General features: G+C 72.2%; 47 protein-coding genes, 1 tRNA gene and 2 pseudogenes (2 of these 50 running past the window's edge). 28 read left to right on the forward strand and 22 right to left on the reverse strand.

The genetic code is table 11. The features are described from left to right. The 3 genes in view from GJ743_RS09260 to GJ743_RS09270 are tightly spaced (each overlapping or abutting the next) and all read right to left on the reverse strand, a layout consistent with a single transcriptional unit that may run on beyond the window. Positions 1-339 carry the 5' end (the start) of an Mrp/NBP35 family ATP-binding protein gene (locus GJ743_RS09260; protein ID WP_155051620.1) on the reverse strand. The gene continues 837 nt to the left of window position 1, outside the view, so the window shows 339 of its 1,176 coding nt (coding positions 1-339); its start codon is at positions 337-339; its stop codon lies beyond the left edge, outside the window. Further along, entirely contained in the window at positions 326-853 is a 528-nt protein-coding gene (locus tag GJ743_RS09265; RefSeq protein WP_155051622.1) for a DUF1003 domain-containing protein, read from the reverse strand. The genes GJ743_RS09260 and GJ743_RS09265 overlap by 14 nt, the downstream gene beginning before the upstream one ends. Beyond that, entirely contained in the window at positions 840-2,174 is a 1,335-nt protein-coding gene (locus GJ743_RS09270; RefSeq protein ID WP_328288996.1) for a magnesium transporter MgtE N-terminal domain-containing protein, read from the reverse strand. The genes GJ743_RS09265 and GJ743_RS09270 overlap by 14 nt, the downstream gene beginning before the upstream one ends. 67 nt (positions 2,175-2,241) lie before the next feature. Between GJ743_RS09270 and GJ743_RS09275 the strand changes: the two genes are divergently transcribed. The 3 genes from GJ743_RS09275 to GJ743_RS09285 all read left to right on the forward strand — a co-directional run bounded on the left by GJ743_RS09275 (position 2,242) and on the right by GJ743_RS09285 (position 4,273). Next, positions 2,242-2,949 carry a general stress protein gene (locus tag GJ743_RS09275; protein ID WP_328288997.1) on the forward strand — a complete coding sequence of 236 codons (708 nt, stop codon included), beginning with the start codon at positions 2,242-2,244 and terminating at the stop codon, positions 2,947-2,949. 126 nt (positions 2,950-3,075) lie between these two features. Then, positions 3,076-3,456 (forward strand): TIGR02611 family protein, encoded by a 381-nt coding sequence (locus GJ743_RS09280; protein WP_155051623.1) that lies wholly within the window; start codon positions 3,076-3,078, stop codon positions 3,454-3,456. Positions 3,457-3,853: 397 nt separating this feature from the next. Continuing rightward, positions 3,854-4,273 carry a hypothetical protein gene (locus tag GJ743_RS09285; RefSeq protein ID WP_155051625.1) on the forward strand — a complete coding sequence of 140 codons (420 nt, stop codon included), beginning with the start codon at positions 3,854-3,856 and terminating at the stop codon, positions 4,271-4,273. 18 nt (positions 4,274-4,291) lie between these two features. On the opposite strand, the gene GJ743_RS09290 is transcribed toward GJ743_RS09285, so the two are convergent. Together GJ743_RS09290 and GJ743_RS09295 are read right to left on the reverse strand one after the other, a co-directional pair. After that, positions 4,292-5,869 (reverse strand): aminopeptidase P family protein, encoded by a 1,578-nt coding sequence (locus GJ743_RS09290; protein WP_230386667.1) that lies wholly within the window; start codon positions 5,867-5,869, stop codon positions 4,292-4,294. 47 nt (positions 5,870-5,916) lie between these two features. Beyond that, on the reverse strand, positions 5,917-6,939 hold the full coding sequence (locus GJ743_RS09295; protein WP_155051628.1) for an endonuclease/exonuclease/phosphatase family protein: 1,023 nt from the start codon (positions 6,937-6,939) through the stop codon (positions 5,917-5,919). Positions 6,940-7,044: 105 nt separating this feature from the next. On the opposite strand from GJ743_RS09295, the gene GJ743_RS09300 reads away from it, so the two are divergent. Further along, the gene (locus GJ743_RS09300) at positions 7,045-7,911 is read left to right on the forward strand and encodes a PHP domain-containing protein (RefSeq protein WP_155051630.1); all 867 of its coding nucleotides are present in this window, start codon (positions 7,045-7,047) and stop codon (positions 7,909-7,911) included. 108 nt (positions 7,912-8,019) lie between these two features. Here the strand turns inward: GJ743_RS09300 and GJ743_RS09305 are convergent, their stop codons facing one another. Then, on the reverse strand, positions 8,020-9,531 hold the full coding sequence (locus GJ743_RS09305) for a DEAD/DEAH box helicase (RefSeq protein ID WP_155051632.1): 1,512 nt from the start codon (positions 9,529-9,531) through the stop codon (positions 8,020-8,022). A gap of 148 nt (positions 9,532-9,679) precedes the next feature. On the opposite strand from GJ743_RS09305, the gene GJ743_RS09310 reads away from it, so the two are divergent. Then, positions 9,680-10,378 carry a ferritin-like fold-containing protein gene (locus tag GJ743_RS09310; protein ID WP_155051633.1) on the forward strand — a complete coding sequence of 233 codons (699 nt, stop codon included), beginning with the start codon at positions 9,680-9,682 and terminating at the stop codon, positions 10,376-10,378. Between the two features lie 75 nt (positions 10,379-10,453). Here GJ743_RS09310 and GJ743_RS09315 read toward each other — a convergent pair whose 3' ends face one another. Then, positions 10,454-10,759 carry a hypothetical protein gene (locus GJ743_RS09315; RefSeq protein ID WP_155051634.1) on the reverse strand — a complete coding sequence of 102 codons (306 nt, stop codon included), beginning with the start codon at positions 10,757-10,759 and terminating at the stop codon, positions 10,454-10,456. Further along, positions 10,759-10,983, reverse strand: a complete 225-nt coding sequence (locus GJ743_RS09320; RefSeq protein WP_328288998.1) for a DUF3107 domain-containing protein — start codon at positions 10,981-10,983, stop codon at positions 10,759-10,761. Before GJ743_RS09320 ends, GJ743_RS09315 begins: the two co-directional genes overlap by 1 nt. 93 nt (positions 10,984-11,076) lie before the next feature. Between GJ743_RS09320 and GJ743_RS09325 the strand changes: the two genes are divergently transcribed. Together GJ743_RS09325 and GJ743_RS09330 are read left to right on the forward strand one after the other, a co-directional pair. Continuing rightward, positions 11,077-14,187, forward strand: a complete 3,111-nt coding sequence (locus tag GJ743_RS09325; RefSeq protein ID WP_155051636.1) for an ATP-dependent helicase — start codon at positions 11,077-11,079, stop codon at positions 14,185-14,187. Then, positions 14,184-17,555, forward strand: a complete 3,372-nt coding sequence (locus tag GJ743_RS09330) for an ATP-dependent DNA helicase (protein ID WP_328288999.1) — start codon at positions 14,184-14,186, stop codon at positions 17,553-17,555. The genes GJ743_RS09325 and GJ743_RS09330 overlap by 4 nt, the downstream gene beginning before the upstream one ends. Before the next feature lie 120 nt (positions 17,556-17,675). On the opposite strand, the gene GJ743_RS09335 is transcribed toward GJ743_RS09330, so the two are convergent. After that, positions 17,676-18,920 carry a phosphotransferase gene (locus GJ743_RS09335; protein ID WP_155051638.1) on the reverse strand — a complete coding sequence of 415 codons (1,245 nt, stop codon included), beginning with the start codon at positions 18,918-18,920 and terminating at the stop codon, positions 17,676-17,678. A gap of 84 nt (positions 18,921-19,004) precedes the next feature. On the opposite strand from GJ743_RS09335, the gene nudC reads away from it, so the two are divergent. After that, a complete protein-coding gene (nudC, locus tag GJ743_RS09340; protein ID WP_328289000.1) occupies positions 19,005-20,015 on the forward strand; it encodes an NAD(+) diphosphatase in 1,011 nt (336 codons plus the stop codon). Next, entirely contained in the window at positions 20,012-21,901 is a 1,890-nt protein-coding gene (locus tag GJ743_RS09345; protein WP_376862019.1) for an ATP-dependent helicase, read from the forward strand. The genes nudC and GJ743_RS09345 overlap by 4 nt, the downstream gene beginning before the upstream one ends. 834 nt (positions 21,902-22,735) lie before the next feature. Here the strand turns inward: GJ743_RS09345 and GJ743_RS09350 are convergent. Further along, entirely contained in the window at positions 22,736-24,109 is a 1,374-nt protein-coding gene (locus tag GJ743_RS09350; protein WP_155051706.1) for a zinc-dependent metalloprotease, read from the reverse strand. A 200-nt stretch (positions 24,110-24,309) separates the two neighbouring features. On the opposite strand from GJ743_RS09350, the gene GJ743_RS09355 reads away from it, so the two are divergent. The 5 genes from GJ743_RS09355 to GJ743_RS19530 all read left to right on the forward strand — a co-directional run bounded on the left by GJ743_RS09355 (position 24,310) and on the right by GJ743_RS19530 (position 30,873). Continuing rightward, the gene (locus GJ743_RS09355; RefSeq protein ID WP_155051642.1) at positions 24,310-25,449 is read left to right on the forward strand and encodes a YlbL family protein; all 1,140 of its coding nucleotides are present in this window, start codon (positions 24,310-24,312) and stop codon (positions 25,447-25,449) included. 145 nt (positions 25,450-25,594) lie between these two features. Beyond that, positions 25,595-28,558, forward strand: a complete 2,964-nt coding sequence (locus GJ743_RS09360) for a UPF0182 family membrane protein (RefSeq protein WP_155051644.1) — start codon at positions 25,595-25,597, stop codon at positions 28,556-28,558. Continuing rightward, positions 28,558-29,427, forward strand: a complete 870-nt coding sequence (locus tag GJ743_RS09365; RefSeq protein ID WP_155051646.1) for a class I SAM-dependent methyltransferase — start codon at positions 28,558-28,560, stop codon at positions 29,425-29,427. Before GJ743_RS09360 ends, GJ743_RS09365 begins: the two co-directional genes overlap by 1 nt. A 135-nt stretch (positions 29,428-29,562) precedes the next feature. Further along, positions 29,563-29,639: transfer RNA gene (locus tag GJ743_RS09370), tRNA-Met, on the forward strand. 130 nt (positions 29,640-29,769) lie between these two features. Further along, positions 29,770-30,873: a PD-(D/E)XK nuclease family protein gene (locus GJ743_RS19530; protein WP_230386668.1), complete on the forward strand. Its 1,104-nt coding sequence runs from the start codon at positions 29,770-29,772 to the stop codon at positions 30,871-30,873. Positions 30,874-30,946: 73 nt separating this feature from the next. On the opposite strand, the pseudogene GJ743_RS19535 reads toward GJ743_RS19530, so the two are convergent. Together GJ743_RS19535 and GJ743_RS20355 are read right to left on the reverse strand one after the other, a co-directional pair. Next, a pseudogene (locus GJ743_RS19535) lies at positions 30,947-31,324 on the reverse strand (type I restriction enzyme endonuclease domain-containing protein); the annotation flags it as partial. Between the two features lie 72 nt (positions 31,325-31,396). Further along, positions 31,397-31,654 (reverse strand): annotated as a pseudogene (locus GJ743_RS20355) (hypothetical protein); the annotation flags it as partial. Positions 31,655-31,989: 335 nt separating this feature from the next. Here GJ743_RS20355 and GJ743_RS20165 point away from each other — a divergent pair. Continuing rightward, positions 31,990-33,333 (forward strand): adenylate/guanylate cyclase domain-containing protein, encoded by a 1,344-nt coding sequence (locus GJ743_RS20165; protein WP_155051651.1) that lies wholly within the window; start codon positions 31,990-31,992, stop codon positions 33,331-33,333. 277 nt (positions 33,334-33,610) lie between these two features. Here GJ743_RS20165 and GJ743_RS09390 read toward each other — a convergent pair whose 3' ends face one another. Further along, positions 33,611-34,030, reverse strand: coding sequence for a winged helix-turn-helix transcriptional regulator (locus tag GJ743_RS09390; protein ID WP_155051653.1), 420 nt, complete (start codon positions 34,028-34,030; stop codon positions 33,611-33,613). Between the two features lie 103 nt (positions 34,031-34,133). On the opposite strand from GJ743_RS09390, the gene GJ743_RS09395 reads away from it, so the two are divergent. Next, positions 34,134-34,499, forward strand: coding sequence for a DoxX family protein (locus GJ743_RS09395; protein WP_155051654.1), 366 nt, complete (start codon positions 34,134-34,136; stop codon positions 34,497-34,499). 100 nt (positions 34,500-34,599) lie between these two features. On the opposite strand, the gene GJ743_RS09400 is transcribed toward GJ743_RS09395, so the two are convergent. Continuing rightward, positions 34,600-36,747: a M6 family metallopeptidase gene (locus GJ743_RS09400; protein WP_155051656.1), complete on the reverse strand. Its 2,148-nt coding sequence runs from the start codon at positions 36,745-36,747 to the stop codon at positions 34,600-34,602. Positions 36,748-36,952: 205 nt separating this feature from the next. Here GJ743_RS09400 and GJ743_RS09405 point away from each other — a divergent pair, with 205 nt between their 5' ends. Next, positions 36,953-37,780, forward strand: coding sequence for a carbon-nitrogen hydrolase family protein (locus GJ743_RS09405; RefSeq protein ID WP_155051657.1), 828 nt, complete (start codon positions 36,953-36,955; stop codon positions 37,778-37,780). A gap of 66 nt (positions 37,781-37,846) precedes the next feature. On the opposite strand, the gene GJ743_RS09410 is transcribed toward GJ743_RS09405, so the two are convergent. Beyond that, a complete protein-coding gene (locus GJ743_RS09410) occupies positions 37,847-39,046 on the reverse strand; it encodes an aminotransferase class I/II-fold pyridoxal phosphate-dependent enzyme (protein ID WP_155051659.1) in 1,200 nt (399 codons plus the stop codon). A gap of 153 nt (positions 39,047-39,199) precedes the next feature. Between GJ743_RS09410 and GJ743_RS09415 the strand changes: the two genes are divergently transcribed. The 6 genes from GJ743_RS09415 (at position 39,200) to GJ743_RS09440 (ending at position 45,804) form a co-directional block, all read left to right on the forward strand. Next, positions 39,200-40,906 carry a S1C family serine protease gene (locus GJ743_RS09415; RefSeq protein WP_155051662.1) on the forward strand — a complete coding sequence of 569 codons (1,707 nt, stop codon included), beginning with the start codon at positions 39,200-39,202 and terminating at the stop codon, positions 40,904-40,906. Between the two features lie 139 nt (positions 40,907-41,045). Next, entirely contained in the window at positions 41,046-42,101 is a 1,056-nt protein-coding gene (locus tag GJ743_RS09420; RefSeq protein ID WP_230386669.1) for a glycosyltransferase family 2 protein, read from the forward strand. 2 nt (positions 42,102-42,103) lie between these two features. Next, positions 42,104-42,916, forward strand: coding sequence for a CDP-alcohol phosphatidyltransferase family protein (locus GJ743_RS09425; RefSeq protein ID WP_230386670.1), 813 nt, complete (start codon positions 42,104-42,106; stop codon positions 42,914-42,916). Between the two features lie 49 nt (positions 42,917-42,965). Beyond that, complete coding sequence (locus GJ743_RS09430) at positions 42,966-43,811, forward strand: glycosyltransferase family 2 protein (RefSeq protein ID WP_155051709.1); 846 nt, start codon at positions 42,966-42,968, stop codon at positions 43,809-43,811. A 42-nt stretch (positions 43,812-43,853) separates the two neighbouring features. Next, entirely contained in the window at positions 43,854-45,158 is a 1,305-nt protein-coding gene (locus GJ743_RS09435; RefSeq protein WP_328289003.1) for a CDP-glycerol glycerophosphotransferase family protein, read from the forward strand. 52 nt (positions 45,159-45,210) lie between these two features. Then, complete coding sequence (locus tag GJ743_RS09440) at positions 45,211-45,804, forward strand: hypothetical protein (protein ID WP_155051663.1); 594 nt, start codon at positions 45,211-45,213, stop codon at positions 45,802-45,804. 8 nt (positions 45,805-45,812) lie between these two features. Here GJ743_RS09440 and GJ743_RS09445 read toward each other — a convergent pair whose 3' ends face one another. The 5 genes from GJ743_RS09445 to GJ743_RS19545 form a co-directional block, all read right to left on the reverse strand. Beyond that, the gene (locus tag GJ743_RS09445) at positions 45,813-46,850 is read right to left on the reverse strand and encodes a hypothetical protein (protein WP_196216967.1); all 1,038 of its coding nucleotides are present in this window, start codon (positions 46,848-46,850) and stop codon (positions 45,813-45,815) included. 74 nt (positions 46,851-46,924) lie between these two features. After that, a complete protein-coding gene (locus tag GJ743_RS09450) occupies positions 46,925-47,665 on the reverse strand; it encodes an ABC transporter ATP-binding protein (protein ID WP_155051664.1) in 741 nt (246 codons plus the stop codon). Further along, a complete protein-coding gene (locus GJ743_RS09455; RefSeq protein WP_155051711.1) occupies positions 47,665-48,477 on the reverse strand; it encodes an ABC transporter permease in 813 nt (270 codons plus the stop codon). Before GJ743_RS09455 ends, GJ743_RS09450 begins: the two co-directional genes overlap by 1 nt. A gap of 135 nt (positions 48,478-48,612) precedes the next feature. Then, on the reverse strand, positions 48,613-49,305 hold the full coding sequence (locus GJ743_RS09460; protein ID WP_328289004.1) for a phosphocholine cytidylyltransferase family protein: 693 nt from the start codon (positions 49,303-49,305) through the stop codon (positions 48,613-48,615). 90 nt (positions 49,306-49,395) lie between these two features. Further along, positions 49,396-50,478 (reverse strand): hypothetical protein, encoded by a 1,083-nt coding sequence (locus GJ743_RS19545; protein WP_230386671.1) that lies wholly within the window; start codon positions 50,476-50,478, stop codon positions 49,396-49,398. On the opposite strand from GJ743_RS19545, the gene GJ743_RS19550 reads away from it, so the two are divergent. From GJ743_RS19550 to GJ743_RS09475, 3 genes are read left to right on the forward strand one after another with little or no spacing between them, the layout of a single operon-like run. Next, complete coding sequence (locus GJ743_RS19550) at positions 50,468-51,784, forward strand: ABC transporter ATP-binding protein (protein WP_328289005.1); 1,317 nt, start codon at positions 50,468-50,470, stop codon at positions 51,782-51,784. The two genes, GJ743_RS19545 and GJ743_RS19550, sit on opposite strands and share 11 nt — an antisense overlap. After that, the gene (locus GJ743_RS09470; RefSeq protein ID WP_155051666.1) at positions 51,760-53,334 is read left to right on the forward strand and encodes a hypothetical protein; all 1,575 of its coding nucleotides are present in this window, start codon (positions 51,760-51,762) and stop codon (positions 53,332-53,334) included. Before GJ743_RS19550 ends, GJ743_RS09470 begins: the two co-directional genes overlap by 25 nt. Before the next feature lie 21 nt (positions 53,335-53,355). Further along, complete coding sequence (locus GJ743_RS09475; RefSeq protein WP_155051667.1) at positions 53,356-53,643, forward strand: DUF3039 domain-containing protein; 288 nt, start codon at positions 53,356-53,358, stop codon at positions 53,641-53,643. 22 nt (positions 53,644-53,665) lie between these two features. On the opposite strand, the gene GJ743_RS09480 is transcribed toward GJ743_RS09475, so the two are convergent. Together GJ743_RS09480 and GJ743_RS09485 are read right to left on the reverse strand one after the other, a co-directional pair. Continuing rightward, positions 53,666-54,985 carry a nicotinate phosphoribosyltransferase gene (locus tag GJ743_RS09480; protein WP_328289006.1) on the reverse strand — a complete coding sequence of 440 codons (1,320 nt, stop codon included), beginning with the start codon at positions 54,983-54,985 and terminating at the stop codon, positions 53,666-53,668. A gap of 23 nt (positions 54,986-55,008) precedes the next feature. Beyond that, positions 55,009-55,935, reverse strand: a complete 927-nt coding sequence (locus tag GJ743_RS09485) for an EamA family transporter (protein ID WP_155051668.1) — start codon at positions 55,933-55,935, stop codon at positions 55,009-55,011. Positions 55,936-56,003: 68 nt separating this feature from the next. Between GJ743_RS09485 and GJ743_RS09490 the strand changes: the two genes are divergently transcribed. Both GJ743_RS09490 and murI read left to right on the forward strand, forming a co-directional pair. Next, the gene (locus tag GJ743_RS09490; protein ID WP_155051669.1) at positions 56,004-56,900 is read left to right on the forward strand and encodes a LysR family transcriptional regulator; all 897 of its coding nucleotides are present in this window, start codon (positions 56,004-56,006) and stop codon (positions 56,898-56,900) included. 16 nt (positions 56,901-56,916) lie between these two features. Then, positions 56,917-57,191: the 5' portion of a glutamate racemase gene (gene murI, locus GJ743_RS09495; RefSeq protein WP_328289007.1), read on the forward strand. Its footprint extends 580 nt past the window's final position; 275 of the gene's 855 nt are visible here — the first part of the coding sequence; the start codon lies at positions 56,917-56,919; its stop codon lies off the right edge, out of view.

A 57,191-nucleotide genomic window follows, 5' to 3' on the forward strand; every position in this document is an offset into this window, starting at 1 on the left:
CGTGCCCGGGCCGAAGGGGTTGCCGCGCGCGGCCCGGCCGCCGCGGAGGCGCTCGGTGAGGGCTGCACGTTGCTCGGGCGTCATGACGCCGAGCTCGACGACGGCGTTGCCCTCGCCGACGACCTGCTCGGCCGCGGCGCGCACGTCGCGTTCGATGCGGTCGGACGCCGGGCAGCCGACGATCGTGAGGCGCACGCCGACCTCGACGCCCGCGTCGGTCGCGGTCACGCGATCGACCATGTCGAGCTCGGTGATCGGTCGACGGATCTCGGGATCGATGACGCCCTCGAGCGCGGTTCGGACGGCCCGCTCGACGTCGCCCGCGTCAGGACGGGGCATTCGCGGCGTCCTCCTCGTCGCGGCGGTCGAGCTCCTCCAGCACCTGCCGGAGCTCCTGGCGGATGAACTCCTTCGAGGCGAGGTCGCGCACCGCGAGCCGGAGCGCGACGACCTCGCGCGCGAGGTATTCGGTGTCGGCGAGGTTGCGCTCGGCACGCTGGCGGTCCTGCTCGATCTGCACGCGGTCGCGGTCGTCCTGGCGGTTCTGCGCGAGCAGGATCAGCGGGGCGGCGTAGGAGGCCTGCAGCGAGAGCACGAGGGTCAGCGCGATGAAGCCGAGCTCGACCGAGTCGAACCGCCAGGCCGGTGGCGCGAGCGTGTTCCAGAGGATCCAGAACGTCACGAAGAGCGTGAGGCCGAGCAGGAACCACGGGGTGCCCATGTTGCGCGCGACCCACTCGGTGAAACGACCGAAGCGGTCCCGGTCGCCGGAACGGCGCAGGGGCGGCGCCGATCGGCGTGCACCCTTCGGGGTGTCGAACCGACGGTCGTCGGCGGCGTCAGCGCGTGCCATCTCCTGCCCTCCTTCCGGGTGCGATCGGGATGCTGCCGGTGGCCAGCTGTGCGCGAGCCGTCGCGCGTCTGCTCACCTCCGATTCGTCCTCGGGATGACTCCTCCAGTCGTCGGGGAGCAGGTAGTCGAGCACGTCGTCGATCGTGACCACGCCGACGAGGCGGTGCTTCTCGTCGACGACCGGAACGGACACGAGGTCGTAGCTCGCGAGGATGCGGCTGACCTCGGCGGCGGAGGTCTCGGCGGTCACCGGCTCCAGCCCCTGGTCGATGAGCGAGCCGAGCCGCTCGTGCGGCGGGTAGCGGAGCATCCGCTGGAAGTGCACGATGCCGAGGAAACGGCCCGTCGGCGGCTCGTACGGCGGAAGTGTGACGCACACCGCCGCCCCGAGCGCGGGCGGCAGGTCGTGGCGGCGGATGAGGGCGAGGCCCTCGGCCACCGTGGCATCCGCCGACACGATGATCGGCTCGGTCGTCATGAGGCCGCCCGCCGTGTCGGGCCCGTAGGAGAGCAGGAACCGGACGTCCTCCGCCTCCTCGGGCTCCATGAGCTCGAGGAGGTGCTCGCCGCGCTCCTCGGGAAGCTGCGCGATGAGGTCGGCGGCGTCGTCGGGCGACATGTGGTCGAGCACGTCGGCCGCGCGGTCGTCGCCGAGCTTCGCGAGGATCTCGACCTGGTCGATCTCGGGCATCTCCTCCAGCACGTCGGCGAGCCGGTCGTCGGGGAGTTCGGCGGCGACCTCCTGCCGACGCTGCGGCGGCAGGTCGAGCAGGGTGTTCGCGAGGTCGGCGGGCTTCAGCTCGGAGTAGGTCGCGATGAGCTGCTCGGCCGACTGCGCCTCGCCGGCCTCCGTCGTCTCGCGCACCTCGCGCCAGGTCACGTACGCCGACGGGCCCTTCGCGAACGGCGACGCGCTCGTCTTCGGGCGCCGCACGAAGAGCTGGTCGACCTCCCACTCGCCGGGATCGCGCTCCTCGATCGCGACGTCCTCGATGCTCGCGGTGCCGGATCCGTCGTTGAAGCTCACCTTTCGGCCGAGCATCTCGGCGATGACGCGGACCTCGCCGCCGCGCTGTTCGAAGCGGCGCATGTTGATGAGCCCGGTCGTGATGATCTGGCCGCCGCCGATCGAGGTGACGCGGCCGATCGAGACGAACACGCGGCGTTTGCCGGGGATCTCGACGATGAGGCCGACGACCCGCGGCGGGTCGTCCTTTCGGTACACGACGAGCACGTCGCGCACCTTCCCGACGCGGTCGCCCGCGGGGTCGAACACGGCGCACCCGGCGAGTCGGGCGACGAAGACTCTCGTGGCGCTCACGCCTCCCAACTTACCCCGCGGGCCCGGCATCGGGCCGGGCGGCGGAGCCGCGTGGAAGAATGGCGGGGTGAGCACCCAGTCGCCGTTCGGCGGTCGCATCGGCCGCGCCTTCCCGACCCTGCCGAAGGGCGAGACGGTCGCGAGCTACGAGACCTACCAGGAGGCGCAGGCCGCGGTCGACCAGCTCGCGAAGGCCGAGTTCCCGGTCAAGGAGCTCTCGATCGTCGGCCACGACCTGACGAGCGTCGAGCGCATCACGGGCACCCTGAGCTGGGGTCGCACGGCGGCCGCGGGCGCGCTGTCGGGGGCGTGGTTCGGCACGTTCCTCGGCCTGTTGTTCTTCATCTTCTCGCCGTCGGGCACCTCGCTCGGCATCCTCGGCGCCGCGGTCCTCATCGGCGCCGGCTTCGGCATGATCTTCAGCCTCGTGTCGTACTCGATCAACCGCCGCCGTCGCGACTTCACGTCGGTCATGCAGGTGCTCGCCACTCGCTACGCGATCATCGCCGAGCCCGCGCACGTCGTACGGGCCCGCCAGGTGCTCGGCGTGACGGATGCCGCGGCGCCGCCCGCGCCGGTCGCGACGACGGTCGCCCGCCCGCCGGCCGCCCCGGCGCCGGAGGCGGGGGCGGATGCCCCGGCCGAGCCGCCCGCCTCGGACGGCGAGGCGCCGACTGAGCCCGAGGCGCGCGAGATCGACCCCTCGCGTCCGCTGACCTACGGCGAGGCGCAGGATGCCCGCCGCCGCGCGGCGCGCGAGCGCGGCGAGGAATAGCCCGCACCGCGGCGTGCGCACTGCGGCGTCCGCACCGCGCCGTCCGCACCGCGGCGTGCGCACCGGCGCCCGCTCCGGGAACGGACGCACCGGCGACTCCCAGCGTCGGCACCTAGCGTGACGACCATGCCCGGAACGACCCGTCCTGACCCCGACCGCACCCCGCTCGAGCGGACGGTGCGCGCCGAGATCGCCGCGGCCGAGCGGCCCGACCGGCCCGTGCGGCGGTGGCTCCGCGGCATCCGTCGCCGGATCGACCGCCATCCCCGCCTGCGGTTCGCTTACCGGACCGGCGTCGGCATCCTCGGCGGCGTGATCGCCGTCGCCGGCCTGGCGCTCGTACCGCTGCCGGGCCCGGGATGGCTCGTCGTCTTCCTCGGCCTCGCGATCCTCGGCACCGAGTTCGCCTGGGCGCGCCGCCTGGCGGCCTGGGTCAAGCGCATGCTCGACCGGTTCTGGGCCTGGTGGAAGGCGCGCCGCGCGGAGCGCGAGGCCCGCACGACCTGAACCGGCCGCATCGCTTCGCGGGATCAATGCATCTCGGGATCAGTGCATCGACCGCCCGGGGTCGGCAAGCTCGTGCGAAGGAACTGCTGCGCGAGGTGCTCGCACCCGTCGCGCCGCGACCGACCCGATCGACCGTCGGGCGGAGGGTGCGGTCGCTGAGACTCCTGAATCCAAGGACGAAGGCCAGGGCGTTCGAACGCCCTTGGATTCAGGAGTCGCGCGGAGGGGATCGCATCCACGGCAGGCGCCGGGTTCCGGATCACCCGACACGCTCGACGGTGAATGCGCCGGAACGTGATGAGTCTCGCGATTGCGACGCGCCTCGCGATGGCGACGCGCCTCGCGATGGCGACGCCTCGCGATTGCGATGCGCCTCGCTGGGCGGGATGATGCGGACGTGTCCCTACGCCGCATCTCCGTCGTCGTCCCCGTCGGGCTCGCGATCGCCCTCGGCCTCGCCGCCTGTGCGCCAACCGGGCCGGGGACCGGCGGCGGCGACGGCTACGCCGGCTTCCCTCCGGGGCACCGCCCTGAGGCGTTCGACGAGTCTCCGCGCGCGACCCTCCTCGACGACGGCACCGTGCTCGCGATCACGACGTGGGGGAGCTCCAGTTGCCACCGCGAGGTCGACCAGGTCGAGTGGGACGGCACGCTCGCTCGCGTCCACGTGGACCGCGCCGGCGGATTCGCCTGCACCGCCGACATGGCCGCGTACACGACCGAACTCGACGTGCCCGAGGCATCCGCGGGCCGGATCACCGAGGTCGAGCTGACCTACGAGGACTGGGACGGCGTCGACCGGCTCACCGTCGAGTGAGCCGATCGACGGGCCGGCTCAGCGGCGGGCGCCGCGCACCCAGGCCTCGACCTCGTCGGCCGTGCGGGGGATGCCCGCCGAGAGGTTCTCGGCGCCGTCGGCGGTCACGAGGATGTCGTCCTCGATGCGCACGCCGATGCCGCGGAACTCCTCGGGCACCGAGAGGTCGTCGGCCTGGAAGTAGAGGCCCGGCTCGATCGTGAAGACCATGCCCGGCTCGAGCACGCCGTCCATGTACATCGAGCGGCGCGCCTGCGCGCAGTCGTGCACGTCGAGGCCGAGGTGGTGGCTCGTGCCGTGCACCATGTACCGGCGGTGGAACTGGTTCTCGGGCTGGAGCGATTCCTCGGCCGAGACCGGGAGGAAGCCCCACTCGGCGGTGCGCTTCGCGATGACCTCCATCGCGGCGGCGTGGATCTCCCGGAACACCGCGCCGGGGCGCACGATGCGGAACGCGGCATCCGCCGCCTCGAGCACGGCCTCGTACACCTGGCGCTGGACGGGCGAGAACGTGCCGTTCACCGGGAACGTGCGCGTGATGTCGGCCGTGTAGTAGCTGTCCATCTCGACGCCCGCGTCGAGCAGCACCAGGTCGCCGGGGACGACGGCGCCGTCGTTGCGGGTCCAGTGCAGGATCGTCGCGTGCGGGCCGGCCGCGGCGATCGACGCGTAGCCGACGTCGTTGCCGTCGAGGCGAGCGCGGGTCGCGAAGACGCCCTCGATGACGCGCTCGCCGCGCACCTCGCTCGTGATGCGCGGCAGCTCGCCGAGCACCTCGGCGAAGCCGCGCTCGGTCGCGTCGACCGCGGCGCGGAGCTCGGCGACCTCGAAGTCGTCCTTCACGAGGCGCAGCTCGGAGAGCACGCGCGCGAAGTCGGCGTCGGGCTCGTGCTCGGCGTTCACCTCGAGGCTGAACGGCGCGTCGGACGCGTTCGTCGACAGTGCCTCCTCGGCGGCGAAGCGCAGGCGCGCGTGGTCGATGCGCTCGGTGATCGCGGCGTCGGCCTCGCGGACCACGAGCGTCGCGGTGTCGGTCGAGTTCACGACCGAGTCGAAGTCGGCGATGCCGCGCGTCGCGAGCTGCAGGTCGGCGGCGACGTGCGCGAGTGACGGGCGCGGGCCGATCCAGAACTCGCCGATCGCGGGGTTGGCGTAGAACTCCTCGCTGTCGCGCCCCGCGCGCTCACGGAAGTACACGGTCGCCTCGTGGCCGGCGTCGCCGGCCGGCTCGAGCACGAGCACGGCGCCCGGCTCGGAGTCGGAGCCCCAGCCGGTCAGGTGCGCGAACGCGGAGTGCGCCCGGAACGGGTAGTCGGTGTCGTTCGCGCGCTGCTTCATGTCGCCCGCGGGGATCACGAGCCGCTGCCCGGGGAACTCGGCGGAGACCTTCGCACGGCGGGCGGTCGCGTGCGCGGCCTGCGGGCGGGCCTCGGGGAGGCGTTCGTCGCGCTCGGCCCATCCGTTGCCGATGAAGTCCTTGAAGCCCTCGGACGCCGGCGTGGTCGAACGGTTCGCGTTCCGGCCGGTCTCCTCAGCGGTGGTCTCGTCGGTGGGGGCCTCGTGGGCCGTCGCGGTCGCGTCGCCGGTGTTCGTCATGGTCTCCATTCTCGCACCGCGCCGCCGACGCGCCGAGCCGCGGAGGATCAGCCGCCCACCCGCGAGAGGGTCGCCACGATCGGCCGGTGATCGCTGCCCGCGCCGTCGAGCGCGTCGAGCACCCGGAACGCCTCGACCGACCAGCCTGGAGTCGCGAGCACGTGGTCGATGGGGCTTCCGAGCAGCTCGGGCAGGCTCGTCGGCCAGGTGCCGAGGCCGCCCGCGCCGCCCGCGACCGCCGCATCGGCGCACCGGCCGAGGTCGCCGCCGTCGACGCCGCGACCGGCGAAGTGATCGACCGTCGCATTGAAGTCGCCCGCCATGATGACGTCGTCGCCCGCGCACTGCTCGGCCAGCCAGTCGAGGTCGCTGCGCCAGTTCCGCAGCTCCCACCGGATCGGCGCGACGGCGTGCACGGCGACGATCCGCGGGCCGTCGCCGCCCGCCGGCTCGGCGACGACGGTCGGCAGCGTGTTGGTGTTGCCGGGCGGGCCCGGCCACGGATCGTTCACGACGTCGTAGTCGCCGAGGTCGGGTGAGATGAGGATGGTCGTCGAGCGCGCCTTGGCGACCTCGTCGAAGGCCTGCGTGTGCACCCACATCGGGCGCCCGCCCTCGCGCATCGCGATCGCCACCTCCTCGCCGAGCGACTCGGTCGTTTCAGGGAGCACGACGACGTCGGCCTCCTGCTCGAGCGCGAGTCCCGCGATCGTCGACGCGTCGGGCACCTCGCCGAGCGTGTTCCACGAGAGCACGGTGACCGAATCGGATGCCGCGGCCGCGCCGCCGCCGCCGAGGCCGCGCAGCGCGAGCACGCCCAGGTTGCCGAGCGCGAACAGCACCAGGATCGCGGCCAGCGCCCCGATCAGGCGTCGCCCGGGCCCGAGGAGCAGGGCGATCGCGAGCACGGCGGCCAGCGCGCCCGCGCCGGCCGCGGCCACGCCCCGCAACGCGACGACGTGCGCGGCGATCCACTGGTCCTGCAGGCCGAACGCCTGCGGCCACAGCAGCGCCGACGCGACGGCGGCGGTGCCGAGCACGACGGCCCAGCCGAGGATGCGGGGGAGCATTCACCCCAGCGTAGGCGAGCGCGCGCGCACCGGGCGGAGCATCCACAGGGCGTCGGCTGGGAGTCTGCGGGGAAGCGGCTGACTAGGCGCGCCTACGATGGGCACATGGCCGACGCTCCGTTCGCCGTCGCAGCGGACCTGCACGCGCACACCACGGTCTCCGACGGCACGGACACGCCCGCGGAGCTCGTCGCCGCGGCATCCGCCGCCGGCCTCGACGCGCTCGCGATCACCGACCACGACTCGACCGCCGGGTGGAGCGAGGCGATCGACGCCGCACGTCGGCACCGCATCGGCCTGATCCCCGGCATCGAGCTCTCGACGCGCGAGCAGTTCACGAGCGTGCACGTGCTCGGCTACCTCATCGACCCGACCGACGAGGCGCTCCTCGCCGAGACCGCGCGCATCCGCGACTCGCGGCTCACCCGCGCCGAGGCGATCGTCCGGCGCATCGCCGCCGACTACGACCTCACGTGGGACGACGTGCTCGCGCAGACGAGCGACGGCGCCACGATCGGCCGCCCGCACATCGCCGATGCGCTCGTCGCGCGGGGCCACGCCTCGACGCGCTCCGACGCCTTCGCGGGCATCCTGCACTGGCGCTCGGGCTACGCGCAGCCGCACTACGCGCCCGACCCGCTCACCGGCATCCGCCTCATCCGGGCCGCGGGCGGCGTGCCCGTGCTCGCGCACCCGGGCACGCGCGGCGCCGAGGACGTGGTGCCCGATCGCCGGCTCGCCCGGTTCGCCGCATCGGGCCTGTTCGGCCTCGAGGTCGACCACCCCGAGAACACGGAGGCCGCGAAGCCGCGCCTGCGCGAGCTCGCACGCCGCCACGGGCTCGCGATCACGGGTTCGAGCGACTACCACGGGCGCGGCAAGGTCAACCGCCTCGGCCAGTACACGACCGCACCCGAGGTCGTCGCGCGCATCCTCGCGGAAGGGCGCGGGAGCGAGCCGTTCCTGCCGTGACGAGCCGCTGAGGCGGGCGAGACGCGGAACGGGCCGGATGCCTCGTGAGGAGGCATCCGGCCCGTTCCGACGTGTCGTGCGGCGGCTCGCGCTCGTGCGCGTGTCGCGTCAGGCGGTGGGCGCCGTCGACGGCGCTCCCGCCGCGCTGCCGCCCGAGCGACCGCCGCGGCGGCGACGGCGGCGACGCGGGGCCGCGTTGCCGTCGTGGTGCTCCTTGCCCTTGCCGTCGTGCGTGCCCGCGCCCGGCTCCTTCTCCTGAGCGGCGCCGGACTCCGCGGCGGCGGCGTCACCCGTCGCGGCGCCCTCGCCGACCGGCCGGCCCGAGCGCGTGCGACGGCGCGACCGCGAGCCGCGCTCGCCGGAGGCATCCACCCGCCCGCCGTTCTCATGGCGACCCGCGGTGCTCGACCGCGACGGTGCCGCCGTGGGCGCCGCGGGCTTCAGGCGGCCCTTCGTGCCCTCGGGGATGTCGAGGTCGGAATAGAGGTGCGGGCTCGACGAGTACGTCTCGGTCGGCTCGGGCTGGCCGAACTCGAGGGCGCGGTTGATGAGCGCCCACTTGTGCAGGTCGTCCCAGTCGACGAACGTGACGGCGATGCCCGTCTTGCCGGCGCGGCCGGTTCGGCCCGCGCGGTGCAGGTAGGTCTTCTCGTCGTCGGGGATCGTGTGGTTGATGACGTGCGTCACGTCGTCGACGTCGATGCCGCGCGCCGCGACATCCGTGGCGATGAGCACGTCCTTCTTGCCCGCCTTGAAGGCGGCCATGGCGCGCTCGCGCTGGTCCTGGTTGAGGTCGCCGTGCACCGCCGCGGCGTTGAAGCCGCGGTCGTTCAGCTCCTCCACGAGCTTGGCGGCGGCGCGCTTGGTGCGCGTGAAGATCACCGTCTTGCCACGGCCGTCGGCCTGGAGGATGCGGGAGATCACCTCGTCCTTGTCGAGCGAGTGCGCCCGGTAGATGAGGTGCTTGATGTTCGCCTGCGTCAGGCCCTCGTCGGGGTCGTTCGCGCGGATGTGGATCGGGCGGCTCATGAAGCGGCGCGCGAGCGCGACGATCGGGCCGGGCATGGTCGCCGAGAAGAGCATGGTGTGCCGGGTCGGCGGGGTCTGCGCGAAGAGCTTCTCGATGTCGGCGAGGAAGCCGAGGTCGAGCATCTTGTCGGCCTCGTCGAGCACCATCTCGGTGACGTTCTTCAGCGACAGCAGGCGCTGCGAGGCGAGGTCGAGCAGACGCCCGGGCGTGCCGACGACGATCTGGGCTCCGGCCTTGAGCTGCTCGATCTGCCCCTCGTAGGCCTTGCCGCCGTAGATCGACACGATCTTCGTGGGGCGGTTGGAGGTCGCTAGCTCCAGGTCTTCGGTGACCTGCACGCACAGCTCGCGCGTGGGCACCACGACGAGCGCCTTGACGCCCGGCTCGGGGTCGTCGCCGAGGCGCTGGATGAGCGGCAGGCCGAACCCGAAGGTCTTGCCCGTGCCGGTCTTCGCCTGGCCGATGATGTCCTGCCCGGTGAGGGCGAGGGGGATGGTCTGCTCCTGGATGGGGAAGGCATCGGCGATGCCCTTCCCGGCGAGGGCCTCGACGATGTCGGGCGCGATGCCGAGTTCGGTGAAGGTGGTCAAATGTCTGCCTGTCCGTGATGCGGAATTCGGGTGCGCCCAGTTCCGATCGACCGGCGCACGGCCGCGGTTCCATCGCCCGCGGCGGGTCCCAGCCTATCCGAGCGGGCTGCAAGGCCCCGGATATGCTGTGCTCGTGGTCAATTGGTCGATGTCGCGCCGTCCCCGTCCGGAGACCCCGAGGCTGCGTCCGCGGGTCGCGCCGACCGACCTCACCCGCGTCGACTTCACCGAGTTCACGCCCGATCCCGTGCCGTTCCTCGGCCAGGCCGCGTACATCCAGCTCGAGTTCTTCGAGAGCCTCGCGAAGGCCGTGGCGACCGCCCCCGACCTGGCGTCGAAGGAGGGGCTGAGCGCGGCGGCCGGCGTCGCCCTGCGCAAGCACCACGAGCTCATCGCCGAACTGCGCCGGCTCGGCGCCGACCCCGCCGAGGTCATGGCGCCGTTCGCCCCCGCGGCCGACCGGTTCCGCCAGGTCACCTCGGGCGCCGACTGGTTCGAGCTGCTGCTCGGCATCCACATCACGTCGGGGATGCTCGACGACTACTTCATCCGCCTCGCGGAGGGGCTCCCGCACGAGCTCCGCGCACGCGTGCGCGCCATCCTCGGCGAGTCGCGCTCGGCCGAGGTCATCGAGCGCGAGCTCGAGCGCGCGATCGCGGCCGACGCGACGCTCGACGACCGGCTCGCGCTGTGGGGTCGGAGCCTCGTCGGCGACACGCTCCTCATCGCGCGCTCCGCCGTGCGGGCGGCCGGCTCGGGCGAGCACGGCCCCGACGTCGAGCCGGTCTTCACCGAGCTCATCGCGTCGCACACGCGACGGATGGACGCGCTCGGGCTGACCGCCTGAGCGGGGCCCGGGCCTCGGGTCGCCGGGCCTGCGGCCCGCGAGTCGCTCGGTCGCGGCCCGCAGGCGCGCGGGCGGTCAGCCGCGCGCGAGGCCGAAGCGAGCGAGGTGCGCGAACGTCCGCGCGTCGTCCTCCTGCCGGCGACGGGCGAGCAGGTGGCCGGTTCCGGCCGCGGCGGCAGCGGATGCCACGAGCGAGATCACCCAGATCCATCCGCCGTCCCACGGCATGCCGAGCCAGGTCAGGGCGACCCACACGACCGCGGCGACGCCCGCGCCGACGGCCGGGACGAGCACGACGCCGCGGAACTCGCGGCGAGGCAGCGCGAAGTGGGCGGCGAGGCCGAGGATGGCGCCGCCCAGCGTGACGAAGAGCAGTTCCATCAGCCGACGAAGCCGATCTTGCGCGACTCCTCCGTGCCGATCTCGACGTACGCGAGCGCGGCGGCGGGCACCACGTAGACCGTGCCCTTCGCGTCGGTCAGGCGCAGCACGGGCGACTGCCCGCTGAGCGCCGCCGAGACGGCCTGCTCGACCTCCGCCGCCGTCAGCGAGGTCTCGAAGGAGAGCTCGCGGGGGGAGTTCTGGATGCCGATACGAAGGTCCACGGTGCGCCTTTCTGTCGTTGACACGACACTACGACACGCGGGGGTGCGAGCCGGACGCGTTCACTGTCGGCGGACACGGATACCGTGGGCGGCATGCAGCACGAAGCGACCACCGCATCCGCCGTCGTCGACCTCGTGCCGGCCCTCGCGGCGGGCGGTCACGCCGCGGTGTTCGGGGCTCCGGGGTCGGGCAAGACCCGGCTCGCGATCGAGCTCGTCGCGCATCGCGTCGGGCTCGGGCTCGACCCGTCGCAGGTGCTCGTGCTGTCGGCGACGCGCCGCACCGCTGCGGCCATGCGCGACGCGATCGCGCTGCGGCTCGACCGCACCACGCGGGGCGCACTCGCCCGCACCGCGAACGCGGTCGCGTACGACCTCGTGCGTGCGCGGACCGGTCGCTCGGTCACGCTGCTCACGGGCGCCGAGCACGACCAGGTGATCGGCGAGCTGCTCGAGGCGCAGGCGATCGACGGGGGCGGGCCCGAGTGGCCGGAGGCCCTCGCACCCGACGTGCGCGAGCTGCGCGGGTTCCGCTCCGAACTCCGCGACCTGATGATGCGGGCGGTCGAGCAGGGCGTCGGCCCCGACGAGCTCGGGCGACTCGGCGCGGCCGCGTCGCGCCCGGAGTGGAAGGCGGCGAGCGCCTTCCTCGCGGAGTACGCCGAGGTCAAGGAGCAGCTGCGACCGACCCAGTTCGACTCCGCGGAGCTCGGAGCGTACGCCGCGTCGATCGTGCGGCGCAGCCTGCACGACCCCGACGACGAGCGCGCGCTCGGTGCGCTCGGAGCGCTCCGGCTGATCGTCGTCGACGACGCGCAGGAGGCCACCGAGGGCACCGCCGCGCTCCTCGGCGCGTTCGCCGCACGCGGCGTCGAGATCGTCGCCCTCGGCGACCCCGATGTTGCGAGCAACGGCTTCCGTGGCGGCCGCGCCGACCTCCTCGGCTCGCTCGGCCGGGTCCTGGGCGGCGCCGAGGTGCGACGCGTCGAGCTGCCCCGCGTGCACCGCGGTCGCCCCGCGCATCGCGAGCTCCTCGCCCAGGTCACTGCGCACGTGGGCACGGCGCTCGGCGGCGCCCACCGTTCCGCCGGGCTCGCGCACGACGGCGACCGCGACGACGACCCGCTCGAGGCCGTCCTCGGCATCGAGGCGCCGTCGCCGGGGGGCGAGGGCGCCGCGATCGCCGGCCTGCTCCGCGAACGTCACCTGCTCGACGGCATCCCGTGGTCGTCGATGGCGATCGTCACCCGATCCGGTTCCGAACTGCCCGCGCTCGCGCGATCGCTCGCCGCGGCCGAGGTGCCGGTCTCGGGCGGCGCGGTGCGAGCGGCGCTGCGCGACGCCCCGGGCTCGGCCGGGCTCCTCGCGGCCGCTGCGGTCGTGCTCGACCTCCAGCCGCTCGACGCCGACCGGGCGACCGCGCTGCTGACCGGCCCGCTCGGCCGGCTCGACCGCGTCGGCCTCCGCCGACTCCGGCTCGCACTCCGCCACGAGGAGCTCGCCGGGGGCGGCGTGCGGAGCGCGGACGAACTGCTCGTCGAGGCCCTCGGGGCTGCCGGCGGGTTCGCGACGATCGACGCTCCGGCCGGTCGACGTGCGTCGCGTCTCGCGCGGCTGCTCGACTCCGCGCGGCGGGCGGCGGTACGAGGCGCGACCGTCGAGGAGCTGCTCTGGCGGCTCTGGCACGACAGCGGGCTCGAGGCCGAGTGGGCCTCGCAGGCCGCCGGCTCGGGCGTGCTCGCCGACGAGGCGAACCGCTCGCTCGACGCGGTCGTCGCGCTCTTCGCCGCCGCACGGCGGTTCGTCGAGCGAGAGCCGGGCGCGCCCGCCCGCCGATTCGTCGACGAGGTGCTGCAGAACGCGCTCCCCGAGGACTCGCTCGCGCCGGAGCGCGGGGCGGAGTACGTGGTCCTCGCGACGCCGCCCGCACTCATCGGCCGCGAGTTCGAGGTGGTCGTGGTCGCCGGCCTCCAGGAGGGCGTCTGGCCGAACCTCCGCCCGAGAGGCACGCTGCTGCACGCGGCGGCGCTGCCGCGTGCGGTCGCGGCGGCACGTGCGGGGGAGCCGGTCGGCGAGGAGGAGCCTGCGGCATCCGTGCGGGCCTCGGTGCGCGCCGACGAACTGCGCCTGTTCGCGCTCGCGGTGTCGCGCGCGTCGCGGCAGGTCGTGCTCGCGTGCACCGCGAACGACGACGAGCAGCCCTCGGTCCTGATGGGTCTCGCACCCGCGCGGCGTGCCGCGCGACGGCGGCGCCCGCTGCACCTCAGGGGCATGGTCGGCGCGCTCCGGCGCGACGCCGGGGCGGGCGACCGCGAGGCCGCGGCCGCGATCGCGCTGCTCGCCGAGCACGGCGTGCCCGGAGCGCATCCCGACGAGTGGTACGGCATGGCCGAGCCCACGACGACCGCGCCGCTCGTCGACCTCGACGGTGATCCCGACGCGCTCGTGCCGGTCTCGCCGTCGCAGATCGACCGCGTCGAGGAGAGTCCGCTCGGCTGGTTCGTCGACCACGTCGCCCAGCCGCCCTCCGGCCTCGCGGCCTCGATCGGCACGATCGTCCACGCGGTCGTGGAGGAGGCGGCGCAGCAGGCGGGCGACATCGACGTCGAGAGCCTGTGGGCCTCGGTCGAGCGCCGGTGGCGCGACCTGCGCTTCGAGGCGGGCTGGGTCGCCGAACGGGAGCGCCGGGGCGCGCGGAAGATGACGGAGGGCGCGGCCGACTACCTCCGCGATGCGGAGGACGACGGGGTGGTCGTGCTCGGCGCCGAGGGGCGGTTCACGCTCGTCAGCGGCCGTGTGCGCATCACCGGCACGATCGACCGGGTCGAGGCGTCGCCCGACGGCACGACCGTGATCGTCGACCTCAAGACCGGTCGCACGCCGCCGACCGCGGCGAAGACGGCCGAGCACCCCCAGCTCGCGGCGTACCAGCTGGCGGCGCGCGCGGGCGCGCTGCCGAACGAGGGCCGACTCGGCGGAGCCAAGCTCGTCTACGTCGCGCGCCCCGTGGGCGGCCGGCTCTACACCGAACGCGCCCAGCAGCCGTTCGACGACGAGGCCGAGACGGCGTTCCGCGACCGGCTGGAGGAGGTGGCCCGCGTCATGGCGGGAGCGCGATTCGATTCGCCCGTGGAGTTCGCGCACGGGTCGAGGTTCGGCGACTGGCAGTACCGCGTCCACCTCGTCCCGGCGGTGTGCGCGTGAGCGCGGTCCGGATCGGCGCCGACGAGATCGCATCGCGCCTCGGCCTGCACCCGCCGACGCCCGAGCAGCGCGCCATGATCGAGGCCGACCCGCGCGGGCGCAGCATTGTCGTGGCAGGTGCAGGCAGCGGTAAGACCGAGACGATGGCGAACCGCGTGGTGTGGCTCCTCGCCAACGGTGTCGTCGACGTGCCCGAGGTGCTGGGTCTCACCTTCACCAGGAAGGCCGCCGGCGAGCTCGCCGAGCGCGTGCGCGAGCGGGTCGGGCAGCTCGTGGCCGAGGGCATCGCCGACGTGCGGCTCGATCCGCTGGAGTCCGCGGCGGTCTTCACGTACAACGCGTTCGCGGGTGCCATCTACCGCGAGCACGCGCTCCGCATCGGCCGCGAGCCCGACGCGTCGATCCTCGGCGAGGCCGCCGCGTGGCAGCTCGCTCGAGCGATCGTCTCGGCGTCGGCCGACGAGCGACTTGTCGAGCTGGATGCCTCGCTCGACCGCGTCACGGGCGCCGTGCTCTCGCTCAGCCGGGCGCTCGCCGAGAACGTCACCGACAGCCGCGACGTTCGCGCGTTCGCGCGCGAATTCCTCGCGATGCACGACCTGCCGATCGAGGCGCCTCGCAAGCGGACGCCGTTCGACACCTTCGTCTCGGCGCTCGGGGTCGTCGAGGCCCTGCCGCCGCTCCTCGAGCTCGCCGATGCGTACGCCGCCGAGAAGCAGCGCCGCGGGGTCGTCGAGTTCTCCGACCAGGTCGCCCTCGCCCTGCAGATCTGCACGGCGCATCCCGAGGTGGTCGCCGAGCACCGCGAGCGGTACGCGACGGTGCTCCTCGACGAGTACCAGGACACGAGCGTCGTCCAGACGCGCCTGCTCTCGACGCTCTTCCGCGACCATGCGGTCATGGCGGTCGGCGACCCCGACCAGTCGATCTACGGATGGCGCGGGGCGAGCGCCGCGAACCTGGCGCGCTTCGGTCGCGACTTCTCCGAGTCCGGCGAGGCGGTCGCGTACGACCTGTCGACGAGCTGGCGGAACCCCGTGATCGTGCTCGACGCGGCCAACGCGCTCATCGCACCGCTCGACGGCGGCATCCCGAAGGCGCCGCTCCGGCCGTCGCCGTTCGCCGGGGCGGGCCGTCTCGACGTCTCGTGGTCCGAGACGATCGACGACGAGGCGGCGGCCGTGGCCGACTGGCTCGCCGAACGGATGCGGCCGGGCGGACGCACGGGCGCCCTGCTCTGCCGCACGTTCGCGCACGTCGACCTCTTCGCGACCGCGCTGCGCGAGCGCGGAGTCCCGGTGCACGTGCTCGGCGTCGCGGGGCTGCTCGACCAGCCGGTGATCGCCGACCTCGTGTGCGCACTCCGCGTCGTCCACGACCCGACCGCGGGCTCGGAGCTCCTGCGCCTCCTCGGCGGCGCGCGGTGGCGCATCGGCACCGCCGACCTCGCGGCGCTCGGCGCGCTCGGCAAGTGGCTCTCCGATCGCGACCTCTCGACGAGGCGCCTCGCCGACGAGGTGCGCCGCGGCATCCGTGGGTCGATCGCCCCCGACGAGTCGCCCTCGATCGTCGACGCGCTGGACTTCGTGCTGACCGCGCCCGACGACCATCGGGCGCTCGCCGGCCTCAGCGAGGAGGGTCTCGCGCGGATGCGACGGGCGGGCGCCCAGTTGCAGGCGCTCCGACGTCGCGCCGGGCTCGGCCTCGTCGACTTCGTCACGCTCGTGCAGCAGGAGCTGCTGCTCGACATCGAGGTCGCGGCGAACCCGGCCCAGCCGCTCGGCGCGGCGAGCCTGGAGTCGTTCGACGACCTGGTGACGGGCTTCGCGGACTCGGCCGAGCATCCGACCCTCGGCGCGTTCCTCGGCTGGCTCACCGAGGCCGAGCAGCGCGACCGGCTGAGCCCGCGACAGGACGAACCAGAGCCGGGCGCGGTCCAGGTGCTCTCGATCCACGGTTCGAAGGGCCTCGAGTGGGACGTGGTCGCGATCCCGCGGCTCGTCGACGACGAACTGCCGTCGAAGCCTCGGAGCAACCGCGGCTGGCTCGCGTTCGGCATCCTGCCCGACGAGTTCCGCGGCGACGCCGACGAGATCCCGCAGCTGATGTGGCGCGGGGTGCAGAGCCAGGCGGAGTTCGACGAGGCCGTCAAGGCCTACTCCGAGGAGAACCGGGAGCGCCATGCCGAGGAGGAGCGCCGCCTCGCCTACGTCGGGCTCACGCGCGCGCGGTCGGAGCTCCTGCTCTCCGGTTCCTGGTGGGCGACCCAGCGGGCGCCGCGCGCACCGAGCCCGTTCCTGCGCGAGCTCGTCATCGCCGGTGTGGTGGATGCCGCGGTGCTGCCGACCACCCCGGCGGAGCCGGAGAACCCCCGGGCGTCCGACGCGGCCCGTGTGAGCTGGCCGCTCGACCCGCTCGGCGCCCGGCGTCCCGCCGTGGTGCGCGCCGCCGACGCCGTGCGCGAAGCGGCGGCACTGCCCACCGGCGCCGGCATCGGCCCCGCGCTCGCCGACGAGTTGCGGATGCTGCTCGAGGAGCGCCGACGCAGGGGCGAATCGCGCGGTGCGGCGGGCGTGCCCACGCGCGTGCCGGCGTCGCGCTTCAAGGACTACGTCGACGACCCCGACGCCGTCGCCGCCGAGCTCGCACGGCCGATGCCGCAGCGCCCGTATCGCGCGACGCGCATCGGCACGCTCTTCCACACGTGGGTGGAAGAGCGCTCGGGCGGGTCGGCCGCAGGGCCCGCCGGACCTGCGGCGGCGCCCGGCATGCCCGGGTCGGTCGCGTCGGTCGGGGCCGGCGGTGCGTCGGCCGACCTCGACGCGCTCGACTTCGCGTTCGACGATGCGCCGATGGCCGACGACGTCCTCGTCGACCCGGTCGACGCCCGCCTCGAACGACTCCGCGCGACGTTCGCGGCCTCCGAGTGGGGCGATCGCAAGCCGGTCGCCGTGGAGCTCGAGCTGCACCTGCCCCTCGATGAGCAGGTGTTCGTCTGCAAGCTCGACGCCGTGTACGACATCGAGCCCGGTTCCGAGCTCGATCGCCGCGGCATCCGGGCGCAGGTCGTCGACTGGAAGACGGGCGCCGCGCCGCGCGACGCGCGCGAACTCGAGCTCCGGCAGACCCAGCTCGCGCTGTACCGGCTCGCGTACTCCCGCTGGTCGGGGCTGCCGCCCGAGCAGATCGATGCGGTCTTCTACTACGTCGAGGACGACCTCGTGCTGCGGCCCGACGAGCTGTACGACGAGACGGCGCTGCGTCGCGCCTGGGCGGGAGTGGCGGGGCGCGCCGGTCGTCGCCCTGCGCTCGCAGGGGAGTCCTCCACCGTCCCGGAGGAGGTGCGCAGCGCGATCGCGCGGTCCTGAGCATTCGGCCTCGTGGTCTCGCGCCCGTCGTCGATTGCGTCGCCGACCACGCCGACCGCTGGTCGCGGCGCGCCAAGCGGTGGCGACGCCAGGCGGCGCGTCCTCGGAGCGATAGCGGCGCTACGCCGAGCGGTCGCGGCTTCCGGCCCGGTCGGCCGGCTCGGAGCCGCGTCCGGTGGGCCCGTTCGCCTCGGAGCCGGAGCCCTCGGATGCCGGCGCCGCGTCGCCCCAATCGCTGAGATCGAGCGTGATGGGCGCAGTGAGACCGAGGTCGCGCTCCTCCGCGTCGTCGCCGTCCGCAAGATGTCGACGCAGCTCGGCGACGTCGTAGCTGTCGGTGAGCATGGTCGCGCCGGGCTCCCGCGGCAGGCCCTGTCGGGGCGTCTTCTCGAGCATCCGCTCGACGTCGGCGACGGCGAGCACCGGTCCGGTGTCGGTCGTGAGCGACTCGGACGAGTGGTCGTGCACGCTCGCCACGAGCCCGTCGAGGAGCCCCACGGCATCCTCGATCACCTCGTCGTCGTGCGTGTCGACTCCGTGCAGGAGCCAGCGCGCGAGCTCGAGCTCGCCGTAGAGCAGCGCCCGGCGGGCGAGTTCGGAGTCGGCGCCGCCGGCACGTGCGTCGAGGTACGCGGCGAGGGTCTGCTCGGCCGACATGCCCGTCGAGGTCAGCACCCAGTGCAGGTCGTGCGCCGGGTCGTCGTGGGCGAGCCCCGACCACCCGATGACGCCGGTCACCCGGTCGCCCTCGACGAGGAACGAGTCGGCGCCGAGCTGGCCGTTGACGACCGTCGGCGCGAACCGCCACAGGGTGTCGTCGTCCGTCGCCTCCTCCCAGCGCCGGACCAGCGCCGCGGGCAGGCGGCCGGTGTCGGCGGCGCGATCGATGATCGCGACCGCCGCCTCGCGCGCCTCGTTCGCCGAACGCTTCGGAAGCCCGGCGTCGCCGATGAAGCCCGAGGGCAGCGCGTGGATGGCGGCGATCGCGCGCCCCACGTCGGCCGCGAGCGAGGGGTCGCCGGTCAGCTCGTCGGCCGTGCGCCCGGCGCCCGGGATGAACTCGGTCACGACCGCGCGGGTCGGGCCGATCGGCGCTTGGCCGACGAACTGCGGCACGGAGAACGGCAGCCGGGAGCGGATTCCCGTGGTGAGCGCGCGCAGCGCGACGAGGTCGGAGGACTGCTCGGACTCGGCCGTCTGCGACCTCGGGGCGCGGATCAGCAGGCGCCGTCCGTCGGTGGAATGGAGCTCGACGGCATCGAACGCCCCGCCCGTTCCGCGGGAGTGCGCCCGGGCCGCCCGCACCTCGAGTCCGGCCACCGCGGCCGTGGCCAACGCGGCTAGAGTGAGTGGGGGTCTGGCCATGGCACACAGCCTAAGCAGGTCATCCGGCCTGCCCGGCGACCGCCACGCCTTCCCGACGACTCCGGCTCCGACGAGAGGTGCACCGTGCTCCACCCCGACGTGCCGACTCCCGCCGGCTCCGCGCGCACCCCGGCCCCGCCGCTGGCGCGCGAGCACCTCGACCGCGACGCGGTCTCGCGGACCCTCGAGGGGCGCGCCGACGCATTCCTCGCCGACCCGCGCGCGCGCGTACTCGCCGTGCACGACGGCCGGGTGCTCGTCACCGAGCCGGCCGGCGCCGACGGTGCGCCGCGGCTCGAGCTGCGGCATCCGTCGACCCTGCCTGAGCCCCTGGTGCGCTGCTACCTCGGCCGCACGCTCGATGCGGGGGCGGATGCCGCGGGCGCGGCGCTGCCCGCCGGGGCTCCGATCGAGGCGTGGGCGTACGAGTCGGAGGCGATCCCGGCGGTCGCCGCCGAATCGCGCTGGGTCGGGCTGCGCCGGGTCGCGACCGCGCTCGACGACCGAGACGCGGGCCTCGCGATCGAGGCCGTCGCCCTCGCCAACTGGCACGCGACGCACCGGTTCTGCCCGGGCTGCGGCAGCCCGACCGAGGTCGTGTCGTCAGGGTGGGCGCGTCGGTGCCTCGTCGAGGACCGGCTGCGGTTCCCGCGCACCGATCCGGCCGTCATCGTGCTCGTGACCGACGACGACGGTCGAGTGCTCCTCGGATCGAACGCGATGTGGGAGCAGGACCGCTTCTCGGTGCTCGCGGGCTTCGTCGAGCCGGGCGAGTCGCTCGAGGCGGCCGTCGTGCGCGAGATCGGCGAGGAGGCCGGCCTCGCGGTCGATCGCGTGGAGTACCTCGGCTCGCAGCCGTGGCCGTTCCCGGCGAGCCTGATGTGTGCCTTCCGAGCGCGGGTCGCGCACGGCGCGGAGACGACGGTGGTGCCCGACGGCGAGGAGATCCTCGAACTGCGCTGGTTCGACCGCGACGGCCTCAACGATGCGCTCGGACGCGTCGCACTGCCGGGTGAGACCTCGATCGCCCGCTGGATGCTCGAGGGCTGGTACGGCGGGCCTCTTTCCTCGTCGATGCCGTGGTCGACCTCGTGACGGGAGACCCGCTCCTCACCGCGCTCGACGACGAGCAACGCGTCGCTGCCGAGGCGCTCATCGGACCGGTCTGCGTGCTCGCGGGCGCCGGCACCGGCAAGACCCGCGCGATCACGCACCGCATCGCCTACGGCGTGGCCTCCGGATCGTACGACCCCGCCCGGGTGATGGCGCTCACCTTCACGTCGCGCGCGGCCGCGGAGCTGCGCACGCGGCTCCGGGGCCTCGGCGCGGGCACCGTCGCGGCGCGGACCTTCCACGCCGCCGCGCTCGCGCAGCTGAACCACTTCTGGCCGATCGTGGTCGGGGGGCCCGCACCGCGGGTGCTCGAGTTCAAGGGGCGCCTGCTCGGCCTCGCCGCGGAGCGGAGCCGGGTGAAGGTCGACACCGCGACCCTGCGCGACGTCGCCGCGGAGATCGAGTGGCGGAAGGTCGGCCTCGTCGGCATGGACGACTACCGGGTGCGCCTCGCGTCCCGGGGAGCGCCCGGCTCCCTCACGGCGGAGCAGATGCTCGCGCTCGTCGAGGCGTACGAGGAATTGAAGGACGAGCGGCGCGCCATCGACTTCGAGGACGTGCTGCTCGCCACCGCCGGCATGATCGAGTCGGAGCCGGCCGTCGCGATGCAGGTGCGCGAGGCGTACCGGCACTTCGTGGTCGACGAGTACCAGGACGTCTCGCCCGCGCAGCAGCACCTGCTCGAGCTCTGGCTCGGCGGGCGCCGCGACGTATGCGTCGTCGGCGACGCGAGCCAGACGATCTACTCGTTCGCCGGCGCGAGCGCCGAGTACCTGCTCGGCTTCGAGCGGCACTACCCGGATGCCACGATGGTGCGGCTCGAACGCAACTACCGGTCGACGCCCGAGATCGTCGACGTCGCGAACCGCCTCATGCGGGGGCGGCCCGGCGCGCTGCGCCTCGCGGCGGCGGCCCCCGACGGGGGCGATCCCGCGGCATCCGACGGGTCGGCGCCCGATGGGTCCGCGGTCGACGGGTCCACGCCCGCCAGGTCCGTGCCCGACGACCGATCCGCGCCCATCGCCGACCCCGCGCCCACACGCGGCGGACGCGCCGCAGCAGACGGCATCGCGCACGGCCCGGCGCCCGAGGTCGTCGAGTACCCCGACGAGCTCGCCGAGTCGCGCGGCGTCGCCGCCCGGGTGCGCCAGCGCATCGACGCCGGCACGCCGCCCGAGTCGATCGCGGTGCTGCTGCGCGTGAACTCGCAGTCCGCGCTGTTCGAGCAGGCGCTCGGCGACGTCGGCGTCTCGGTCCGCGTGCGCGGGGCGCAGCGCTTCTTCGACCGGCCCGAGGTGCGCGAGGCGGTGCACGCGATCCGCGCGGCCGCGCTCGCGATCGCCGACGAGCCGCTGTTCAAGTCGGTGAGCGACGTGCTGCGCTCGCTGGGCTGGACCGTCGAGCCGCCGGCCGGCCCGGGCGCCGTGCGCGACCGGTGGGAGTCGCTCAACGCGATCGCCCGCCTCGTCGACGACCAGCCCGCGGGCACGACCTTCCGCAGGTTCGCCGACGACCTCCGCACCCGTGCCGAGACCCACCACGAGCCCGCCGTCGCGGCCGTCACCATCGCGACGCTGCACTCGGCGAAGGGCCTCGAGTGGGACGAAGTGCACCTGCCGGGTCTCACGGAGGGCATGCTGCCCATCGCCTACGCCACCGGGTTCGAGGCGATCGACGAGGAGCGCCGGCTGCTCTACGTCGGCATCACGCGGGCACGGCGACGGCTGTCTCTGAGCTTCTCGCGCTGGTCGGCCGGGCGTCGAGCGGAACGGGAGCCGTCGCGCTTCCTCCGGGAGCTCGACATCCGCACTCCGGGTGCATCCCGACCGGCGTCGGCCGCGGGGGCTCCGGCGCGGGCGCGTCGCTGACGACCACCGTCGCCGAGTCGAGCGACGAGCGCCCCGTGCGCACGAGGTCGTCGACGACGGATGCCGCGAGTGCGAGCGCCTCGTGCCTCGCACGCCCGCGGTGCGAGGGTGCGGGCGCGACCGCGAGCTGCGCCGAGATCGCCGGCCACGCGGCATCCGCATCACGCCGCGCGAGGTGCGTGCACCGCAGGCACGGACCCGACCCGGGGCGCACGAACGGGCCGACCTCGGCGCCGCGCTCGTCGAAGACCACGGCGAGGTGCGGGACGTCGGCCGCGAGCCAGGGCAGGTGGGTCGCGGGCGGGATGATGCGGGCGGCGAGCAGCACCGCGGCATCCGTCGTCGTCGGGTCGGCGTCGGACGCGAGGACCGGGCGATGCCCGAGGCGGAGGAGCGCGGTGCCGAGGTCGTCGATGAATGGCGCGGGACCGGCGAGCGCGACGACGCCGGAGGCCGGGGGAGCCGGGTCGAGGAGGCACGCGGGTTCGAGCCGGTCGAGCAGCGCGTCGATGCGCCCCGGGTCGCCGCCGAGTGCGGCGCCGATCGTGTGCAGTGTCGCGCGCGACGCCCCCGCTGCGAGGGCCGTGAGCAGGCCGGTCTCGAGCGCGCCGGGATCATCGAGCACGGCGATGGGGCGGACGCCGCCGAGCTGCAGTGTGGTCGGCGAGCGCCACACCTGGGGGAGTGCCGGGTCGAGTCGGGGCGTCATGCGGGCAGCATGCCGCAGCGACCGGTGCCGCGTCGCCGAGCGTCCACAGGCCGATGGCGCCGATCGAGGCCAAGCGCGCGACGGCCCGACGACGGAGGTCGGGACGAGCAGAGGGAGCGCCGCGCTCAGGCCGAGCGCGGACCGTCCTCCGGGCCGTCGTCGGACTCGCCCTCGGACCCGCCCTCCGAGGTGTCGTCGTCCGCGGCATCCGCCGGCGGCAGGTCGCCCCGCAGCAGCGCCTCGAGCGCCTCGTCGAACTCCGCGTCGGCCTCGCCGCCCGCTTCCCCGCCCGCGGCGAGCCGCGCCGCGAGCGGCGCCGGGTCGTCGAGGTCGGCCGCGGTCGGCAGGAGGTCGGGGTGCGCCCACAGGGCGTCGCGACCGGCGATGCCGACCGCGTCGGTCACCGCGCGCCACATGGCCGCGGCGTCGCGCAGGCGACGCGGGCGCAGTTCGAGGCCGACGAGCGTCGCGAGCGCGGATTCGGCCGGGCCCCCGGTCGCGCGGCGACGGCGGATGGTCTCGGCGACGGCGTCGGACTTCGGCAGGCGGGACGTGGCATCCGCCGTCACCACGTCAACCCAGCCCTCGACGAGCGCGAGCATCGTCTCGAGGCGGCCGAGCGCCGCCTCCTGCTCCGGGCTCTTGGGGCGGAGCAACGCGCCGTTCGCGACCGCGTCGCGCAGTTCGTCGGTGTTCGACGGGTCGAAGCCCTCTGCGAGCTGCTCGAGGCGCTCGACGTCGACGTCGATGCCGCGCGCGAAGGCCGTGATCGCCGTGATGAGGTGCAGGCGCAGCCAGCGGGCGTGGCGGAAGAGGCGCGCGTGCGCGAGCTCGCGCACCGCGAGGTAGAGCTCGACCTGGTCGGTCGGGATGTCGAGGCCCTCGCCGAACTCGACGACGTTCTCGGGCAGGAGCGCGGCGCGGCCGTCTTCGAGCAGGGGCAGCCCGACGTCGCCGCCCGAGACCACCTCGGTCGAGAGCTGCCCGACGACCTGGCCGAGCTGCATGGCGAACATCGCGCCGCCGATGCCGCGCATCATGCGGCTCGCGCCCTGCACCATCGAGCGCAGCTCCTCGGGCGCCTGCTCGCTCATGACGCGGGTGAGGGAGTCGGCGATGCTCGTCGCGACGGGCTCGGCGAGCTGCGTCCAGATCGGCATGGTCGCCGCGGCCCACGAGCGGCGGGTGAGCAGCTCGGGCGTGCCGGGAAGCGCCGAGACCTCCACGGCCTCGTCGAGCCAGAGGGCGGCGAGGTCGAAGGCGCGGTCGAGGCGCTCGGTCTCGGCGGCCGCGATCTGGCGTTGGCCGGTCGACGCACGCTGCTCGGCCTGGCGGAGCGCGAGCGACCAGTCGATGCCCTCCTCCTCGGAGCGCTGCATCGCCTGCTGGAGCTGGCTGAAGAGCGCCGCGAGGCTCGCGGGATCGTTCGGCAGACCGGCCGCCCCGGCGAGCTTCGACGGGTCGATGCCGCCCGAACCGGACAGCAGTTCCCGCAGCATGTCGCGGAACTCGTCCTCGGGGTCGCGGTCGGGCTCCTGGTCGCGTTCGGCCACTCGGGCCACCTCCCTCGCTTCGCGCTCAACGCTACCGCCGGTCATCTGCGTCCTCGCCGGGAAATGGCCTAGGCTGACCCCTCGGGTGTCCGCCCGTCGCGAACAGTGCCGGGTTCCCCGCGGGCGCTCGGGAAGGACCACGGCGGATGACGCTCTTCGGCGGCCCTGGCGACGACCGGCCGGTGCCCGTGGCCGTGCCCGATGGCGGCGCGCCGCGACGTTCGCGTCGCGAGCGGATCGGCTGGACGGCCATCGCGATCGCCGCCGTCGTCGGCCTCGGCTTCGCGCTGCTGCCGACGCCGTACGTCATCCAGCAGGCCGGGCCCGTCTACGACACGCTCGGCACGACCGAGGTCGACGGCGAGGAGGTCCCGCTCATCGAGGTCCCCGACGAGGAGACCTTCCCGACCGAGGGTTCGCTCGACCTGCTCACCGTCTCGGCGATCGGTCGACCCGGTGCGACCCCCGGATGGCTCGACGTCGCCGCGGCCTGGCTCGACCCGCGGCGTGCGGTGCTGCCGCTCGAGGTGCTGTACCCGCCCGGCATCAGCACCGAGGACCGCGACGCGGCGAACGAGGCGCAGATGGTCGACTCGCAGCAGGACGCGATCGCGGCCGCCCTCGTCGAGCTCGGCTACGACTTCCCGCGCGACGTGGTCGTGCAGGGCGTGGGCGAGGGGACGCCCGCCGAAGGCGTGATCGAGGAGGGCGACGTCATCCGCTCGGTCGACGGCACCGAGGTGAACTCGGTCGACGAACTGCGCACCGCGCTCGGCGAGCACGGGACCGAGACGCCCGCCGAGATCGGGATCGTCCGCGACGGCGAGGAGCTCACCGTCGAGGCGACGCCCGCGGCGAACGGAGACAACGCCGTGCTCGGCGTCGGCGTGCGCATGCGGTACGAGTTCCCGATCGACGTGGAGATCCAGCTCAACGACGTCGGCGGCCCGAGCGCGGGCATGATGTTCGCCCTCGGCATCGTCGACACGCTGACGCCCGAGGCGATGACGGGCGGCGAGAACATCGCGGGCACGGGGACGATCGACTCCGACGGGACCGTCGGCCCCATCGGCGGAATCCGCCAGAAGCTGTGGGGCGCGCTCGACGCCGACTCCCCGTGGTTCCTCGCCCCCGAGGCGAACTGCGACGAGGTCGTCGGCAACGTGCCCGACGGGCTCGAGGTGTTCGCGGTCGGCACGCTCGACGAGGCGCGCAGCATCGTCGAGACGATCGGCGAGGGCGGCGACACGTCCGGCTTCCGGAGCTGCGACGCCGTCGTCGGCTGAAGACCGCCCCGAGGCATCCGCCCCGGTGTTCGGTGACGGATGCCGCGGCCGGCGTTCGCCCGGAGCGGAGCCGCGCGGCCCGCCTCGCCAGCCGTTTCCAAGAAAGCCGACCATAGGATGGGAATCCGATCCCGTCCCGACCCGAATGAGGCCGAGAGTGTCCACAGCACAGTCGCAGGAACCGAGGACGACGCGCCGACGCGCTCCGATCGCGATCACGATCGGCATCGTGGGTGCGCTCGTCGTCGCGTTCTTCGTGTTCGCCGGTATCTACGCGGATATCCGGTGGTACGACCAGCTCGGATTCCTCGAGGTGCTGACGACCGAGTGGATCACGCGCATCGTGCTCTTCTTCGTCGGGTTCATCGCCATGGCGCTGCCGGTCTGGCTGTCGATCCAGATCGCCTATCGGACCCGTCCGGTGTACGCGAAACTCAATTCGCAACTGGATCGTTATCAGGAGATCTTCGAGCCGCTGCGCCGCCTCGCGATGTACGGCATCCCGGCCGTGCTGGGCATCTTCGCGGGCGTCTCGACCGCGAGCCGCTGGGACTCGGTGCTCGCCTGGCTGAACCGCACGCCGTTCGGCTCCGTCGATCCGCAGTTCGGCTTCGACATCGGCTTCTACGTCTTCGAGCTGCCCTTCTACCGCTCCGTCGTCGGCTTCGCGTCGGCGGTCGTGCTGCTCTCGGGCCTGCTCGTCATCGCGACGAACTACCTCTACGGCGCGATCCGCGTGAGCGGCCGTGAGGTCGTCATCTCGAAGGCCGCCCGCATCCAGATCGCGATCACCGCAGGGCTCTACCTGCTGCTGCAGGCCGTCAGCATCTGGTTCGACCAGTACGCCACGGTCACCGAGACCGGGTCGCTCATCACGGGTGCCTCGTACACCGACGTGTTCGCGACGATCCCCGGCCGGCAGATCCTGTCGGTCATCGCCGCCGTCGTGGCGATCCTGTTCTTCATCACCGCGATCCTCGGCCGGTGGCGGCTGCCGCTCGTCGGCGCGGTGCTGCTCATCGTGTCGAGCCTGCTCATCGGCTCGCTCTACCCGTGGGTCGTGCAGCGCTTCCAGGTCGACCCGAGCGCGCGTGCGCTCGAGGCGCCCTACATCGAGCGGAACATCGACGAGACGCGCGACGCGTTCGGCGTCGCCGACATCGAGGAGATCCCCTACGAGGCCGAGACGGATGCCGAGCCGGGCGCGCTGCGCTCCGATGCGGCGACGACCGCGAGCATCCGCCTCATGGACCCCGCCGTCATCAGCCCGGCGTTCCGCCAGCTCGAGCAGTTCCGCCAGTACTACCAGTTCCCCGAGATGCTCGACGTCGACCGGTACGAGATCGACGGGCAGTCGCAGGACACGGTCGTCGCGATCCGCGACCTCAACCTCGAGGGCCTGAACGACGCGCAGACGTGGTTCAACTCGCACCTCGTCTACACCCACGGCTACGGCCTGGTCGCCGCGGCCGGCAACCAGCGTTCGAGCGACGGGCAGCCCGTGTTCCTCGAGTCGGGCATCCCGTCGAGCGGCACGCTGCCCGAGTTCGAGCCGCGCGTCTACTTCGGCGAGAACTCGCCCGACTACTCCATCGTGGGCGCGCCCGAGGGCGCGTCGCCGATCGAGCTCGACTACCCGGCGGGCGGTGAGGGCGAACCGCAGCAGACCACGTTCACCGGCGACGGTGGACCCGTGCTCGACAACGTCTTCACGAAGCTCGTCTACGCGCTGAAGTTCCAGTCCGAGCAGATCTTCCTCTCCGACCAGGTCTCGAACGAGTCGCAGATCCTCTACGACCGCAACCCGATCGAGCGCGTGCAGAAGGTCGCGCCGTACCTGACCCTCGACAGCGACACCTACCCGTCGGTGGTCGACGGTCGCCTCGTCTGGATCGTCGACGGCTACACGCTCTCCGACCAGTACCCGTACTCGAACAAGGTCAGCTACAGCGAGGCGATCTCCGACAGCGAGTCGGTGCAGCAGCCGCTCGCGTTCGACGAGGTCAACTACATCCGCAACTCGGTGAAGGCCACGGTCGACGCGTACGACGGCAAGGTGACCCTCTACGCGTGGGACACCGAGGACCCGATCCTGGAGACGTGGCAGAAGGTCTTCCCCAACGCGATCGAGCCGATCAGCGAGATGTCGGGCGAGCTCATGAGCCACGTGCGCTACCCGGCCGACCTGTTCAAGATGCAGCGCGCGGTGCTCGGCCGCTACCACGTGACCGACCCGGTGACGTTCTACTCGCGTGAGGACGCGTGGACGACGCCGCTCGACCCGACGCAGAGCGCGGCGACCTCGTTCCTGCAGCCGCCGTACTACCTGACCATGCAGATGCCCGGCCAGGAGGCACCGACCTACTCGATCTACTCGACGTTCATCCCCGAGGCGCGCGGCAGCGCGAGCCGCAACGTGCTGCGCGGGTACCTCGCGGTCGATTCCGACGCGGGCGCGACCGACGGCGAACGTGCAGAGGGCTACGGCAAGCTGAGGCTCCTGTCGCTGCCCGAGGACGACAACGTGCCCGGCCCCGGCCAGGTGCAGAACACCTTCAACTCCGATCCGACCGTGTCGCAGTCGCTGAACCTGCTGAAGCAGGGCCAGTCCGACGTGATCAACGGCAACCTGCTCACCGTGCCCGTCGGCGGCGGCCTGCTCTACGTCCAGCCGGTCTACGTCCAGTCGACCGGTGAGACGAGCTACCCGCTCCTGCAGAAGGTGCTGGTCGCGTTCGGCGACGAGATCGCCTTCCAGGACACGCTCGACGAGGCGTTGAACGTGCTGTTCGGCGGCGACTCCGGCGCGGCCGCGGGCGACGAGGAGGTCGAACCGACCACGCCCGGCGAGGGCGAGACCGGCGGCGAGGGCGAGGCGCCCCCGACGACGGAGGACACCGAGCTGCAGTCCCTGCTCAACCGGGCCCGCCAGGCGATCGAGGACAAGCAGCAGGCGCTGCAGGACGGCGACTGGGTGGCCTACGGTGCGGCCGACGCGGAGCTCGCCGAGATCATCTCGGAGCTCATCGTCCTCGCGGAGGACGGCGCGAGCTCGACGGACACCCCGTCGACGGAGGCGCCGTCGACCGAGGAACCGTCGAACGGCTGATGGCGGTCGAGCTCGACTCGGGCGACTGGCTCGAGGAGAACCGCGCGAACTGGGATGAGCGCGTGGCGTTGCACGTGGCGTCGCCGTTCTACGACCGGTCGCGCCTGCGCGCGGGCGGCAGCGTGCTCGACCCGATCGCGCAGGCCGGCATCGACCGGATGTTCCCGGACGGCCTCGACGGCGCGCGCGTGCTGCACCTGCAGTGCCACTTCGGCTCCGACACGCTCTCGCTCGTGAACCTCGGCGCGACCGCAGTCGGTGTCGACTTCTCCCGCCCCGCGGTCGAGGAGGCGCGGCGCATGGCCGCCGAGCTCGGCGTCGCCGACCGCGCGCGCTTCGTCGAGGCCAACGTCTACGACGCACGCCATCGGCTGCCCGACCCCGAGTCGTTCGACCTGGTCTTCACGACCTGGGGCACGATCGGGTGGCTTCCGGATGTCGCGGAGTGGGCGCGCATCATCGCGTGGTTCCTGAAGCCCGGCGGCCGGCTGTTCTTCGCCGACGGTCACCCATCCGCCTACGTGTTCGAGGGCGACGCCGGACCGGGCGGCATGCCCGCGTTCGCGTACCCCTACGTGAGCACCGGTCCCGACATCATCGAGGACCCGAGCGACTACGCAGACCCCGAGGCGCGGCTCGTGAACGCCAGGACCTGGGAGTGGATGCATCCGCTCGGCGAGGTCTTCGCCGCACTGCGCGACGCCGGGCTCACGGTCGACGAGTTCGCCGAGCACTACGAGCTGCCGTGGCGGATGTTCCCCGTCACGGTGCCCAAGGGCGACGGCATGTTCGGCTGGCCCGAGCTCCAGTGGCTGCCGCTCGGCTACGAGCTCGTGGCGTCGCGGGCTCCGTCGCCGGTGGTCGAGTAGGCGCGCAGCGCCGTATCGAGACCCCGACCCGGTGGTCGAGTAGGCGCGCAGCGCCGTATCGAGACCCCCGACCCGCCCGGGATGCGGCCTCGATTCGACCGCCCTCGGAACCCGTGCTAGTGTTATCTCTTGTGCCGCGGGGTGGAGCAGTTCGGTAGCTCGCTGGGCTCATAACCCAGAGGTCGTAGGTTCAAATCCTGCCCCCGCAACCAAATCGGAAGGCCCCGGTCCACTCGGACCGGGGCCTTTCGCATGTCCACGGCGCGGTCGAGCGAGCACGTCAATGTCGCTGTGCGGGGATGCGCACGAGGCCGTGTGGGAGCATCCGCTACCGTGTCGGCCATGACACTCGACATGACGTTCCTCGATGCGTCGCTCTCACCCGCGAGGACGCGGCCGAGGCCGGTGAATGTCTACGACATCCTTCGCGAGGGTTGGCGCGAAACGCGGGTCGATATGACCTTGCAGTTCTTCCTGGATCCCCGCGAACGCCACGGCCTCGGCTCGCTCGTCATCGACGCGTTGTTGCGATGTCTGGATGATGCCCCGGTGATCGGGCCCGACGGCGTCACCGCCGCACGTCTCGTGGCGGCGGACGCGTTGGGGTCTGACGATTGGGTGATCGAAACTCAGGTCGGCTTCATCGACGTCTATGCCGTGAATCGCGAGTTGGATATCGCGATCGTGCTCGAGAACAAGATCGGCCACGTGCTGAACAATCCCTTGCGAGCCTACGCCGAGCATGCGCGCACGGATGGGTTCACCACGATCATCGTCGTCGTACTCGCACCCGAGGTCCGCTCGCACGTCGAGAATCAGCAGCAGCAGTTTGTGTCGGCGGCCCTCACATACTCAGAGTTCGGTGAAGCGATCCGGCAAACACCCCAGCTGATTGATTTCCTCCTGGCGCCGAGGGACCTGGACCAGAGGCGCAGCCTCGAACTCCTTCAGCAGTTCATCGAAGCGAGAAGTGGAGACATGTCGATGATCGAACTCGAGAACGATGCTGAGCGGCTGGACGAATGGCGCGCCTTGATGGAAACGCATGGCGAGGCCATCAAGGCGTTCGAAGACGCCCGTAGCTCCATCGGCCGATTGATTCGAGACCGCCGAGAGCGGTTGCGACCGCTGATCGCCTCTCGCTTGGCCGCCGAAGGGCTGGTCACTGGATGGGAATCGCACGGCGGGAGTCGCGAAGAGACCTGGAACGCGTACTACTTCCCCGCGGCGGACTGGAGCGTCGAATTGAAGCTTTCGGCCCAGCCGTCGCGTCCGGCGATTTTCATCTACGACCGCCGCGGACAGACATACAAGGACTCGACGATCGAGTCGCTTGGTCTGTACTGGACCGCCACAGACGAGGAGATCGCAGAGACATTCGTCGCGCGGACCAAGCAGATTCTCGACGACGTACGAACGGGCAACCGGAGTCGTTCGGAGAAGTGAAGGTGTCCAAGCGACCCCGACGGGCGGCTCCCCTTCCAGTCGGATCCGGGTGCTCTACCCCGCGCCGCTCCTCCGCATACCGCGGCGCGAGCGATTCCATCTGGTCCATGACCTGCTTGATCGCCTCGGGCTGCTTGTCGGGCGGGTACTTGTGTTTCACGAGCAGGCGTTTGATCGATGCGCGGAGCTTCGCCCGCACGTCGTCGCGCACGGTCCAGTCGGTGCGCACGTCGCGTCGCATCACGGCGACGAGCTCCCGAGCGATCTGGGCGAGCACGTCTTCGCCCTGCACGTCGATCGCCGACTCATTGGTGGCCACGGCGTCGGAGAACGCGAGTTGGTCGCTCGACAGTGGGAGAGAGAAGTGCGACCCGCGGGATGCCTCGGCGGCGACTTCCTTCGCGAGCGCGACCAGCTCGGCGATGACCTCTGCGGACGTGAGCTGCGGGTTCGGGTCCTTGAAGATGAAAGTGGGATAGTTGGCCCACACCCCTCCATCCATCAGTCCATGAACTTCCTCCTCCCCGGCGGCCGACACAATTCGCAGGCGGCCTGGGCGGAATGCGAATGGGATTGAGGATGACGCGTTGGCTGCGTCAGTCACGGACAGGGTGGGGGTTAGATCGCTGCCGAACACACGGGGCTGCCGCATTGCGAAGTCCACGCAAACCACAAGCAATTCAATCCCAGTGGTTCTGAAAAATTCACCGAAGGTCACGAGACCGCTTGAAGCCCGCGGCCCAGATAATGAGTCAACACGGTCTACTAGCACTCCTTCGATGTTCGACGACCCCGTGAAGCGGCGCCTACCGCGCCGATGCGGCCAATAGCGTCTGGCTGACCGACATGACCGAACACCGCACGAGCGAGCTCAAGCTGCACTGCTGCGCGATCAAGGACGCGTTCTCAAATCCGGATCGCTGGGTACTCGATGAGCGACAGGATGACCCTGCAGGAATCGCAAACTGGAGACGACCGACGCCGGAGTGCATCGAGGCTCTCCGACCGGTCCGCGTTCGCGACCCAAGGGGCGTATCGTGAGCCCATGGGCGGGAGGGGCCCAGGCAACGTCGAGACCTCGTTGTCGAGCCGTCGGCAGCGCGGCGGGAGTCTGCTGTGATCCCGAGCACGAGCTATGTCCGAAGCGGCGACGCGGACATCGCGTACAAGGTCTGCGGAGAAGGCGAACGGGATCTCCTGATTTCGTTCTCCTTCGCATCCAATATCGACGCACTGTTCGAGCTCTCGGAGAACGTCGAATTCATTGAGCGCATGATGAGATTCGGCCGGGTCATCCTGTTCGACAAGCGTGGAACAGGCCTATCGGAACGAACGACCGATCTCGTATCGATCGAACAGCGCAGCGACGATGTGATCGCCGTACTCGATGCAGCGGGAAGCAAGAGTGCCGCGCTACTCGGTTACGGCGACGGTGCTGCCGTATGCCTCGCGACGGCTGCGAGGCATCACGATCGGGTCGAGTCCGTCATCGCGGGCGAGGTGCTCGTCGTCGGGCATCGCGACAAAGAGTTTCCCTGGGGAGTGCGTGCGAAGTTCACTGGACCGGTGATGCGAGCGTTGGTGAGTGCCGGGTGGGGCAACGGGCAGGTCATGAAAATCCTCGCGCCATCGTGGACAGCAGATCGCCGCCTGTTCGAATGGTGGATGCGATACGAACGCCTGGCCACGACCCCGAGTGGTGCTTCGAGGCTGCTCGAGGAGATCGTAGACATCGACATTCGGCCATACCTGCCCCATGTGCGAGTGCCGGTGCTCGTCGTGCATGACGTCGACATGAAGATGCTGCCGACAGCGGCGTTCCGTTGGCTCGCCGATCAACTCTCCGACGGCAGGCTGACGCTCATTCAAGACAGTTCGACACCGATCTTCATTCCCGGGGATGCTTTCGTAGACGAGGTCGAGGAGTTCCTCATTGGGACGAGGACGGGCGGTCGACGCGAAATCGCAACCCTCGTGGTCACCGATGTCGTTGGTTCAACCGACTCGCTCGCTCAGTCTGGTGACGCCGCCTGGCGAGATCGCCTCGTGGCGCATCGCGAATCGGTGCGACATTCCCTGGCGAGGTACTCCGGCCGCGAGGTGGATACGGCAGGGGACGGATTCTTCCTGTCGTTCCCCCTCCCCTCGTTGGCACTTCGTTTCGCTGAGGAAGCCGTCACGGATGCGTCGCGACTCGGCATCGGACTGCGCGTCGGCGTGCACATCGGCGAGGTGCTCGTGAGAGACGCCGACGTTATCGGTATCGCTGCCCACATCGCCGCGCGCGTGGAAGCCGCAGCGATCCCCGGCGCCGTATTCGTCACGGACGCCGTTCGCATGCTCGTGCTGGGCTCGCGCATGCGATTCGAACCGGCGGGAGAGTTCTCGCTCAAAGGGGTCCCGGGCACATGGCCGCTCTTCCGGCTGGTCGTCGGAGTTGATCCCGGCACCTCCGTCTGAGTGGCGCGTGCACGCGCCAGAGTTTTCCCCGAGCTCGGATCGCGGCACCGGTGCGATCCACCTCCTCACACCGGACTGACCGGACGGCTCCGCTCGGACGCGCTGGAACGATCAGCCGCTTGGCCTGGAACGCCGAAACCGCAACGCCGAAACTGCCCAGCAGCCACAAGGCCCTCCGGATTCCCCGAACCCGCCACCAATCGGAAGGCCCCGGTCCACTCGGACCGGGGCCTTTCGCATGTCCGGGAACGCCGCCGGAAGAGCGTCGCGAGCGCCGTCAGCGCGCTGCGCGCGCGTCGTAGTCCGCCCGCGCGGCCACGATGCGCGGATGGTTCTCGATCGCCCATTCGCCGAGCGCGGTCGAGATCTCGATGAGGCTCGTGCCGAGGCGCGTGAGCTCGTACTCGACGCGGGGCGGCACCTCTGCGTGCACAGTTCGGGAGATCAGGCCGTCGCGCTCGAGCTGCCGGAGCGTGAGCGTCAGCATGCGCTGCGAGATGCCCGGGATGTGCCGTTGCAGCTCGGTGAACCGGAGGCGCCGGTCACGGAGGGTCGCGACGACGAGGAGCGACCACTTGTCGCCGACGCGGTCGAGCACCTCGCGGATGGCGCGGCCCCCGGCCTCGCCGGTCGAGGCCATGCACGTGTCCTCGTAGGAGGTGAGCGGCTCGGGGAGCCGGTCGGTCGGTGTCGACATCGGATGTCACCTGCTTACCTGGATGTGCCTTTTGCACGCGTCTGGACGAGCACGCATCATGGGGTTACTTACACAAGGTAACAGACCCCCTCAGGAGTTCCCCATGTTGATCGCCCTCTGGATCCTCAACGCCCTGCTCGCCCTCGCGTTCCTCGCCGCCGGCGCGATGAAGGCGATCCGCCCGAAGGAGGCGCTCGCGACCGCGGGCATGGCCTGGACCGAGGACTTCTCGTCGCCGAGCGTCAAGCTGATCGGCGTCGCCGAGGTCGTCGGGGCGTTCGGCCTCATCCTGCCGCTGGCGACGGGGATCGCCCCGATCCTCAGCCCGATCGCGGCGGCGGCGCTCGTCGTCGTGATGGTCGGCGCCGCGGTCGTGCACGTCCGTCGCGGCGAGTCGGCGGTCCCGGCGATCGTGCTCGCCGTGCTGTCGGCCGTGAGCGCGGTGCTCGGGGTGATCGTCCTTGCGTGATCGTCCAGCGAGCGGCGTCCTGAACGGACGGGAGCGCGGTTCGCGAGCACGATGAAGGCCCCGGTCCACTCGGACCGGGGCCTTCCGACCTTCCCCGAGGTCAGCCCTTCTTGCCGTTGCCGGTGTTCGTCACGGTGAGTTCGTAGCCCGCGTCGAGCGTGTCGAGGTCGCCGGTGGGCAGGTTCGACACGAGGGTCGCGAAGTCGCGGTTCTGGCCCTTCGCGCACGAGGTGTCGAGGCCGGCCATCGTGATGTCGTCGCCCTCGAGGCGGTAGACGTGGTTGCCCGCCTCGTCGACGATCTCGTAGTCCGACTCCTCGCCGGGGGTGAGGTCGCAGCTCGCGACGACCTGCAGCGTCCAGTTGTCGTCCTGGAGCCCCGTCGTCTCGATCCACTCGCCGTCGGCCGACGAGAGCGTCGCGGCCTCGCCGTCGACCATCACGTCGTCGACGAACCATCCGGTGTCGAGGTAGGCGGCGTCGGTCGAGTAGCGGAAGCGCACGTCGGTCGTCCCAGCAGGCAGGTCGGCCGTGAGGTGCACGTACTCGGGGTCGTCGACGAAGTACTCGCCGCCCGACGTGCCCGTGAGGCCGTTGCCCTCGGTGTTGTTGCCGTGCGGGTCGTCGTCGGTCGTGACGACGGCACCCGAGTCATCCGTCAACGGCACCGTCACCCAGTCGCCGTCGACGAGCGCCTCGACGAAGCCGTAGTCCCAGCCCTCCTCGATGAAGCTCCAGCTCCAGAAGTCGAGGGTCGAGGCCGCGCCATCCGCCACGTCGACGTCGAGGACGTTGTCGGACTGGCTCTCGTAGCCGCCGTACCAGTGCGTGTCGCCCGTGTGCGGGGCGATCTGCGTGGTGTCGTCGCCGTCGAGTGCGACGGTGACCCGCGGGCCCGGGTTGCGGAACCGTTCGATCTGGATGCCGTACGGCAGCGCCGTGTCGGCCTGGCCGTTCTTGCGGCGGTCCCACTTCGCCTCGGGCTGCGCGCCCTGGTTCGACCCGCGGCCGTCCCAGAACTGGTCGTCGGCGATGTCGATCGTCCAACTCGTCGAGGCGGGGTCGCCGAAGTCGACGGCCTTGATGTCGAAGCGCTCCGAGTCCTCGTCGTCGAGGTACACGGCCACGGCCCAGTCCTCGTACAGCTCGGCGGCCGAGCGCAGGTCGCTTCCGGTCGCCGCGTTGAACTCGGCGATGGCGGCGTCGACGCCCGCCATGCCGTCGGCCTGGTTCTCGAAGATGAGCTTGATCAGCAGGTCGCCGCCCGCGCCGTCGTACTCGAGGTCGGGCTCGTAGGTGCCGTCGCCGTTGCCGCCGGCCTGCTCCCAGAGGTACTGCATGTAGGTGTAGGCGGCGCCGTAGTTCTCCAGGCCGCCGCCCCACCGCGTGAGCGAGGTCTCGGCGTAGAACACCTGGTGGTAGGTCAGGTGCGAGCCGCCCACGTCGTAGCCGTTGAGGAACACGGCGAAGTCGGCGAGGCCCTCGTCGACCCAGCTGAGCTCGCCCGGGTCGCTGTAGTTGTGCAGCAGGTGCTCGAGCTCGTGCGCGATGACGCCCTCGTAGAGGGTCGCCTGGTCGTTCGCCGGGTCGTCGTCGCGCCACTCCGAGTCATCCGGCCCGACGCGGTTCGCCCAGTCGTAGGCGTCGATCACGATCGTGTTCATGCCCGCCGAGTCGATGAAGTCGGGCGCGAAGTAGCCCGCCGTATAGCTCGTGACGTCGCAGTCGTAGTACTGCTCGTCCTGCACGTTGTAGACCACCATGACGAGCGAGTCGCTCGCGGGTTCGTCGGGGTCGGCGGCATCCATCGGGCCGAAGTGCTCCTCGTCGACCGCGACGATCTGGTTCGCGAGCTGGTCGCCCATGTAGTCGATCTGCGCCTGCGTGATCGTGTAGTCGGCGACGTCCGCGTCGGCGCACGGCACGAACTCGTCGTCGGGCGCGGTGTGGTCGAACGCCGGGTCGAGGCTGTCGACGCCGACCGGTGCGCTGCCGTCGAGCGGCGTGCCCTCGGGCACGTAGATGTAGACCGGCGTGCCGTCGGGCGTCACGCCCGCGTACACGCGCGTGAAGTCCTGGTCGTAGGTGCCGCCGGCCGCGCTGTCGTTGATCGGCAGCGCGATGGTCGGTTCGCCGGGCAGGTTCTCGTGGTCGTCGGCCGAGGCCGGCGCCGCGGTCGCCGCGAGGAAGCTCGCGGCGAGGGCTCCGACGGCGAGGGCGCCGAGGGAGCGTCGTTGTGCTCTGAGCACGGGGTTTCCCATCTGTCATGGCCCCGGGCCGGAGAGAAGCGTGCCTGGTCCGTCGGCGTAGGGACCGATCGTGCGGCGGCCGTCCGGGTCGCGCGCGTGAACCCCACCAGTCCAGCAGGCGTCGCGGATCGACGGGAGGCGCTTGTCATCGCGGCCCGGATCGGCTTGACTACGCCCCCTGACGCGCCGCGCATAGGCTGGCGGCATGCAGACGGATGCCGCGCCCCTCGGCGTCGCGGTCGCGCAGTTCGCGCCCGGCGACGACCCCGATGCCAACCTCGCCGAGATCGAGCGCCTCGCCGGCGTCGCGGCGGCGCGCGGAGCGCGGCTCGTCGTCTTCCCCGAGTACTCGAGCTACTTCACGCCCGAGGCGGGCCCGGCGTGGGTCGGGGCCGCGCAACCGGTCGGCGGGCCGTTCACGACCGCGCTGGGGGCCCTCGCCGATCGGCTCGACGTGCACGTCGTGGCCGGCATGATCGAGCGCCCGGCGGGCGAGGAGCGCCGCGTCGCGAACACCGTCGTCGCCGTCGCGCCGGGGGAGGGCGTCGTCGCGCGCTACCGCAAGCTGCACCTCTACGACGCGTTCGGCCAGCGCGAGAGCGAGTGGGTGGCCCCCGGCGAGATCGGCGATCCCGAGACGTTCGCGGTCGGCGGCATCCGCTTCGGGCTGCAGACCTGCTACGACGTGCGCTTCCCCGAGGTGTCGCGCCGCATCGTCGACGCGGGCGCCGACGCGATCTGCATGCCGGCCGAGTGGGTGCGCGGGCCCCTGAAGGAGGCGCACTGGCGCACGCTCACGACGGCCCGCGCGATCGAGAACACCGCGTACGTGCTCGCCGCCGACCAGGCCCCGCCCGTCGGCGCGGGCAACAGCATGGTGGTCGATCCGATGGGCGTCGAGGTCGCCACGATCGGCGAGCAGACGGATGTCGCGGTGGCCTGGCTCTCGGCGGAGCGCATCGCCGAGGTGCGGACGCGCAACCCCGCGCTCGCGCTGCGCCGGTTCGCGGTCGTCGTGCGCGACGAGCCCTGAGCCGCCGCGGCGCCCGCAGCGAATGCGCCGGCGGCGGCTCCGCGCCGGCTCTCGCGCCCGCCGGGCTCAGCCCATCGCCGCGAGCCGCTCGGCCGCGGTCTCGAGCACCTCGCGGCGCTTGCAGAACGCGAACCGCACGAGGCTCCGCACCTCGTCGCGCCGCTCGGGGTGCACGAACGCCGTGATGGGCACGCCGACGACCCCGGCGCGATGGGGGAGCTCGCGGCAGAACGCGTCGCCGTCGTGCGCGCCGAGCGGCGCGGCATCCGCCACCACGAAGTAGCCCGACGCCGGGACCGACGTCGTGAAGCCCGCGCTCGTGAGGCCCGCGACGAGCAGGTCGCGGCGTGCGGCGAGCTCGGCCGCGGCATCCGTGAAGAACCGGTCGGGCAGGTCGAGCCCGGCCGCGATCGCGGGCTGGAACGGCGCGCCGTTGACGAACGTCAGGTACTGCTTGACCGCGAGCACGGCCGTCACGAGGTGCGCGGGGCCGGTGACCCAGCCGATCTTCCACCCGGTCGTGTTGAAGGTCTTGCCGCCCGACGAGATCGAGATCGTGCGCTCCCACGCGCCGGGGTGGGTCGCGATCGGCACGTGCTGGCCGTCGAAGACGAGGTGCTCGTAGACCTCGTCGGTGACGATGAGCGCGTCGTGGCGGTGCGCGAGCTCGACGATCACGTCGAGCGTCGCCTCGTCGAGGAGCATGCCGGTCGGGTTGTGCGGGGAGTTCACGAGGATGACGCGCGTGCGGTCGGTGACGGCGGCGCGGAGCTCGTCGTGGTCGGGCCGCCAGTCGGGGAACCGCAGGGGCACGGTTCGGTGGATGCCGCCGGCACGAGCGATGACCGCTCCGTACGCGTCGTACGACGGCTCGAACGTGACGACCTCGTCGCCGTCGTCGACGAACGCGAGCAGCGTCGCGGCGAGCGCCTCGGTCGCGCCGGCGGTGACGAGCACCTCGCGCGCCGGGTCGACCGAGAGGCCGTACCACCGGTGCTGGTGCCGCGCGATCGCCACGCGGAGCACGGGCATGCCCGGGCCCGGCGGGTACTGGTTCACGCCGGTCGCGATCGCCTCGCGGGCCGCATCGAGCACCTCACGGGGGCCGTCCTCGTCGGGGAATCCCTGGCCGAGGTTGATCGCGCCGGTCGAGACGGCCAGCGCGCTCATCTCGGCGAAGACGGTCGGGGCGACGCCGCCGTCGGCGGCGAGCAGGCCCGCGCCGGCGGCGGTCCGCTGCCACGGTGCGAGCGGTCGTGAGGGCATGGCATCCACGCTCACACCGTATGCCACGGTGCGGCGGCTACGCTGTCTGCGGCGCCCGGGCGGTTCACGGTGGCGACATAGCTTCGACATAGGGACCGCCGACTCGCCGCACAGCTTGGAGCGGGATGCTGGCATCCGCTGGAAGGAGCGAAGATGACCGAGACCAACACCGGCGGGATCGAGCAGAACCCGGAGAACCACCCCGAGCCGACGGCCCAGGGTGCGGATGCCGCGGAGGCCACCGCCCAGGTCGAGACCCCCCGCGCGGAGTCGTCGCCCGAGCCCGCGACCGAGCCGGCCACGCCGGCGGCGCAGGCCGCCTCGGCGCAGCCCGCATCGGTCGAGCGCGCGGAGCCGGTCGCTGCGCCCGTCGCTTCGGCTAGGCCCGCTGCGCCCGCTGCACCCGCCGAGGCCGCCGCGCCCGCACCGCGCCCGACCGGCACCGTCTACACGCCCGGCCAGGCCCCGCAGCCGTACGTCGCGGGACAGTACCGCCACGAGCCGGCCACCACGCCGACCCCCGGCCAGACCCAGCCGACCACGCCGATCGCCGGCGCGCCCGGCACCCCGCAGGCCGGTGGCGCCGGAACCGTCCCGCCCGCCTTCGGCGGCGCCCCCGCGCCCGCCCCGGCCCAGGAGCCCGCGCCCAAGCAGCGTCGCGTCGGCTTCGGCGTCGCCGCGGCGATCGTCGCCGCCGCGCTCATCGGCGGCGCATCGGGCGCCGGCATCACGGCCCTCCTGACCAACGACGGCGACAGCGCCGTCGAGCAGACCTCGTCGGGCACGCAGCGCATCGTCGTGAACGACGACGGCTCGGTGAACCAGGTCGCCGCCGTCGCCGCGGCCGCGAGCCCCAGCGTCGTCACCATCGAGGTGAGCGGCGGCCAGTCCGGCGGCACGGGCTCCGGCATCATCCTCTCGGAGGACGGCTACGTGCTCACGAACACGCACGTGGTCACGCTCGACGGCGCGACCGGCGACCCGACCATCCAGGTGAAGGCCGACGACGGCACGCTCTACACGGCCGAGCTCATCGGCACCGACCCGCTGAGCGACCTGGCCGTCATCAAGCTGGCGGATGCCTCGGGCCTGACGCCGATCGAGTTCGCCGACTCGAGCGAGCTCAACGTCGGCGACACGGCGATCGCGATCGGTGCGCCGCTCGGCCTCTCCGGCACCGTCACGAACGGCATCGTCAGCGCGCTCAACCGCAGCATCGACGTCGAGTCGTCGGCCGCCCCCGAGACCACGCCCGACAGCGGCGAGGGCGAGCAGGGCGGGTCGGGCGAGAGCCCCTTCGACTTCTGGAACTTCGACGGCGAGGAGGGCGGCTCGGGCTCCTCGAGCGGCGGCGGCCTCATCTCGATCCCGGTGATCCAGACGGATGCCGCGATCAACCCGGGCAACTCGGGCGGCGCGCTGCTCGACGGCGAGGGCAAGCTCATCGGCGTGAACGTCGCGATCCTCTCGGCGGGCGGCGCTTCGGGCGAGGCCGGCAACATCGGCGTCGGCTTCGCGGTGCCCTCGAACCTCGCTGAGCGCATCGCGAGCGAGATCATCGAGAACGGCTCCGCCACGCACGGGCTGCTCGGTGCCACGGTGACCTCCGCGCAGGCGAGCGGCGAGAGCGCGACGGTCGGCGCCCTCATCTCCGAGGTGAGCGCCGGCGGCGCCGCCGAGGCGGCGGGACTCCAGTCCGGTGACGTGGTGACGGCGCTGAACGGCATCCCGATCACCGACCAGACCGACCTGACCGCGCAGGTGCGCGCCCTGGCCGGCGGCGCGGAGGCCGAGCTGACCTACACGCGCGACGGGGAGTCGAACACCGTGACGGTGACGCTCGGCACGTTCGAGGGCTGATCCGCAGCGCACGGCACCGACGGGGGCCGGACCGACCGGTCCGGCCCCCGTCGTCGTGCCCTCGGAATGCCGCGGCGTCACCGCGATCGCGTGGGTCCCTGCTGCTAGGCTCGATCGACCCTGTGCACGAGTGAGGACCATGCCCGACCAGCACCATCCGGCGGAACCGTCGCCGCCGATCGGCGTCTCGTATGTCATGCCCGTGTTGAACGACGCATCGCACGTGCGCGCCGCGGTCGAATCGATCCTCGAGCAGGAGTACGACGGCCCGGTCGAGGTGCTGATCGCCCTCGGTCCGTCGATCGACGGCACGACCGAGCTCGTCGAAGACCTGGCCTCGCGCGATCCGCGTGTGCACGTGCTCGAGAACGAGGTCGGGTCGACGCCGGCCGGTCTCAACATCGGCATCCGCGCGGCCGTGCACCCGGTCGTGGTCCGCGTCGACTCCCACTCGATGCTGCCGGTCGACTACACGCGCATCGCGGTCGACACGCTCGTGCGCACCGGCGCCGACAACGTCGGCGGCATCATGGACGCGCGCGGCGAGACGCCCTTCGAGCGGGCGGTGGCACTGGCGTACACGACCCCGGTCGGCCTCGGCGGCTCGGCGTTCCACGTCGGCGGTCACGAGGGTGCGGTCGAGACGGTCTACCTCGGGGTGTTCCGGAAGAGCGCGCTCGAGCGCGTGGGCCTCTTCGACGAGACGATCAAGCGCGGCCAGGACTGGGAACTGAACCGTCGCCTCCGGCAGACCGGCGGCACCGTGTGGTTCACGCCCGAGCTCGCGGTCACCTATCGTCCGAGGTCGAGCCTGGAGCGACTGGCGCGGCAGATGTTCTCCACGGGCCTCTGGCGCGGCGAACTCGCCCGCCGGTTCCCCGCCGCGAACGGGTTCCGCTACTTCGTCCCGCCCGCCATGGTCGTGGGCGTCGTGCTGGGCCTCCTGCTCGGGGTCATCGGCGTCGTGCAGGCCGCGATCGGCCAGGCGCCGTGGCTGCTGATCGGCTTCGCCGTGCCGCTCGTCTACCTGCTCTTCGTGGTCGCCGCGACCCTCGCGTACGCACGCGGCCGCGGGGGCGCGACCGCGGCCTGGTTCCTGCTCGTCCTGCCGTGCATCCACGTCGCCTGGGGAACGGGCTTCGTGCTCGGCTACCTCTCGCTCACGAGCAACATCGCCGAGCACACGGGAAGGTGAGCATGTCGGAGCCCATGCCGGAGCGGGGGATCCCGTCGAGCCTCGCCAAGCAGCGAGCGGTCACGCAACCGCCCGAGGTCCGCGGCCGCCGGAACGCGGAGCACTGGACCGCATCGCTCTACCTGCGCGACCTCTCGCCGTACCTGACGTGGGTGCTGCTCCACACCCGCATCTCGGCGAACGGCGTCACCGGGCTCATGATCCTCGTCGGCTGGTCGACGGCCGCGGCGCTCCTGATCCCCGGCATCTGGGGCGCCCTGCTCGCGGTCGTGCTCGGCCAGCTGCAGATGCTCGTCGACTGCTGCGACGGGGAGGTCGCGAGGTGGCGCCGCACGTCGAGTCCCGCAGGGGTCTTCCTCGACAAGGTGGGCCACTACTCGACCGAGGCGCTGATCCCGCTCGCCCTCGGCATCCGCGCCGCCGCGTACCCGCTGGAGTTCCCCGCCGACTTCCTGTGGACGACGATCGCCGCCATGCTGGCCCTCGTGATCGTGCTGAACAAGGCGCTCAACGACATGGTGCACGTCGCGCGTGCGAACGCCGGCCTGCCGAAGCTCGCCGACACGCACGGCGAGACGGCCCCGCGCGGCGGTCTCGTCGCGACGCTCCGCAAGGCCGCCCGGTTCCTCCCGTTCCACCGCCTCTATCACTCCGTCGAGCTGACGCTCATCGCGCTCGCCGCGGCCGTCGTCGGGCTCTTCGTCGGCCAGCCGCTCGTCGATCGCGTCGTCGTCGCCGCGCTGCTGCCGCTCGCGCTGCTCGCACTGGTCGGCCACTTCGTCGCGATCATGGCCTCCCGCCGTGTCCGTTCCTGACCCCGCGCCGACGACCCGTCGGCCCCGCGTCGGAGTCGTGGTCCTGACGATGGGTCGCCGCCCGATCGAGCTCGCGCGCGGCATCTGGAGCATCCTCGACCAAGAGGACGTCGACGTCGACGTCGTCTGCGTCGGCAACGGCTGGGACCCCGCCACCGCCGACCCGCCGCTCCCGCCCGAGGTGCGCACGCTGCACCTGCCGGAGAACCTCGGCATCCCGGCCGGTCGCAACCGCGGCGTCCCCGAGGTCGCGGGCGAGGTGCTGTTCTTCCTCGATGACGACGCCTACCTGCCGAGCCCGGCCTTCCTGGCCGACGGATGCCGCATGCTCGCCGCGCGGCCCGACCTCGGGCTCGTTCAGCCCCGAGTGGTCGACCCGACCGGCCTCGCGTCGCCGCGGCGCTGGATCCCGCGCATCCGGAAGGGCGACCCGGCGCACTCGAGCCCGGTGTTCTCCTGCTGGGAGGGCGCGGTGCTCATGCCGCGGCGCGCGTTCGAGGCATCCGGCGGCTGGGCCGACCCGTTCTTCTACGCGCACGAGGGCATCGAGCTCGCCTGGCGGGTGTGGGATGCCGGCTACCGGGCCTGGTACGCCGGCGACCTCGAGGCGGCGCACCCCGTGATCGACCCGGCCCGACACGAGTACTACTACCGCCTGAACGCCAGGAACCGGGTCTGGCTCGCGCGCCGCAACCTGCCGGCGATCCTCGTGCCGTGCTACGTCGGCTCGTGGACGGCGATCCAGGTGCTGCGCTGGTTCCGGCAGCCCGCGGCGCTCGGCGCATGGTTCGCCGGCTGGCGCGCCGGCTGGCGCGAGGACGCGGGGGAGCGTCGTCCGATGTCGTGGCGCACCGTCTGGCGGATGACGGCGGCGGGACGGCCGCCCGTCGTCTGACGCGTGTCACGCGCGCCCCGCCGCGGCGGCTACCCTTGGACGGTGGAACTGAGGAGAGACGCGCGCCGCGCCGTGAAGCTGGTGCAGAACGTCCTTCGTTCGCGACGTGCGCAGCGACTGCTCGTCGAGAAGCTCGCCGAGCAGGGGCCGCTCGAGCCGCACCGGTTCCGCGTGGGCGTCTACTTCGCCGACGGCAAGGTGAACCTCTACCAGCTGCGGCAGTGGTACAAGCCGCTCGCGCGCCTCGCCGAGCGTCATCCGGTGCTGGTCCTCAGCCGCGCCTCGGGCGCCGCGCTCGCCCTGCTCGACGAGTCGCCGCTGCCGGTCGCCTACGTCCGGCGGGTCGCCGACCTCGAGCACGTCATCCACGAGCAGGACCTGCACGTGGTCTTCTACGTCAACCAGAACGCCAAGAACTTCCAGATGATGCGCTACGGGCGCCGCTGGCACGTGTTCATCAACCACGGCGAGTCCGACAAGATGTACATGACCACGAACCAGTTCAAGGCCTACGACTACGCCCTGATCGCCGGCGACGCCGCGCGTGCGCGCCTCGAGAAGGTGCTGTGGGACTACGACTTCGACAAGCGCGCCATCCCGATCGGCCGCCCGCAGGCCGACCACTACCTCGACGGCAGCCCGCTTCCGTACCCGGACGACGACCGCGAGGTCGTGCTGTACGCGCCCACCTGGGAGGGCGACCGCGGTGCGGCGGCCTACGGCTCGATCGCCTCGCACGGCGTCGAGCTCGTGCGCGCAGTCGTCGCATCCGGACGCCATCGCGTGATCTACCGGCCGCACCCGCGCTCCGGGGTCGTCGACCACGACTACGGGGCCGCGAACGCGGAGATCAAGCGCATGCTCGTACAGGCGAACGCGGCCGACCCGTCGGCGCACCACGTCGTCGACGAGGGCCCGGACCTCGGTTGGCAGCTCGCGGCCGCCGACGTCGCGATCGTCGACATCTCCGCGATGGTCTACGACCGTCTCGCGGCCGGCCGGCCGCTCCTCGTGACCCGCCCGGTGAACCCGGATGCGCAGATCGACACGGGCGGCTACCTCGCGGCGTGCGAGTGGCTCGACCGTGCCGACGGCGCGGCGATGCTCGAGCGGGTCGACGAGGTCGCGCACGACGCGCTGGCCCTCGAGCGCCTCGGCTACTGGGTCGAGCGCTACTTCGGCGACACGACGCCGGGCGTCACCACGGCCCGCTTCCACGACGCGGTCGACCACCTCATGACCGAATGGGAGCGGTTCGCGGCACTGCACGCGACCGACCCCGAAGTCGACGACCACGACGCCGAGGGCGAGGCGGCCGAGCAGTCCGACGAGATCGAAGTCGACTGACCCGGCGATCCGCCCGATGCGATCCGGCGACGCGGAACGTATGCTCGGGCTCATGGCGCAGCTGATCACCGAGGCCGAGCTCGACGAGGTCGAGCTCCGGGTCGCCGACGGACGCGGGCACGTCGAGCGGGCCGACCTGCTCGAGCGGTGGGCGACGGATGCCGCGGCCTACGAGCTCGACGACGGGATCCGGCGGGCGCACCTCCTCCTGGTCGCGGCCGAGCACCTCGAGATGGCGGGCGAGCTGGAACGGGCGCTCGCCGTCGCACGACGCGCGGCGGAGGCATCCGACGCCGAGCCGTACGAGGCGACCGGCACGCTCGTCTCGACCATGCTCGCGCTCGGCCGGGGCGACGACGCGGTCGCCGAGGCCGACGCGCTGCGCGGTTCGGGCAACGGGGACTGGTGGCGGCACCTCCACGTCGCCGAGGCGTTCGAGCTCGCAGACGAGCTCGAACTCGCCGAACGCTGGTTCGTGATCACCCTCCGGATCATCGAGCGCGACCCCGAGCACGACGTGGCGGATCGCCTCATCGCCCTGAGCGGCCGCTTCCGCGTGCGACGCGACGCCGGCAAGCCCGAGGACGTGCTCGACGCCGAGACGACGCAGCTGCGAGAACTGCTCGGGTACGAGCCGATCCGCTAGGCCGGGCCTCAGGTCGCCGGACGGTCCTCGGTAGGGCCGACGGCCTCGCCCGGGGTCTCCGGCTCGAACGCCTCCGGGTCGCTGAACGCCTCCGGCTCACCCGACGCCTCGACCTCGCTGACGTCGCCGGCCTGGCCGGAGGCATCCGTCTCCCCGCGCCGCGACGTCGCAGCGGCGAGGCGTCCGAACGGCCGGCTCGCGACCCGTCCGGCGGTCGAGACCGCCCGCGCGAGGCGCTTGCCGGCCGACGCGATCGCCGTCTCGTCGCCGCGCGGCTCGAGCTCGACGGGGAGCGCGTACGGCGCCGGGCCGAACGCGAGACGCGACTGCTGCAGCACCCGACGACCGAGCACGTGGTTGCCGATGCCGCCGATCGCCGCGCCGATGCCGAACGGGATGGCGCGGCCGACGATCCCGGCGCCGCCGCGCACCGCGAACTGCTTGACGAACACGTGCCGCAGCCGGTCGACGACCGATCCCATGACGGCCCGGGGGAGCGTGCTCGTGATGATCTCGCCGAAGTACGCGTTCCGCGGCACGCCCCCGCCGGTCGCCTGCGCCGCGAACTGTCGCACGAGGTCGGCGCCCTCGCGGCCCATCATGAGCGTCATCACGAGCGCGCGGGCGCGGTCGGGGTTCTCGACGTGCAGGCCGTGCACCTCGGCGACCGACTGCGCGAAGAGCGCCGTCGCCTCGAGGAAGCCCGCGGTCTCGACGCCCGAGAGGGCGAGCGTGATACCGGTCGAGATGCCGGGCACGACCGCGGTCGCGCCGACGGCGGCGCCGCCCGTCGTCACCGCCGTGAGGTACCGGCGCTCGAGCACGCGCACGAGTTCCTCGGGGGTCGCCGTCGGGTGATGGCGTCGGATGGCGCGGAGGTGCGCGAGCACGATGGGCCGCTGGATCGACAGCAGGCGATCGAGGCCGCGCTCGAGTCCGACGGCCCGATCGGCGGGATCGCTCGGGGGAGTGCCGTCGGGACCCTCGGTCCCCTCCTCGGGCGCACCGGGGCCCATCGTCGTGATCCGGTGCACGCGTTCGGACATGTCGTCGATCCTAGGCGCCGCGGCTGCGAACATCGCCGGGACCCGGCCGTCGGGGCGGGGGCTTGACGCCCGCGTCAGCGCGTGCCGTAGTCCGCGTTGTAGCGGTCGAGCACCTCGTCGATCCCGGCGTCGAGCACGAGGGCGCCCTTGTCGAGGTAGAGCCCGCGCGTGCAGAACCGGCGGAGGTCGCGCTCGTTGTGCGAGACGAAGAACAGCGTGCGACCGCCCGCGAGGAGCTCCTCGATGCGGCGGTAGCACTTCTCGCGGAAGGCCTTGTCGCCGACGGCGAGGACCTCGTCGACCAGCAGGATCGGTTCCTCCAGCTGCGAGATGACGGCGAACGCGATGCGGACCTTCATGCCGCTCGAGAGGTGCTTGTACGGCGTGTCGAGGAAGTCGCCGATCTCGGCGAACTCGATGATCTCGTCGAACTTGGCGTCGATCTGCTCGCGGGTCATCCCGTGCAGGCCCGCGGTCAGGTAGACGTTGTCGCGCACCGTGAGGTCGTCGACGAAGCCGCCGGTGATCTCGATGAGGGGCGCCACGCCGCCTTCGACGTTCACGGACCCCTCGTCGGGCAGCATGACGCCGGCGACGAGCTTCAGCAGGGTCGACTTGCCCTGGCCGTTGCGGCCGACGACCCCGATCGCCTCGCCCGGGTGCACCTCGATCGAGACGTTGCGCAGCGCCCAGAACTCGTCGGGCCGGATCCGACGGCGGCGGCGGGAGAGGAGGTCCTTGAACGACTTCCTGCCCCGACGATTGCGTCGGAAGCGCACGCCGAGGTCGTCGGCGCGGATGGCGGCCCCTGGCATCAGATCTCCTTCAGCACCTGTCGCTCGGAGCTCCGGAACACCCAGAGTCCGATCGCGAGGAACGCGAGCGACATGGCGGCGGCGATTCCGACCGCGAACCAGTCGAGCTCTGCGGGGAAGATCGCGGACCGGTACAGGCCGAAGATCCCGGTGAGCGGGTTGAACGCGGCCCAGAAGTGCAGCGACTCGGGGAGGTTCGTCGTTCCGTAGACGATGGGCGACGCGTAGAACAGGAAGCGGAGCACGAGCTTCGTCGCCCGCTCGAGGTCGCGGAAGAACACCACGAGGGGCGCGACGATGAGCCCGAGTCCCGCGGTCAGCATCGCCTGCAGCAGCATGGCGACCGGGAACAGGGCCAGCTCCCATCCGACGCGGATCTCCTCGCCGAACACGGCGGCCAGGACGACGAACAGCACGAGCACCGGCAGGGAGAGGACGAATTCGATGCCCTTCGACAGCACGATCCGGTTCACCCAGATCGTCCGGGGCAGCTTCGTGGAGCGGACCAGCTTCGCGTCCTTCAGGAACGCGCGGGTCGAGTCGGAGACGGCGCCCGTGAACCACATCCAGGGCAGGAGGCCGGCGAGCAGGAACACGATGTACGGCTCGGTGCCGACCGGTCGCTGGAAGACCTGCGTGAAGACGAACCAGTAGATGCCGGCCATCACGAGCGGGTCGAGGACCGACCAGAGATAGCCGAGCGCCGACGTCGAGTACCGGACCTTGAGATCGCGCGTGGTGAGCAGCCACAGCGAATGCCGGTAGCCGTCCCATGGCGTCCGCGTGAACGGATGCGAGTCGGCGTAGCTCATCACGCTCTCATCGTAGATGGACGGAGGCGGCCCTCCGTACCGGCCGGATCGGCGCGCTGACGCTGCGATCGCCCGGACATGCGAGAAGCGGATGCCGCAACCGGCATCCGCTTCTCACGCTGTGTGGTGCGCAGGTCACACGAAGTGGTTCGCGCGCTCCAGGTCTTCTGCGAAGTCGATCTCGACCGCGTACAGGTCGGAGACGTCCATCGGCTCGACGAGCAGGCCGTTCTTCTCGATGGCGAGCTCGAGGCCGCGCTCGAAGTAGTCCTGGTCGCCGACGCGCTGCAGGTGCGCCAGGAAGGTGCCCTTGTCGCGGCTCGAGATGTAGTTGATGCCGACGGCCTCGCCGAGGCCGCCCTTGACGGTCTTCGAGAGCTCCTTGATGTAGCCCTCGGCCGTGGTCGTGTACTTCACCTCTTCGTCGGACACCTTCGCGGTATTGACGGTGACGAACGACTGGTCGCGCGCGATGAACGAGAGCGCGCGGTCGAGGATCGCCGGATCGAAGACCACGTCGCCGTTCATCCAGAGCACGCCGCCCGGCTGCGACGCCTGCAGCGCGCGCATGAGCGACTTCGAGGTGTTCGTCTGGTCGTACTCCTCGTTGTAGACGAAGGACGCCTGCGGGAACGCCTCGATGATGTGCTCGAGCTTGTAGCCGACGACGATCGTCACGGCGGCGTTGCGGCCGAACGCGTGCTCGATGTTGTCGAACTGCTGGCGCATGATCGTGCGGCCGTCGCTGAGCTCGGTGAGCGGTTTGGGGAGGGAACGCCCGAGCCGGCTCCCCATGCCGGCTGCGAGGATCACGATCTGCGTGGTCACTGCATCTCCTTCGTCGATCGGATGCCGGAGCACTCGATTCGGTTCGAGTTCACCGGGGATTCATCCGCAAGTTCACTTCTGGACACGCCGTTATGCCGTGTCACAGGATACCGGACAGTCGGAGCGGCCGCTGGGGGTTGCGCGCAAGCCGTAGTGCGATCGTGATGCGACGCACGGGTTTCGCCCAGCTGGGGGTTGCGCTCGCCACGACGTGAATTCGCTGTGAAGGCTCCATGGCTGCGGGCGAGGTGGTTGGTAGGTTGTCGTGGTGACTTCCGTTTCGCGATCAGGTCCTGAGGACGAGACTCCCGAAGGCACGGACACGGGGGTGTCTGCTCGTCGGGGGGAATCCGCCGCGTCCGAACAGGGACGTGGCGAATCGGGCCGCGCCGCCGGGAAGACCGCCGGCCGAGCCACCGCCGCGACGTCCGCGGCCGCGCGTTCGAGCGCCGCCAAGGCCTCGGCGACCAAGTCCGCTGCGGCGAAGTCGTCCACGAAGAGCAGCGCGGCGAAGTCCACGGCGACGCGATCGACCGCCGCGAAGCGAGCGTCGGCCGCGCGCGCGATGACCGCGGCCGACGATGCCACCGAGACGACGGCCGCCGAGCCGATCAAGCCCGCCGCGAAGCGTTCGACGAGCGCGAGGAAGCCGGCCGCGTCGTCCGGCACGGCCAAGCGGCCCTCGTCCGAGGCCGCCGCGAAGCGGGCGTCGGCCAAGTCCGGCTCGGCCAAGGGCGCGACGAAGTCGACGTCGACGAGTGGACCGGCGACGAAGGCCGGCACGGGCGCATCGGGGCCTGCGGCGAACGCTGCGGCGGCCGCCGATGGCGCCGAGGCCACGACGGAGACGACCGCGTCCGCGCCGAAGCGCGCGGCTGCGGTCCGCAACGAATCGGCCAGCACGTCCGCGGCGAAGGGGCAGACCGCCAGGTCGGCCCGAGCCGCGTCCACGGCGGCCGCCCGGTCGCGCGCCGCCGAGGCGAGGAAGGCCGCGGCATCCGCTCGCCAGCGCGTCGCCGCGTCGGTCACGACCGACACGACGGAGGCGGAACCGAGGCCGCGACGCTCCACCGGGCCGATCGAGCCGATCGTCGCGGAGCCCGAGGTCGTCGAGAACCGCGTCGAGCCGTCCGAGGTCGAGCCTGCCGAGGCCGCCGCCGAGGTGACGCGCACGTGGCACCCGGGCGGACCCGACGAGACACCGGCGACGACCGACGAGGGCGACTCGGCGGGCGCGAGCGCGAGCGAGACCGACGCGGCCGGGAACGGTGCGAAGGCCGCGGCCGGAGCCGAGCCGAGGACCGACCTGACGGCCGATGCCATCCTGCTCGTCGGCGACGACTCGGCCGTGGCGCCGGCCGCGGACGTCGAGACGGTCGACACGACCGACGAGACCGTCGAGACGAACGACGCGGCAGTCGAGACGAACGACGCGACCGTCGAGTCGGCGGCGGCGGCGACGATCGAGCCGACCGATGAGGTAACCGACGCGGCGGTCGAGGCGCCCGAAGCGGCCAGCGCGACGACCGAGGTGACCGCGACCGAGACGACCGAGGTCGAGACGACCGAGTCGACCGAGGTCGAGGCGCCCGCCGACGACCACCACGGAGAGCGAGGCGTCGCCGTCATCCCGCTCGGCGTCGTCGCCACCGGTGCGAGCGCGACGGCGCGGAAGAAGCGCACGATCCGGGTGGCCCGCGAGGCGCCGGCGCCCGAGGCTCCGACGGTGCTCGCCATCGACGGGCTCGTCAAGCGGTTCGGCGACACCACCGCGGTCGACGCGATCAGCCTCGGCATCCGGGCCGGCTCGTTCTACGGAATCGTCGGCCCGAACGGTGCGGGCAAGACCACGACGCTCTCGATGATCACCGGACTCCTGCGGCCCGACGGCGGGTCGGTGCACGTGAACGGCATCGACGTCTGGAAGGAGCCGCGTGCGGCCAAGCGCATCACCGGCGTGCTGCCCGACCGGCTCCGCCTGTTCGACCGGCTCACCGGCGCCGAGATGCTGTACTACGCCGGCTCGCTGCGCGGCCTCGACCACCGAACGGTGCTCGATCGCAGCGCCGACCTCGCCGATGCGTTCGGGCTCGAGGACGCCCTCGACCGGCTCGTCGCCGACTACTCGGCGGGTATGACCAAGAAGATCGCGCTCGCCTGCGCGATGATCCACTCGCCGCGCGTGCTCGTGCTCGACGAGCCGTTCGAGTCGGTCGATCCCGTCTCGGCGGCGAACCTCACCGACATCCTGGAACGCTACGTCGGCGGCGGCGGCACCGTGCTGCTCTCGAGCCACAGCATGGACCTCATCGAGCGCGTCTGCGACTCGGCGGCGATCATCGTCGGCGGTCGGGTCCTGGCATCCGGCACCCTCGACGAGGTGCGCCGCGGCGACACGCTCGAGGAGCGGTTCGTCGAGCTCGCGGGCGGACGCAAGGCAGCGGAGGGCATGGAATGGTTGCACAGCTTCTCCGACTGAAGCTGCGGCTGCTCGGGAACATCTTCAAGCGGAGTGCGTGGCAGGTCGTCGGCCTCTCGATCGCGATCGTCTACGGGCTCGGCATCTCGGCGCTGCTGTTCCTGATCCTGGTCGGGCTCCGGTCGGTCGACGACGTCGCGCTCGTGCGCGACGTGCTCGTCGTCGCCGGGGCGGCCACCGTGGTGGGCTTCCTGGTCGTGCCGTTGGTGTTCGGCATCGACGACACGATGGACCCGCGTCGGTTCGCGCTGTTCGGCATCCCGGATCGCACCATCGCGCTCGGGCTCGCACTGTCCGCCGTCATCGGCGTGCCCGCGATCGCGCTCGCGATCGTGCTCACCGGCACGGTGGTGACCTGGTCGCGAGGCTTCGGGTCGACGGTGTTCGCGATCGTCGGCGCCCTGCTCGCGTTCGCGACCTGCCTGCTCGCGGCGCGGCTCACGGCCGGCATCGCCGGGCTGCTCCTCGAGACCCGCCGTGCGCGAGACGTGGGAACCGTGCTCGGCGTGCTCTTCGTCGTCATGCTCGCACCGATCGCGGTCGCCCTGACCACGGTCGACTGGGCGGCCTCCGGTCGGCAGGCCATCGGCGCGATCGCCGGGGCGTTGTCGTGGACCCCCCTCGGGGCCGCGTTCGCCGTGCCCGGCGAGGCGGCATCCGGTGCCTGGGGGCTCGCGTTCCCGAAGCTCCTCATCGCGGCGGCGACCGTGTGGTTCGGATGGCTCGCCTGGAAGGCGCTCGTCGCGAAGATGCTCGTCACGCCGGGCCGCGAGGCGAGCCCGCGCAGCTACCACGGCCTCGGCTGGTTCGGCCGCACGACCGGCGGCCCGACGGGAGCGATCGCGGCGCGCAGCACCACGTACTGGTTCCGCGACTCGCGCTACTGGGTGTCGCTGCTGATGGTGCCCGTCGCGCCGATCCTCGTCATGCTGCCGCTCGGCATCGCCGGCGTGCCGCAGATGTACCTCGGACTCATCCCGGTGCCGCTCATGTGCCTCCTGCTCGGCTGGAGCCTGCACAACGACACCGCCTACGACAACACGGCGATCTGGTTGCACGTCGCGTCGGGCGTGCGCGGCGCGGCCGACCGATTCGGCCGGCTCGTGCCCGTGCTCGTCGCCGGCATCCTCGTGATCGGACTCGGCAGCGCCGTGACCGTGTTCGTGCTCGACGACTGGCGCCTCCTGCCGTCGCTGCTCGGCGTGAGCACGGCGCTGCTGCTCGCCGGGCTCGGCGTGGGGTCGATCACGTCGGCCGCGATGCCGTATCCGGTCGTGAAGCCCGGCGACAGCCCGTTCCAGCAGCCGCAGTCGACCGGGGGCATCACGGCGCTCGTGCAGTCCCTCGCGATGTTCGCCGCACTGATCGCCGCGGGCCCCGCGATCTGGTTCGCCGCGCTCGGCATCTTCGACGACCCGGCGTGGCACGCGGCATCTCTCGCGGCGGGCGCCGGACTCGGCCTGCTCGTGCTCGTGATCGGCGTGTTCGCGGGCGGGCGCGTCTTCGAGCGCCGCGCTCCCGAGATCGTCGCCGCGGCCGTCCGCGCCTGATCGCGGCGTAGACTTCTCGGCATGATCCGACCCGTGCAGGCGAGCATCGCCGACCCCGACGCGCCCGGCGGCGGCACCTCGGTCCTCGACCGCGAACTCGAGCAGCTGCTCGAAGAGGAGAACATCGAGCCGGGCGACCACGAGCGGTTCTCGCACTACGTCAAGAAGGAGCAGATCCTCGAGTCGGCGATGACGGGCAAGCCGGTCCGCGCGCTGTGCGGCAAGAAGTGGACCCCGGGTCGCGACCCGGAGAAGTTCCCGGTCTGCCCGACGTGCAAGGAGATCTACGAGCGGATGAAGAAGGGCTGACGCCCGCTCGGCGGCGCACCCCTCAGCGGTACGTCGTGGGGATCACCGGCTCGCCGCGACCCAGGCGGAACGCCTCGATCGGCAGTTCCTGCATGACCTCGGCGCGGTGCGCGCGTGCCGCCTCGACGCCCGCGTGGCCGGTGAACGCGGCATCCGCTCGCCCCTCGTGCATGAGTCGCACCATGAGCGGCCGCAGTTGGTCGTCGTCGGCGAACTCCTCCTCGCCGTCGGGTCCGTCGCCGACGAAGACGAGCTCCTCGCGCGCGGTGCGCGTCGAGTCGATGCGGCGGGCCGCGTTCTTGCGCCCGCCGACGCTCAGCTTCTTCGTCGACGACTTCGCGACGCTCACCCACTCGCCGTCGTCGCCGCGTCTCGCGACGAGCTTGTAGACCATGCCGGCCGCCGGGAAGCCGGAACCCGTCACGACCGACGTGCCGACGCCGTAGGCGTCGACGGGCGCGCCCGAGAGGGCGGCGAGCGTGAACTCGTCGAGGTCGCTCGTGACGGTGATGCGCGTGTTCACCGCGCCGAGCTCGTCGAGCTGCTCGCGCACCGCGGCGACGACGGTCGGCAGGTCGCCGGAGTCGATGCGCACGGCGCCGAGCCCGGTGCCGGCCACGCGCACCGCGGTCTCGACGCCGGTGGGGATGTCGTAGGTGTCGATGAGGAGCGTCGTGCCCGGGCCCATGGCCTCGACCTGCGCGCGGAACGCGGCCTCCTCGCTGTCGTGCAGCAGCGTGAACGCGTGCGCGGCCGTGCCCATGGTCGGGATGCCCCAGGTGCGGCCGGCCTCGAGGTTGCTCGTCGCGTCGAACCCCGCGATGTAGGCCGCGCGTGCGGCGGCGACGGCGGAGGCCTCATTGGTGCGGCGCGAGCCCATCTCGGCGATCGGGCGCCCGAGCGCGACCGACACCATGCGCGCGGCGGCGCTCGCGACCGACGAGTCGTAGTTCAGCACCGAGAGCACGACGGTCTCGAGCATGACGGCCTCGGCGAACGAGGCCTGGATCGTGACGAGCGGTGAACCCGGGAAGTAGGCCTCGCCCTCGCGGTAGCCCCAGACGTCGCCGCGGAAGCGGTAGTCGGCGAGCCAGTCGAGGGTCTCGTCGCGCACCACGCGGTGCTCGCGGAGGAACTCGAGCTCGGCGTCCTCGAAGCGGAAGCGCTCGATGAGCTCGAGCAGGCGCCCGGTGCCCGCGACGATGCCGTACCGGCGACCGTCGGGCAGGCGCCGTGCGAACGCCTCGAAGAGGCTCTCGCGGTGGGCGGTGCCGTCGAGCAGGGCGGCATCCACCATGGTGAGCTCGTAGCGGTCGGTGAACAGCGCAGCAGACCCGGTCACCCGGCTAGCCTAATGCTCGGGGGTCAGGATGCCGCGGCGGCGGCGCGCGGCGGGGCATCCGGCCGACGGGCTCCGGCACCGGCACGTGCACGCGTGCGGGTGCGGGAGCGGAACCCGACCGCGAGCACGTTCGCGGCGGTGACGAGCCCGAGCCCGACGAGCTGCCAGGCGGCGAGCGCCTCGCCGAGGACGACGAGTCCGGCCAGCGCGGCGGCCGCCGGGTGCACGCTCTGCAGGACGGCGAACCGCTGGCGAGGCATCCGTCGCAGCACCATGACGTCGATCGAGTAGGGGATCGCGGAGGAGAGCAGTCCCGCGATCGCGCCGACGCCGAGCACCAGCGCGATCGCGCCGGGCTCGAGGCCGAGGAGCACCACCACGAGGAGCGGCACCGTGAGGATCGCCGCGACCGTGGTCGCGACCGCGGTGGCCTGCACGCCGGGCAGCGACCGGCCCGCGCGCTGGCTCAGGAGGATGTAGGCCGCCCAGGCGGCCGCCGCGGCGAGGGCGAACGCGATGCCGAGCGGATCGATGCCGGGCACTGTGCCCGTGAGGAGCACGACGCCCGCAGCGGCGAGCACCGCGGCGACGAGGTCGATGCGGCGGCGTGATCCGAGGATCGCGAGGGCGAGCGGGCCGAGGAACTCGATCGTGACCGCCGGGCCGAGGCCGATGCGCTCGACCGCGGCGTACAGGGCGAGGTTCATGACGACGAGCACGCCGCCGAGGAGCATCGCCGGTCGCAGCACGGACCAGGTGAGGTCGCGACGGCGCGGGCGTGCGACGGCGAGTAGCGCGACGGCCGCCACCGCCTGGCGGAGGGCGACGACGCCGGCCGGCCCCACGAGGGGGAAGATCGTCGCGCCGATCGCCGCGCCGACCTGCACGGATGCCGCGCCGCCGACGACCGCGGCCGCGCCGCCGATCCCGTCTCCGTTCATTCGTCCCATGCCGATCACGCTACGTCGGCATTGACGCGTTGAGAAATGCAATCGGAGATGATTGATACGCTCGATGCATGGAACTGGAACTGCGCCACCTCCGCGTCCTCATCGCGGTCGACGACGAGCGGTCGTTCACCGCCGCCGCCGACCGGCTCGGGATGTCCCAGGCCGCCGTCTCCCGGTCGCTCGCCGCCCTCGAGCGCGCGGTCGGTGCGACCCTGATGCACCGGACGACCCGGCGCGTCGAGCCGACGGAGCCGGGCACCATGCTCGCCGGCGTCGCGCGGCGGGTCACGGCGGAGCTCGACCGCGCCGTGGCATCCGTACGCGGCGACCGCGCCGTGATCCGGATCGGGTACGCGTGGGCGGCGCTCGGCGCGCACACCACGTCCGTGCTACGCGCCTGGAACCACGGGCACCCCGCGAACCCGATCCGCCTCGTGCGGATCAACTCGCGCGACGCCGGCCTCCTCGACGGGCACGTCGACCTCGCCGTCGTGCGGCACCCCGTCCTGCCGCCCGAGCTGGAGTCGGAGATCGTCGGGCGCGAGCGGCGGGTCGCCGCGCTCCCGATCGACCATCCGCTCGCCGACCGCGAGAGCGTCGCGCTCGCCGACCTCACGCCGTGGGAGGTCGCGGTCGACCGCCGCTCGGGCACGACGACGACCGAGCTCTGGGAATCGACGGGCATCGCGGCGCCGCCCCTCACATGGAGCGGCGACGTCGAGGAGTGGCTCGACCTCATCGCCGCCGGCGACGCGATCGGCGTCACCTCGGAGGCGACCGCGCACCACCTCCCGCGACCCGGCGTCGTGTTCGTGCCGATCGGCGACGCGCCGCCGCTGGAGGTGCGCCTCGCGTGGCACCGGAACCACCGGCATCCGGCGTCGGGCCGCATCGCGCGCGCCGTGCGCGCGGCGTACGCGGCGGCGGGCACGACTCCGGGCGAGGGCGACGCCGGGCGCGCCTGATCTAGGCTGGTGCCTCGTGAGTGATGCACCGATCGGGATCTTCGACTCGGGGGTCGGCGGCCTCACCGTCGCCCGCGCGGTGCGCGACCAGCTCCCGAACGAGTCGATCCTCTACGTCGGCGACCTCGAGCACTCGCCCTACGGGCCGAAGCCGATCGCCGACGTGCGCCGCTACGCGCTCGCCGTGCTCGACGACCTCGTCGCGCAGGGCGTGAAGATGCTCGTGATCGCGTGCAACACCGCGTCGTCGGCCATGCTCCGCGACGCGCGCGAGCGCTACGACGTGCCGGT

This window comes from Agromyces bracchium, assembly GCF_009709675.1.
In the GTDB taxonomy this organism is placed as follows: Bacteria; Actinomycetota; Actinomycetes; order Actinomycetales; family Microbacteriaceae; genus Agromyces; species Agromyces bracchium.

What these genes read in the sequence shown, in the direction of transcription:
- GJ743_RS09265 (WP_155051622.1), bottom strand. Translation starts at nt 853, where the DNA reads ATGGCACGCGCTGACGCCGCCGACGACCGTCGGTTCGACACCCCGAAG.
- GJ743_RS09280 (WP_155051623.1), top strand. Translation starts at nt 3,076, where the DNA reads ATGCCCGGAACGACCCGTCCTGACCCCGACCGCACCCCGCTCGAGCGG.
- GJ743_RS09290 (WP_230386667.1), bottom strand. Translation starts at nt 5,869, where the DNA reads ATGACGAACACCGGCGACGCGACCGCGACGGCCCACGAGGCCCCCACC.
- GJ743_RS09295 (WP_155051628.1), bottom strand. Translation starts at nt 6,939, where the DNA reads ATGCTCCCCCGCATCCTCGGCTGGGCCGTCGTGCTCGGCACCGCCGCC.
- GJ743_RS09300 (WP_155051630.1), top strand. Translation starts at nt 7,045, where the DNA reads ATGGCCGACGCTCCGTTCGCCGTCGCAGCGGACCTGCACGCGCACACC.
- GJ743_RS09310 (WP_155051633.1), top strand. Translation starts at nt 9,680, where the DNA reads ATGTCGCGCCGTCCCCGTCCGGAGACCCCGAGGCTGCGTCCGCGGGTC.
- GJ743_RS09315 (WP_155051634.1), bottom strand. Translation starts at nt 10,759, where the DNA reads ATGGAACTGCTCTTCGTCACGCTGGGCGGCGCCATCCTCGGCCTCGCC.
- GJ743_RS09325 (WP_155051636.1), top strand. Translation starts at nt 11,077, where the DNA reads ATGCAGCACGAAGCGACCACCGCATCCGCCGTCGTCGACCTCGTGCCG.
- GJ743_RS09335 (WP_155051638.1), bottom strand. Translation starts at nt 18,920, where the DNA reads ATGGCCAGACCCCCACTCACTCTAGCCGCGTTGGCCACGGCCGCGGTG.
- GJ743_RS09350 (WP_155051706.1), bottom strand. Translation starts at nt 24,109, where the DNA reads ATGCTGCGGGAACTGCTGTCCGGTTCGGGCGGCATCGACCCGTCGAAG.
- GJ743_RS09355 (WP_155051642.1), top strand. Translation starts at nt 24,310, where the DNA reads ATGACGCTCTTCGGCGGCCCTGGCGACGACCGGCCGGTGCCCGTGGCC.
- GJ743_RS09360 (WP_155051644.1), top strand. Translation starts at nt 25,595, where the DNA reads ATGAGGCCGAGAGTGTCCACAGCACAGTCGCAGGAACCGAGGACGACG.
- GJ743_RS09365 (WP_155051646.1), top strand. Translation starts at nt 28,558, where the DNA reads ATGGCGGTCGAGCTCGACTCGGGCGACTGGCTCGAGGAGAACCGCGCG.
- GJ743_RS19530 (WP_230386668.1), top strand. Translation starts at nt 29,770, where the DNA reads ATGACACTCGACATGACGTTCCTCGATGCGTCGCTCTCACCCGCGAGG.
- GJ743_RS09390 (WP_155051653.1), bottom strand. Translation starts at nt 34,030, where the DNA reads ATGTCGACACCGACCGACCGGCTCCCCGAGCCGCTCACCTCCTACGAG.
- GJ743_RS09395 (WP_155051654.1), top strand. Translation starts at nt 34,134, where the DNA reads ATGTTGATCGCCCTCTGGATCCTCAACGCCCTGCTCGCCCTCGCGTTC.
- GJ743_RS09405 (WP_155051657.1), top strand. Translation starts at nt 36,953, where the DNA reads ATGCAGACGGATGCCGCGCCCCTCGGCGTCGCGGTCGCGCAGTTCGCG.
- GJ743_RS09410 (WP_155051659.1), bottom strand. Translation starts at nt 39,046, where the DNA reads ATGCCCTCACGACCGCTCGCACCGTGGCAGCGGACCGCCGCCGGCGCG.
- GJ743_RS09415 (WP_155051662.1), top strand. Translation starts at nt 39,200, where the DNA reads ATGACCGAGACCAACACCGGCGGGATCGAGCAGAACCCGGAGAACCAC.
- GJ743_RS09420 (WP_230386669.1), top strand. Translation starts at nt 41,046, where the DNA reads ATGCCCGACCAGCACCATCCGGCGGAACCGTCGCCGCCGATCGGCGTC.
- GJ743_RS09425 (WP_230386670.1), top strand. Translation starts at nt 42,104, where the DNA reads ATGTCGGAGCCCATGCCGGAGCGGGGGATCCCGTCGAGCCTCGCCAAG.
- GJ743_RS09430 (WP_155051709.1), top strand. Translation starts at nt 42,966, where the DNA reads ATGGGTCGCCGCCCGATCGAGCTCGCGCGCGGCATCTGGAGCATCCTC.
- GJ743_RS09440 (WP_155051663.1), top strand. Translation starts at nt 45,211, where the DNA reads ATGGCGCAGCTGATCACCGAGGCCGAGCTCGACGAGGTCGAGCTCCGG.
- GJ743_RS09445 (WP_196216967.1), bottom strand. Translation starts at nt 46,850, where the DNA reads ATGTCCGAACGCGTGCACCGGATCACGACGATGGGCCCCGGTGCGCCC.
- GJ743_RS09450 (WP_155051664.1), bottom strand. Translation starts at nt 47,665, where the DNA reads ATGCCAGGGGCCGCCATCCGCGCCGACGACCTCGGCGTGCGCTTCCGA.
- GJ743_RS09455 (WP_155051711.1), bottom strand. Translation starts at nt 48,477, where the DNA reads ATGAGCTACGCCGACTCGCATCCGTTCACGCGGACGCCATGGGACGGC.
- GJ743_RS09470 (WP_155051666.1), top strand. Translation starts at nt 51,760, where the DNA reads ATGGTTGCACAGCTTCTCCGACTGAAGCTGCGGCTGCTCGGGAACATC.
- GJ743_RS09475 (WP_155051667.1), top strand. Translation starts at nt 53,356, where the DNA reads ATGATCCGACCCGTGCAGGCGAGCATCGCCGACCCCGACGCGCCCGGC.
- GJ743_RS09485 (WP_155051668.1), bottom strand. Translation starts at nt 55,935, where the DNA reads ATGGGACGAATGAACGGAGACGGGATCGGCGGCGCGGCCGCGGTCGTC.
- GJ743_RS09490 (WP_155051669.1), top strand. Translation starts at nt 56,004, where the DNA reads ATGGAACTGGAACTGCGCCACCTCCGCGTCCTCATCGCGGTCGACGAC.